At 33.1% G+C, this 57671-nt stretch carries 55 protein-coding genes and 4 tRNA genes (2 of these 59 running past the window's edge); 37 read left to right on the top strand and 22 right to left on the bottom strand.

Translation table 11 applies throughout. The features are described 5' to 3' along the window. The 7 genes from ACYSNM_RS03160 to ACYSNM_RS03130 all read left to right on the top strand — a co-directional run. Positions 1–1866, top strand: the 3' portion of a protein-coding gene (locus tag ACYSNM_RS03160) for a bifunctional UDP-N-acetylmuramoyl-tripeptide:D-alanyl-D-alanine ligase/alanine racemase (protein ID WP_461755573.1). It extends 576 nt beyond the left edge of the window; 1866 of the gene's 2442 nt are visible here — the last part of the coding sequence; the start codon falls outside the window, past its left edge; it ends in the stop codon at positions 1864–1866. A gap of 45 nt (positions 1867–1911) precedes the next feature. Beyond that, the gene (gene mscL, locus ACYSNM_RS03155) at positions 1912–2397 is read left to right on the top strand and encodes a large conductance mechanosensitive channel protein MscL (RefSeq protein ID WP_461754819.1); all 486 of its coding nucleotides are present in this window, start codon (positions 1912–1914) and stop codon (positions 2395–2397) included. An 84-nt stretch (positions 2398–2481) separates the two neighbouring features. Beyond that, on the top strand, positions 2482–3102 hold the full coding sequence (locus tag ACYSNM_RS03150; protein WP_461755572.1) for a 4'-phosphopantetheinyl transferase family protein: 621 nt from the start codon (positions 2482–2484) through the stop codon (positions 3100–3102). A 45-nt stretch (positions 3103–3147) separates the two neighbouring features. Next, positions 3148–3858 carry a Bax inhibitor-1/YccA family protein gene (locus tag ACYSNM_RS03145; RefSeq protein WP_461754817.1) on the top strand — a complete coding sequence of 237 codons (711 nt, stop codon included), beginning with the start codon at positions 3148–3150 and terminating at the stop codon, positions 3856–3858. Between the two features lie 72 nt (positions 3859–3930). Beyond that, positions 3931–4563 carry a nicotinamide riboside transporter PnuC gene (gene pnuC, locus ACYSNM_RS03140; protein ID WP_461755571.1) on the top strand — a complete coding sequence of 211 codons (633 nt, stop codon included), beginning with the start codon at positions 3931–3933 and terminating at the stop codon, positions 4561–4563. Further along, entirely contained in the window at positions 4556–4954 is a 399-nt protein-coding gene (gene arfB, locus ACYSNM_RS03135; RefSeq protein ID WP_461755570.1) for an alternative ribosome rescue aminoacyl-tRNA hydrolase ArfB, read from the top strand. The genes pnuC and arfB overlap by 8 nt, the downstream gene beginning before the upstream one ends. Before the next feature lie 250 nt (positions 4955–5204). Continuing rightward, complete coding sequence (locus tag ACYSNM_RS03130) at positions 5205–7382, top strand: TonB-dependent receptor (protein ID WP_461755569.1); 2178 nt, start codon at positions 5205–5207, stop codon at positions 7380–7382. Between the two features lie 32 nt (positions 7383–7414). On the opposite strand, the gene ACYSNM_RS03125 is transcribed toward ACYSNM_RS03130, so the two are convergent. Further along, a complete protein-coding gene (locus tag ACYSNM_RS03125) occupies positions 7415–7882 on the bottom strand; it encodes a hypothetical protein (protein ID WP_461754409.1) in 468 nt (155 codons plus the stop codon). A 151-nt stretch (positions 7883–8033) separates the two neighbouring features. On the opposite strand from ACYSNM_RS03125, the gene greA reads away from it, so the two are divergent. Together greA and ACYSNM_RS03115 are read left to right on the top strand one after the other, a co-directional pair. Further along, positions 8034–8510: a transcription elongation factor GreA gene (gene greA / locus ACYSNM_RS03120; protein ID WP_461754408.1), complete on the top strand. Its 477-nt coding sequence runs from the start codon at positions 8034–8036 to the stop codon at positions 8508–8510. A gap of 14 nt (positions 8511–8524) precedes the next feature. Next, on the top strand, positions 8525–8914 hold the full coding sequence (locus ACYSNM_RS03115; protein ID WP_461754407.1) for an HIT family protein: 390 nt from the start codon (positions 8525–8527) through the stop codon (positions 8912–8914). Positions 8915–8949: 35 nt separating this feature from the next. Here the strand turns inward: ACYSNM_RS03115 and ACYSNM_RS03110 are convergent, their stop codons facing one another. Then, positions 8950–10104 carry a sensor histidine kinase gene (locus ACYSNM_RS03110; RefSeq protein ID WP_461755610.1) on the bottom strand — a complete coding sequence of 385 codons (1155 nt, stop codon included), beginning with the start codon at positions 10102–10104 and terminating at the stop codon, positions 8950–8952. A gap of 131 nt (positions 10105–10235) precedes the next feature. On the opposite strand from ACYSNM_RS03110, the gene ACYSNM_RS03105 reads away from it, so the two are divergent. The 3 genes from ACYSNM_RS03105 (at position 10236) to aat (ending at position 12420) form a co-directional block, all read left to right on the top strand. Beyond that, a complete protein-coding gene (locus ACYSNM_RS03105; RefSeq protein ID WP_461755568.1) occupies positions 10236–11108 on the top strand; it encodes a flavin reductase family protein in 873 nt (290 codons plus the stop codon). Positions 11109–11143: 35 nt separating this feature from the next. Beyond that, complete coding sequence (locus tag ACYSNM_RS03100) at positions 11144–11716, top strand: DUF3127 domain-containing protein (RefSeq protein ID WP_461754405.1); 573 nt, start codon at positions 11144–11146, stop codon at positions 11714–11716. Positions 11717–11778: 62 nt separating this feature from the next. Further along, complete coding sequence (aat, locus tag ACYSNM_RS03095) at positions 11779–12420, top strand: leucyl/phenylalanyl-tRNA--protein transferase (protein ID WP_461755567.1); 642 nt, start codon at positions 11779–11781, stop codon at positions 12418–12420. 281 nt (positions 12421–12701) lie between these two features. Here aat and ACYSNM_RS03090 read toward each other — a convergent pair whose 3' ends face one another. From ACYSNM_RS03090 to polA, 7 genes are all read right to left on the bottom strand, one after another. Beyond that, entirely contained in the window at positions 12702–13877 is a 1176-nt protein-coding gene (locus ACYSNM_RS03090) for a dicarboxylate/amino acid:cation symporter (protein ID WP_461755566.1), read from the bottom strand. Between the two features lie 98 nt (positions 13878–13975). Then, the gene (tsf, locus tag ACYSNM_RS03085) at positions 13976–14803 is read right to left on the bottom strand and encodes a translation elongation factor Ts (RefSeq protein WP_461755565.1); all 828 of its coding nucleotides are present in this window, start codon (positions 14801–14803) and stop codon (positions 13976–13978) included. 102 nt (positions 14804–14905) lie between these two features. After that, positions 14906–15652 (bottom strand): 30S ribosomal protein S2, encoded by a 747-nt coding sequence (gene rpsB / locus ACYSNM_RS03080; protein WP_461755564.1) that lies wholly within the window; start codon positions 15650–15652, stop codon positions 14906–14908. Between the two features lie 146 nt (positions 15653–15798). Further along, positions 15799–16185: a 30S ribosomal protein S9 gene (rpsI, locus tag ACYSNM_RS03075; protein WP_461754400.1), complete on the bottom strand. Its 387-nt coding sequence runs from the start codon at positions 16183–16185 to the stop codon at positions 15799–15801. After that, the gene (rplM, locus tag ACYSNM_RS03070) at positions 16185–16640 is read right to left on the bottom strand and encodes a 50S ribosomal protein L13 (protein WP_461754399.1); all 456 of its coding nucleotides are present in this window, start codon (positions 16638–16640) and stop codon (positions 16185–16187) included. The genes rpsI and rplM overlap by 1 nt, the downstream gene beginning before the upstream one ends. A gap of 299 nt (positions 16641–16939) precedes the next feature. Continuing rightward, positions 16940–17503 (bottom strand): 1-acyl-sn-glycerol-3-phosphate acyltransferase, encoded by a 564-nt coding sequence (locus ACYSNM_RS03065; protein WP_461755563.1) that lies wholly within the window; start codon positions 17501–17503, stop codon positions 16940–16942. Between the two features lie 410 nt (positions 17504–17913). Beyond that, positions 17914–20751, bottom strand: a complete 2838-nt coding sequence (gene polA, locus ACYSNM_RS03060; protein WP_461755562.1) for a DNA polymerase I — start codon at positions 20749–20751, stop codon at positions 17914–17916. Between the two features lie 182 nt (positions 20752–20933). Between polA and ACYSNM_RS03055 the strand changes: the two genes are divergently transcribed. Next, positions 20934–22175 (top strand): metallophosphoesterase, encoded by a 1242-nt coding sequence (locus ACYSNM_RS03055; RefSeq protein ID WP_461755561.1) that lies wholly within the window; start codon positions 20934–20936, stop codon positions 22173–22175. 74 nt (positions 22176–22249) lie between these two features. Then, positions 22250–22549 carry a thioredoxin family protein gene (locus ACYSNM_RS03050; RefSeq protein ID WP_461755560.1) on the top strand — a complete coding sequence of 100 codons (300 nt, stop codon included), beginning with the start codon at positions 22250–22252 and terminating at the stop codon, positions 22547–22549. On the opposite strand, the gene ACYSNM_RS03045 is transcribed toward ACYSNM_RS03050, so the two are convergent. From ACYSNM_RS03045 to ACYSNM_RS03025, 5 genes are all read right to left on the bottom strand, one after another. Then, positions 22541–23164: a polysaccharide deacetylase family protein gene (locus ACYSNM_RS03045; protein WP_461755559.1), complete on the bottom strand. Its 624-nt coding sequence runs from the start codon at positions 23162–23164 to the stop codon at positions 22541–22543. The genes ACYSNM_RS03050 and ACYSNM_RS03045 overlap by 9 nt on opposite strands. Positions 23165–23229: 65 nt before the next feature. Next, on the bottom strand, positions 23230–24639 hold the full coding sequence (locus ACYSNM_RS03040) for an efflux transporter outer membrane subunit (protein WP_461755558.1): 1410 nt from the start codon (positions 24637–24639) through the stop codon (positions 23230–23232). Between the two features lie 2 nt (positions 24640–24641). Next, positions 24642–27782, bottom strand: coding sequence for an efflux RND transporter permease subunit (locus ACYSNM_RS03035; RefSeq protein WP_461755557.1), 3141 nt, complete (start codon positions 27780–27782; stop codon positions 24642–24644). A gap of 2 nt (positions 27783–27784) precedes the next feature. Further along, positions 27785–28936, bottom strand: coding sequence for an efflux RND transporter periplasmic adaptor subunit (locus ACYSNM_RS03030; RefSeq protein WP_461755556.1), 1152 nt, complete (start codon positions 28934–28936; stop codon positions 27785–27787). Positions 28937–28945: 9 nt separating this feature from the next. After that, positions 28946–29419: a GbsR/MarR family transcriptional regulator gene (locus ACYSNM_RS03025; RefSeq protein WP_461755555.1), complete on the bottom strand. Its 474-nt coding sequence runs from the start codon at positions 29417–29419 to the stop codon at positions 28946–28948. A gap of 242 nt (positions 29420–29661) precedes the next feature. Here ACYSNM_RS03025 and ACYSNM_RS03020 point away from each other — a divergent pair. The 4 genes from ACYSNM_RS03020 (at position 29662) to ACYSNM_RS03005 (ending at position 30069) form a co-directional block, all read left to right on the top strand. Next, a tRNA-Gly gene (locus ACYSNM_RS03020) sits at positions 29662–29734 on the top strand. A gap of 38 nt (positions 29735–29772) precedes the next feature. After that, positions 29773–29845, top strand: a tRNA-Gly gene (locus tag ACYSNM_RS03015). Positions 29846–29884: 39 nt separating this feature from the next. Next, positions 29885–29957 (top strand) — tRNA-Gly (locus tag ACYSNM_RS03010). Between the two features lie 39 nt (positions 29958–29996). Continuing rightward, positions 29997–30069: transfer RNA gene (locus ACYSNM_RS03005), tRNA-Gly, on the top strand. Positions 30070–30152: 83 nt separating this feature from the next. On the opposite strand, the gene pepE is transcribed toward ACYSNM_RS03005, so the two are convergent. Next, positions 30153–30860, bottom strand: coding sequence for a dipeptidase PepE (pepE, locus tag ACYSNM_RS03000; RefSeq protein WP_461755554.1), 708 nt, complete (start codon positions 30858–30860; stop codon positions 30153–30155). A 241-nt stretch (positions 30861–31101) separates the two neighbouring features. On the opposite strand from pepE, the gene ACYSNM_RS02995 reads away from it, so the two are divergent. The 3 genes from ACYSNM_RS02995 (at position 31102) to ACYSNM_RS02985 (ending at position 32816) form a co-directional block, all read left to right on the top strand. Next, positions 31102–31854 (top strand): hypothetical protein, encoded by a 753-nt coding sequence (locus ACYSNM_RS02995; RefSeq protein WP_461755553.1) that lies wholly within the window; start codon positions 31102–31104, stop codon positions 31852–31854. Between the two features lie 93 nt (positions 31855–31947). Next, on the top strand, positions 31948–32247 hold the full coding sequence (locus ACYSNM_RS02990; protein WP_461754381.1) for a Sec-independent protein translocase subunit TatA/TatB: 300 nt from the start codon (positions 31948–31950) through the stop codon (positions 32245–32247). After that, positions 32247–32816, top strand: a complete 570-nt coding sequence (locus tag ACYSNM_RS02985; RefSeq protein ID WP_461755552.1) for a phosphatase PAP2 family protein — start codon at positions 32247–32249, stop codon at positions 32814–32816. The genes ACYSNM_RS02990 and ACYSNM_RS02985 overlap by 1 nt, the downstream gene beginning before the upstream one ends. A gap of 48 nt (positions 32817–32864) precedes the next feature. Here the strand turns inward: ACYSNM_RS02985 and ACYSNM_RS02980 are convergent, their stop codons facing one another. Continuing rightward, positions 32865–33506: an O-methyltransferase gene (locus ACYSNM_RS02980; RefSeq protein ID WP_461755551.1), complete on the bottom strand. Its 642-nt coding sequence runs from the start codon at positions 33504–33506 to the stop codon at positions 32865–32867. A 128-nt stretch (positions 33507–33634) separates the two neighbouring features. Here ACYSNM_RS02980 and ACYSNM_RS02975 point away from each other — a divergent pair, with 128 nt between their 5' ends. From ACYSNM_RS02975 to ACYSNM_RS02965, 3 genes are all read left to right on the top strand, one after another. Beyond that, positions 33635–34801, top strand: a complete 1167-nt coding sequence (locus ACYSNM_RS02975; RefSeq protein ID WP_461755609.1) for a serine hydrolase domain-containing protein — start codon at positions 33635–33637, stop codon at positions 34799–34801. A gap of 431 nt (positions 34802–35232) precedes the next feature. Next, positions 35233–35682, top strand: a complete 450-nt coding sequence (locus ACYSNM_RS02970; protein WP_461753513.1) for an OsmC family protein — start codon at positions 35233–35235, stop codon at positions 35680–35682. An 89-nt stretch (positions 35683–35771) separates the two neighbouring features. Further along, positions 35772–37460: a dipeptide ABC transporter ATP-binding protein gene (locus ACYSNM_RS02965; protein ID WP_461755550.1), complete on the top strand. Its 1689-nt coding sequence runs from the start codon at positions 35772–35774 to the stop codon at positions 37458–37460. On the opposite strand, the gene ACYSNM_RS02960 is transcribed toward ACYSNM_RS02965, so the two are convergent. Next, entirely contained in the window at positions 37455–38804 is a 1350-nt protein-coding gene (locus ACYSNM_RS02960) for a saccharopine dehydrogenase C-terminal domain-containing protein (protein ID WP_461755549.1), read from the bottom strand. The two genes, ACYSNM_RS02965 and ACYSNM_RS02960, sit on opposite strands and share 6 nt — an antisense overlap. 113 nt (positions 38805–38917) lie before the next feature. Between ACYSNM_RS02960 and ACYSNM_RS02955 the strand changes: the two genes are divergently transcribed. Beyond that, on the top strand, positions 38918–39322 hold the full coding sequence (locus ACYSNM_RS02955; protein ID WP_461755608.1) for a DUF423 domain-containing protein: 405 nt from the start codon (positions 38918–38920) through the stop codon (positions 39320–39322). 73 nt (positions 39323–39395) lie between these two features. Then, entirely contained in the window at positions 39396–41009 is a 1614-nt protein-coding gene (pckA, locus tag ACYSNM_RS02950) for a phosphoenolpyruvate carboxykinase (ATP) (protein ID WP_461755607.1), read from the top strand. Positions 41010–41115: 106 nt separating this feature from the next. Here pckA and ACYSNM_RS02945 read toward each other — a convergent pair whose 3' ends face one another. Together ACYSNM_RS02945 and ACYSNM_RS02940 are read right to left on the bottom strand one after the other, a co-directional pair. Continuing rightward, a complete protein-coding gene (locus ACYSNM_RS02945) occupies positions 41116–41859 on the bottom strand; it encodes a uroporphyrinogen-III synthase (RefSeq protein WP_461755548.1) in 744 nt (247 codons plus the stop codon). Between the two features lie 15 nt (positions 41860–41874). Then, complete coding sequence (locus ACYSNM_RS02940; protein WP_461753509.1) at positions 41875–42546, bottom strand: DUF4271 domain-containing protein; 672 nt, start codon at positions 42544–42546, stop codon at positions 41875–41877. A 104-nt stretch (positions 42547–42650) separates the two neighbouring features. Between ACYSNM_RS02940 and ACYSNM_RS02935 the strand changes: the two genes are divergently transcribed. The 3 genes from ACYSNM_RS02935 to ACYSNM_RS02925 are packed head-to-tail and all read left to right on the top strand — an operon-like array spanning position 42651 to position 45133. Further along, positions 42651–43373: a polyprenol monophosphomannose synthase gene (locus ACYSNM_RS02935; protein ID WP_461755547.1), complete on the top strand. Its 723-nt coding sequence runs from the start codon at positions 42651–42653 to the stop codon at positions 43371–43373. Continuing rightward, positions 43373–44710: a dihydroorotase gene (locus ACYSNM_RS02930; RefSeq protein ID WP_461755546.1), complete on the top strand. Its 1338-nt coding sequence runs from the start codon at positions 43373–43375 to the stop codon at positions 44708–44710. Before ACYSNM_RS02935 ends, ACYSNM_RS02930 begins: the two co-directional genes overlap by 1 nt. 12 nt (positions 44711–44722) lie before the next feature. Next, entirely contained in the window at positions 44723–45133 is a 411-nt protein-coding gene (locus ACYSNM_RS02925) for a DUF4296 domain-containing protein (protein WP_461755545.1), read from the top strand. A 110-nt stretch (positions 45134–45243) separates the two neighbouring features. Here the strand turns inward: ACYSNM_RS02925 and ACYSNM_RS02920 are convergent, their stop codons facing one another. Next, entirely contained in the window at positions 45244–46248 is a 1005-nt protein-coding gene (locus tag ACYSNM_RS02920) for an NAD-dependent epimerase/dehydratase family protein (protein WP_461755544.1), read from the bottom strand. 183 nt (positions 46249–46431) lie between these two features. Here ACYSNM_RS02920 and tyrS point away from each other — a divergent pair, with 183 nt between their 5' ends. The 4 genes from tyrS to ACYSNM_RS02900 all read left to right on the top strand — a co-directional run bounded on the left by tyrS (position 46432) and on the right by ACYSNM_RS02900 (position 53603). After that, positions 46432–47724 carry a tyrosine--tRNA ligase gene (gene tyrS, locus ACYSNM_RS02915; protein WP_461755543.1) on the top strand — a complete coding sequence of 431 codons (1293 nt, stop codon included), beginning with the start codon at positions 46432–46434 and terminating at the stop codon, positions 47722–47724. Positions 47725–48184: 460 nt separating this feature from the next. Then, positions 48185–51280: a SusC/RagA family TonB-linked outer membrane protein gene (locus ACYSNM_RS02910; protein ID WP_461755542.1), complete on the top strand. Its 3096-nt coding sequence runs from the start codon at positions 48185–48187 to the stop codon at positions 51278–51280. A gap of 12 nt (positions 51281–51292) precedes the next feature. Further along, positions 51293–52840 carry a RagB/SusD family nutrient uptake outer membrane protein gene (locus ACYSNM_RS02905; protein WP_461755541.1) on the top strand — a complete coding sequence of 516 codons (1548 nt, stop codon included), beginning with the start codon at positions 51293–51295 and terminating at the stop codon, positions 52838–52840. Between the two features lie 106 nt (positions 52841–52946). Beyond that, a complete protein-coding gene (locus tag ACYSNM_RS02900; RefSeq protein WP_461755540.1) occupies positions 52947–53603 on the top strand; it encodes a response regulator transcription factor in 657 nt (218 codons plus the stop codon). Between the two features lie 82 nt (positions 53604–53685). Here the strand turns inward: ACYSNM_RS02900 and yihA are convergent, their stop codons facing one another. After that, a complete protein-coding gene (yihA, locus tag ACYSNM_RS02895; protein ID WP_461753500.1) occupies positions 53686–54300 on the bottom strand; it encodes a ribosome biogenesis GTP-binding protein YihA/YsxC in 615 nt (204 codons plus the stop codon). A 4-nt stretch (positions 54301–54304) separates the two neighbouring features. Continuing rightward, on the bottom strand, positions 54305–55069 hold the full coding sequence (locus ACYSNM_RS02890) for an alpha/beta fold hydrolase (protein ID WP_461755539.1): 765 nt from the start codon (positions 55067–55069) through the stop codon (positions 54305–54307). Positions 55070–55409: 340 nt separating this feature from the next. On the opposite strand from ACYSNM_RS02890, the gene mraZ reads away from it, so the two are divergent. The 4 genes in view from mraZ to ACYSNM_RS02870 are tightly spaced (each overlapping or abutting the next) and all read left to right on the top strand, a layout consistent with a single transcriptional unit that may run on beyond the window. Beyond that, complete coding sequence (mraZ, locus tag ACYSNM_RS02885; RefSeq protein ID WP_461755538.1) at positions 55410–55868, top strand: division/cell wall cluster transcriptional repressor MraZ; 459 nt, start codon at positions 55410–55412, stop codon at positions 55866–55868. Then, positions 55861–56772 (top strand): 16S rRNA (cytosine(1402)-N(4))-methyltransferase RsmH, encoded by a 912-nt coding sequence (gene rsmH, locus ACYSNM_RS02880; RefSeq protein ID WP_461755537.1) that lies wholly within the window; start codon positions 55861–55863, stop codon positions 56770–56772. Before mraZ ends, rsmH begins: the two co-directional genes overlap by 8 nt. Beyond that, entirely contained in the window at positions 56769–57128 is a 360-nt protein-coding gene (locus ACYSNM_RS02875) for an FtsL-like putative cell division protein (protein ID WP_461753496.1), read from the top strand. Before rsmH ends, ACYSNM_RS02875 begins: the two co-directional genes overlap by 4 nt. Further along, positions 57119–57671: the 5' end (the start) of a penicillin-binding protein gene (locus ACYSNM_RS02870; RefSeq protein WP_461755536.1), read on the top strand. Its footprint extends 1457 nt past the window's final position; the window shows 553 of its 2010 coding nt (coding positions 1–553); the start codon lies at positions 57119–57121; the stop codon falls past the right edge of the window. The genes ACYSNM_RS02875 and ACYSNM_RS02870 overlap by 10 nt, the downstream gene beginning before the upstream one ends.

The raw sequence follows: 57671 nt of genomic DNA, 5'->3' as shown, positions 1-57671 counted from the left end.
ATAACCAATGAACATCAAGAAGGATTTACAAGCGAAGAGCAAAAACTTGAAGAGAAATTATTGCTTTTTGAAAACAGTGATATAATACTTGCTAAGCAAGATCCTAAATTGGACAAGCTATTAGGGAGTAAAAAATATTTAACCTATAGTTTAACGGATAGCTCAGCATGGTTATTTGCTCAAGTGAAAAGTAATAAGTTAGAGCTAGTATGTAAAGATGGCACTCGTTTTTTTGTGGACTTACCATTTAGTTCTGTAGAAGATATTGACAATATTCTCTTATGTATACTAACAATGCTCCATTTAGGGTACACCACCTCGAGCATACAAGAGAGAATCCCTTTGCTTTTCCCTGTAGAATTAAGATTGCAACTTTTAAACGGCTCTAATTCTTGTACCTTAATTGAAGATGTTTATAATGCAGAATATGCCTCACTAGTGATAGGTCTAGATTTTATGGAGAAACATAAATCTAGTGGGCAGAAGACAGTTATTTTATCGGATATAATAAAGAACGGTTATGATAATAAGGTAGTTTATACTTTAGTAAACCAACTTTTGAAAGACAATAAAGTAACCCGTTTAATTGGTATTGGTCCACAAATAAGCAAGCACTTATTTTCTTTACCAAATACATGGCTTTTTGAATCTACTGATGAGTTTCTAGCTAAGGTTTCCTTGGAAGACTTTCAACAAGAGACCATCTTAATTAAAGGAGCAAGAGCATTTCGCTTCGATAAGATTGTGGCTTTACTAGAAAAAAAGACACATGAAACAGTATTAGAGGTTAACTTAACTGCTATACGACATAATCTGAATTTTTATCGATCTAAGTTATTCGGTAATACAAAGATTATGGTAATGGTAAAAGCCTTTGGTTATGGTAATGGTAGCTATGAAATAGCAAAGCTTTTATCCCATGAGAAGGTAGATTATCTAGGCGTAGCTTATACCGATGAAGGAATTGAATTAAGAAAGTCAGGGGTGAAGACTAAAATTATGGTAATGAACCCAGAACAGAGTTCCTTTAATGCTATGTTAGCTTATGATTTAGAACCTGAAATATATAGTGTCCATGAGTTGAAAGCTTTTTTAAAAATAGCTAGATCTAAAAATGCACTTCAATATCCGATTCATATTAAGTTAGATACAGGAATGCATCGTCATGGATTTTTAACCCATGAAATCCCAGAATTAATAGATATACTTCAAAAGACAAATATTGTGGAGGTAAAAAGTATTTTCTCTCATTTGTCTAGTAGTGATATGCCAGAGTATAGAGATTTTACACTCGATCAAATTAAAACTTTCGAAAAAGATAGTTTGTTTCTATCTCAAAGTTTAGGTATAAAACCGATAAGGCACATTTTAAATACCTCTGGTATTTATAATTTTCCAGAATATCAATTGGATATGGTTAGAATAGGTATAGGTCTTTACGGTGTGGGAAATGATCCAAAAGAAATGAAGCAATTACAAAATGTAAGTACCTTGAAGACCAAGATAATGCAAATTAAGACTTTAGATAAAGACCAAAGTATAGGTTATGGTCGTATGTATCGAACTAGTCAAAAGGTGCGTATCGCTACTATTCCAATTGGATATGCCGATGGTATACACCGTTCTTGGGGTAATGAAAAAGGCTATGTTATTATCAACAACCAAAAAGCAACTATAGTAGGATCGATTTGTATGGATATGTTAATGGTAGATGTTACAGATATTCCATGCGAGCAAGGTGACACAGTTATTATTTTTGGAAAAGAGCTTCCGGTCACCTATATAGCCAAGACAATCAATACTATTGCCTATGAAATTTTAACTAGCATAGCACAAAGAGTAAAAAGAATATTTTTTGAAGAGTAAATTAGTTATATTTTTGCAGTACAAATATGAAAAAAAATAAAAGTTATGGGATTTATTAAGGAATTTAAGGAGTTCGCTGTTAAGGGGAATGTAATGGACCTTGCAGTAGGGGTGATCATTGGTGGTGCTTTTGGTAAAATTGTTACTAGTGCTGTTAATGATGTAATTATGCCATTAGTGTCTGCTATTATTGGGACACCTGATTTCTCTAATCTTTACGTTGTATTAAAAGGTAGAGATGCTGTAACTGCTGGGGCAACTTTAGTAGACGCTAGAGCAGTAGATGGAGCTGTTATTTTCGCTTATGGTAATTTTATTACTGAAGTAATTAGTTTCTTATTATTAGCTTTAGTAGTATTTATTTTAGTAAAAGGAGTGAATAAACTTCGTGAAGCAGAAAGTAAACTATTACAGAAGAAAGAAGCTGAAGAGGCTGCACAGGAAGAAGTGGTAACTCCAGAGCAACCAAAAGGTCCAACTCAAGAGGAACTTTTAGAGCAAATTAGAGATTTGTTAAAAAACAAACAATAATTTTACCTATACAATAAAAGCCACATCATTGATGTGGCTTTTATTTTTATAGTATGTTTGTCTTAGTTTTATTAAATTTAATATATGCCTTTATTTAAAACCATCCTAACCCCCCACAGTAAAGTACTGATTTGGAAAATAGAAGAAACTATGGATCAACTCCTAGAAGGGATTGAGCTAAAGGAAAGTAGTTTAGATAGAGTTAATAGTATGAAGTCTAGTATACACCAAAGAGGATTTCTTAGTGTTCGCCACTTATTGAAACATGCTGGTTATACGGATTTAGATTTGGCTTATGAATCATGTGGGCGTCCTTATTTACAAGATTCTTCTTATATTTCTATAACGCATTCCTTTGAGTTTGCCGCAATAATAATTAGTCAACAAAACGTTGGTATTGATATTGAGAAGAAAAGAGATAAAATTATAAAAATCTCTACTAAGTTTTGCAATATACAGGAGCTAGATGCTGTTACTAAAGAAAAAAATTCCATTGAAGCACTTACCCAAATATGGTGTGCTAAAGAAGCTATGTTCAAAATGTGTAAAAGTAGAAGCCTTAGTTTTAAGGACCATATGGAAGTTGACTTAAAAGGAGATTCTTGGGTAAGTAAAGATGAGTTTGAGTGCGAATTCAAGTATTATAAGGAAGACTTACAGGATTTTATGTTGGTTTACGCCTTTGAAAAAAAAGCGGAAAATTAAAATTAATTGTTATTTTTGTGAAAAGTAAAAAGATAAAAAATGAAAATGGAAAATAATTTAGGGTATGCAACGCCCGTAGCAAATGAGTCTGATATTGTAAAGGCTCAGTTTTATAAAAAAACCTATGCTAATTTAGCTGGTGGTGTTTTAGTATTTATACTTTTTGAAGCTATACTATTAAATACTCCTGTGGTTGTAAATGCAATGCTTAGTTTATTAGGGCAAGGAAATTTTGCTTGGTTACTATTAATCGGAGGATTTATGGCTGTAACTTGGTTTGCTCAAAGTTTAGTTTATAAAACTGCTAATAAACCACAGCAATATGCTGGTTTTGCACTGTATATTTTAGCTGAAGCACTTATTTTTGTACCAATTTTATATGTAGCAATGCATATGACAGGGGATATGTCTTTAATTGTACAAGCTGGAGTTTTAACCTTAGCTCTTTTTGGAGGGTTAACTGGAGTAGTTTTTGGATCTAATGCGGATTTTTCTTTCTTGCGTTCTATTCTAACAATCGGATTTTTCCTTGCATTAGGAGTGATTGTAGCTGGTATGTTATTTGGATTTAACTTAGGATTATGGTTCTCTTTTGCTATGGTAGCATTAGCCTCAGGTTCTATTTTATATAATACATGGCAAATTAAAAATGAGTTCTCTGCTGATCAGTATTTACCTGCATCATTGAGCTTATTTGCCTCTTTAATGTTATTATTCTGGTATATTCTACGTATTTTAATGAGTAGAAATAACTAGTTCTAGATTAACGATTTAATACTAGCCGTACTTAACATAAGTACGGCTTTTTTTATAAAATATAAGAAAGTTATGTTTGAGTTTTTCTTCGATTCCTATAAGGACACCTCTATTGTAGACTTGATTCTTGAAATAATAGTGTTTGTTTTTGGAATATTGAGTGTTTGGTATGCTAAAAAAGAAAATTTATTGGTTTTTCCAACTGGTATTCTTGCTACTATTATATCGGTGTATTTGCTGTATAAAGCAGGTTACTTTGGGGATATGATTCTCAATGCATATTATTCCATTATGAGTGTTTACGGTTGGTATATGTGGACTAGAAAAAATAAAAGCGTTGATTTGGTTCAAATTAGCCGTACTAATGGTAGAGAAAAACTAATAGGACTTGGACTTTTTTGTATAACGGTTATATTTGTTTATATCATTTACCAAGTATTTAATCCTGTACTAGAATTCGTGAATTACGTAGATTTATTTACTTCTGGAATATTTTTTACTGCAATGTATTATATGGCCCTCAAGAAAATTGAAAATTGGGTACTATGGTTAATCGGTAATTTAATATCTATTCCCTTATATGCCTATAGAGGGTTAGGGATAATTGCTTGCCAATTTATTATTTTTACTTTTATGGTAATTATAGCTTATATTTCGTGGTATAAAATATTAAAGCAGCAACAAAAAAATATTCAAAATGGATAAAGATTTACTATATAAAGAATTGTCTTTTAAGGCGGTAAGAAGTGGAGGAGCAGGAGGTCAGCATGTAAATAAAGTATCCTCAAAAGTGGTGTTGTTCTTTGATATAGAGCAGAGTAAAGTTTTAAATGAACAACAAAAAAGCCTAGTTAAAAGTAAACTTTCTAGTAGAATTAATAAAGAAGGGGTACTAGTTTTAGAATCGGATAAGACCAGAAGTCAAATCAAAAATAAGGAGATTGCTTTTTATAGATTGCTGTTAATTATTCAAGGAGCTTTAGTGGAAGATAAACCGCGAAAGGATACTAAAATACCCTATTCAAAACTTATAAAACGCAAAGAGAATAAAGTTCGAAATTCTCAAAAGAAAGAACTAAGAAAGAAAATCAGGTAAGCTAGAAGAATTTAAGAGCAAAAAAATATTTTTTTGCTTTGATTTTGAAATTAACTTTTCCTGACTAACTTTGCGCCATAAATCTCAAAGGGGTGCCCTATCGGGCTGAGATCATACCCATAGAACCTGGGCGGGTAATGCTGCCAAGGGAAACAATATAGACTATGTTCTTATAGTTCTATTGTGGAAAAGTGTAATTATTAATTTTTAAAAAAGATAATTGCCCCTTTTATTTGTAATTTTTTTACGAATGAAAAACAAAATTATTCATCCGATTTTAGCGTGTGTTTTGGCTTTAGGATCAACAAGTGTAGCTTCAGCCCAAGACAATTTGACCAAGCAAAAGGATTCTATTACTCAAAGCGTATTAGATGAAATCGTTTTATCTGCTATTGTAGCTACTGATAAAACCCCAGTTGCTTTTGAGAATCTTAGTAAAAAGCAATTAGCAACCAAGAACTTAGGGCAAGACCTTCCTACAATGATGGCTATGATGACCTCGGTAGTTACTACAACAGATGCTGGTAATGGTGTTGGTTACTCTAGTTTTAGAGTAAGAGGTAGTGATGCAACAAGGGTAAATGTAACCCTTAATGGAATTCCTTATAATGACAGTGAGTCTCAAGGGGCATTTTGGGTAAATATGCCAGATTTTACCTCTTCTGTACAGAACTTGCAATTGCAAAGAGGAGTAGGGACTTCTACTAATGGTGCGGCGGCATTTGGAGCCAGTTTAAATCTTCAAACAGACAATTATTCCTATGATCCTAAAGGGGAGGTTTCTACTTCTTTTGGAAGCTATAATACCCATAAATACACCGTTAAGCTTAGTACAGGCTTAATAGATAATAAGTTCGAAATTTCAGGACGATTATCCGATATTAAATCTGATGGTTATGTGGATAGAGCAAGTTCAGATTTGAAAAGCTATTATTTACAAGGGGTTTATGTTGGTAATACTACTTTGTTAAAAGCCATTACTTTTGGAGGTAAACAAAAGACATACCAAGCTTGGAATGGTGTAGATAAAGAGCAAATGGAACTGTATGGACGCCGATTTAACACCTCAGGTATGTATTTTGATGATGATGGTAAAATGCAATTCTACGATAATGAAACGGATAATTATACACAAGACCATTATCAGTTACATTGGACGGAAAAATGGTCAGATAATTGGTCAAGTAACCTTTCCTTACACTATACAAAAGGCAATGGATATTTTGAGAACTATAAGGTAAATGACAAATTACAAAACTATGGCTTACCAATAATTAATATGGAGGATAAGCAAATTAGCAGAAGTGATATCATTCGTACAAAGAGTTTAAATAACCACTTTTATGGAACTGTATTTAACGTGAATTATACTAAAGATAAGATTAACCTTATTCTTGGGGGTGCAGTAAATAAATACCAAGGTGATCACTATGGTAATATTTTATGGGTTAAGCAACCAGTTGATTTTATGTATAATCAAGAATATTACCGCAATGAATCTACTAAAGTAGATATGAGCTTTTTCTCTAAATTAAACTATCAATTTAATGAACAGTTTAGTCTTTATGTGGATCTTCAATATCGCCAAGTACATTATAAAGCAAATGCTATAGAAACTGGATTAGTAGATGATACTTTTGGTTTCTTCAATCCAAAGGCAGGTCTTATCTATGATGTAGACTCTAACAATCAACTTTACTTTTCTTATGCTAGAGCAAGTAGAGAGCCAAGTAGAAATGACTATGAGGGTCTAGGTAAACCTAAAGCAGAGAAATTAGATGATTATGAATTAGGATGGAGATTCAAAAGTGAAAGAGCAAGTGTAAATGTAAACGCTTACTTGATGAATTATAAAGATCAATTAGTTTTAACAGGTGAACTTAATGATACTGGAGCCTCTTTAAGAGCTAATAGCGGTAGCAGTTACCGTTTAGGCTTAGAAGTGGATGCAAATCTATTTATTGTGGATAAGTTAATTTGGAGTCCAAGTGTTAGTTTAAGTACAAATAGGAATAGAAATTACAAGGCTTTATGGCTGGGAGAGCAAAAGGATTTTGGTAATACTGCAATTGCCTTTTCACCAGATTTTATAGCCTCTAGTACTTTAAGCTATTTACCTTTAAAAGGCATGTCTGTTTCTTTATTGACTAGATATGTTTCTTCACAGTATATGTCTAATATAGAGACTGAGAATTCTAAATTAGATTCTTATTTTGTAAATGATTTAAATATCAGCTATACATTGGACGTAAACTCTTGGCTTAAAAGTGTGGAGTTCTCTTTATTGGCCAACAACCTTTTTAATGTGAAATATATTTCAAATGGTTATTATTGGTCGGATTTTGATGGAACTTCTATGATAGATGGTGCTGGGTACTATCCGCAAGCGGAATTTAATATTTTAGCAGGTGTAACCTTTAAGTTTTAAATAAGAAAAGCCAACTTTTAAAGTTGGCTTTTTTAATATCTAATTGTAATTACTTGAGGGTTTCTTATATTATCTACTTGAACTGGATAACTTTTTAAGGGATAATATTTTTGACTTGTATCTAAAGGCATTCCATTTATAGTACTGTAAAAAAATTCTTTTCCTTGATGGCTCGCTAAATCTTTACATACTAGGGCATCTCTTCCCGGGGTTTTTAGTTGAAGTCTTGAATTACTTCCATGTATTGGATGATTAGCACAAGCTAAATCAAAAGCAGCAAAATATCCTCCAGCATTTCTAATGAACAATCCGGAAATTCCGTAGTTTGGTGTAATATATATACCATTTGGATTTTTTACATCATTGGCATCTGGATTATTTAGGTTTAAAGAGAAATTCACTGGTTGAGCTGGAAGGTATGGGTTAAAGTTACCTATTTGATCACTTGAACACCCTGTGATAAAAAGACTTATAATTAATAATAGCAAAACATTTTTCATATGGGAATTTTTTGTAATACAAATTTAATTAATTAACTTTGACAAAGAGTAACATTTCAAGTATAAGAATACTAAATATAAAACAAAAATATTATTGTTGGTAGAAATCCCGTTTTGATGGGATTTTTTCTATTTATATAAACCATTAATTATGAGTAAGATTTCGTATTATACTGCAGAGGGGTTAAAAAAGTTGAGAGACGAACTTGAGCAGTTAAAAAGTGTTGAGCGTCCAAAGGCTTCTCAAGCAATTGCTGAAGCTAGAGACAAGGGAGATTTATCGGAGAATGCGGAGTACGATGCAGCAAAAGAAGCACAAGGTTTATTAGAACTTAAGATTTCTAAGTTTGAAGAAGTTGTTGCCAATGCTAGATTAATTGACGAGTCACAATTAGATACAAGTAAAGTACTTGTTTTATCTAAAGTAAAAATTAAGAATCAAGCAAATGGAGCAGAGATTACATATACTCTTGTAGCTGAAAGTGAGGCTGATTTAAAGGCAGGAAAGATATCTGTAACATCACCTATTGGAAGAGGATTATTAGGTAAGAGTGTCGGAGAAATTGCAGAGATTACAGTTCCTAATGGAACGATGAAATTTGAGGTTTTAGAAATTTCTAGAAATTAAATAATCAAATAGTTATGGCATCCATTTTTACAAAAATTATTCAGGGAGAAATTCCAGCTTACAAAGTAGCAGAGAATGATAAATTTTTAGCATTTTTAGATATTAATCCAAATGCTAAAGGTCATACATTATGTATTCCTAAAAAAGAAGTAGATAAGATTTTTGATCTATCTAAAGAGGAGTATGCAGAACTAATGGAGTTTTCAAGACAAGTTGCTATAGCACTTGAGAAAGCAATTCCATGTAAGCGCGTAGGAATGTCGGTTGTTGGTTTGGAAGTACCTCATGTACATGTGCATTTGATACCATTACAAACAATGGACGATATTCGTTTTACTAAGAAAGAAAAATTTTCTGAAGAGCAGTTTAAAGAGATTGCTAAAGCGATTCAAGACAAACTATAGCAAGAGATAATCTTTTGATATTCAAATAAAGCCATCTAAAATTTAGATGGCTTTTGTTTTTTATAAATAACTGTAAAGGTAGAACCTTTACCTATTTCAGACTGTAGCACTTTTACAGTTCCATTTTGAAAGTCTTCTACAATTCTTTTAGTCAGGGATAATCCTAGTCCCCAACCTCTTTTTTTGGTAGTATAACCAGGTTCAAATATTTTTTTGTAATGCTTTTTTGGTATACCATTACCACTATCCTTAATATTGATCGTTACTTGCTGTTCTGTATCTTGAATATAAAGGCTTATTTTTCCCTTGCCTTTAATGGCATCAATAGCATTTTTAAGTAGATTTTCAATTGTCCAGGAATGCAGCTCTTTATTTAAAGGTATCCAAATTTCATAATTGGGTAAACTAATTTGAAAATCAATTTGGTTGGAATTCCTTTTTTGAATGTATTCGAAGGTCTTTTTTGTTTCATGTACAATATCTAATGGTAGCAATACGGGTTTAGATCCAATTTTTGAGAACCTATCGGCTATTATTTGTAATTTATTCACATCTTTTTGAACTTCAGAAATAATATAATCCTCTACATTTTCTATTTTCATTATTTCTATCCAACCCAATAGGGAAGTTAGGGGAGTACCAATTTGATGAGCTGTTTCTTTAGCCATTCCAGTCCAAAGTCTATTTTGTGAGGCACTTTTATTGCTTTTATAAAACACGATTATTAAAACAGTGAAAAATAAGAAGATCAGTACTAAGGAAAGAGGGTAATATTTTAATTTAGTTAATAGGGAAGAATCCCCATAATATAAGTACTGGCTTTGTTGACCTACATTTATAACTATTGGGGCGTTTTGAGATTTAAGTTTTTTAAGAAAGGCATCTAATTCTTTGGTATTAGAACTAATATATTCTGGAATATTAGTAGTAGAAATAATACTATCTCCTTGGGTTGTTTGAATAATGGGTATTGTCCTATTTTCTGTTAGAATAAGAAGTATTAAATCTAAGTTAGTGTCAAACTTAGCATGATCTAATGTATTGGAAGCTTCAGCCCAGATATTCATTTTTAATCTTTCCTCTTCTTTATACATTTGGAAAAAGGAATAGGTATTCCATAATATGAATACTAGGGCAATAAATGCTAGTCCTATGGAAAGCCAACGGAGAATTTCTTTTTTATTATGGATCATAATGTTATTTGAACCTTAAAAATAGGTAAAAAAAGGGGAACAATAAAAGTAATTACTACTAGGATTTACTTTTATTGTTGTGAAAGCTTTTGTAAATTTACTCTTTTCAAACCAGATATCTTATTCATATGAAGACAATTACACCAGGAGAGATTCCTGTACACGAATTGCAAGGCTATTTACAAGGCTCTATAGGACCTAGACCAATAGCATTAGCTAGTAGTGTCGATGCACAGGGAACCCCTAATTTATCCCCATTTAGTTTTTTTAATTTGTTTAGTGCTAATCCTCCCATTTTAATTTTTTCACCCTCTAGAAGAGTTAGAGATAATACGGTGAAAGATACCCTTAGAAATGTAGAGGCCACTAAAGAAGTGGTGATAAATGTTGTAAATTATGACCTCGTACAACAAAGCTCTTTATCTAGCACAGAATATAGCTCTAGTGTAAATGAATTTATAAAAAGTGGACTTACAATGCTGCCGTCAGAGGTTGTAGCTCCTTTTCGAGTAAAAGAAAGTCCTGTGCAAATGGAGTGTATCGTAAAAGAGATTATTTCCTTAGGCGATCAAGGTGGGGCTGGAAACTTAGTAATATGTGAAGTTGTGAAAATGCATATTAGTGAGTCGATTCTAGATAAAGATGGTAAAATTGATCAGCATAAAATAGATTTGGTATCCCGTATGGGGGGAAATTGGTATTCTCGTGCAAATAAGGGTATGTTTGAAGTAGAAAAGCCTTTATCGACTTTAGGAATAGGTGTTGATGCTATAGATCCTAATATTGTTCAAAGTAATGTGTTTTCAGGAAATGATCTTGGAATGCTAGCAAATGTAGAATCCCTACCTTCACAAAGTGAAGTAAATGAGTTTTTACAACAGGATAATGAGCTTAAAAAAATAGTAAGTGATGGGACATTAAGAGATAAATTAACCTATGCAAAAAAATTTTTAGAGGAAAATAATGTACCTTTGGCATGGAAAACTATTTTGGCAAAATAGTGTGAAAAAGTTAAACCAGGAAAATATTTAATAAAATGGAAGTTACCGGAAGAATCAAAATAATCGGACAGCCGCAAGATATCAGCAGCAGCTTTAGAAAAAGAGAACTTGTTGTTACAACTGAGGAGCAATATCCACAGCATATTACTATTGAATTTGTTCAAGATAAAGTAGATTTATTGAATAATTTTCAAATAGGAGAACAAGTAAGAGTTTCTATTAACTTAAGAGGAAGAGAGTGGACAAATCCACAAGGTGAAACGAGATACTTTAACTCGATCCACGGTTGGAGAATTGACAAAGTTCAATCAGAACAAGTTGATCCTTCTTTCCAAGGTGGATATAATCAAAACCAAGGTGGGTATAACCAAAACCAAGGTGGATATAACCAAAACCAAGGTGGATATAACCAAAACCAAGGTGGATATAACCAAAACCAAGGTGGATATAACCAAAACCAAGGTGGGTATAACCAAAACCAAGGTGGATATAACCAAAACCAAGGACAAAGTCAACAACAAGGAAATGTTGCACAGAACCCTGCACCTAGTCAATTTCCTCCAGTGAATAATTACAATGAAGAAGATCACGATGATCTACCATTCTAGTATAATGAATTTCAAAATATTAATCCCTAAGACATCTTAGGGATTTTTTTTTATTTAAGCTTATGATACATATTCTAGATCAAAATGAAATGGGGTTTCCCAAGGTCGAGTTAGCTCATGAATCAGGGATTCTAGCTATAGGAGGTGATTTAAGTACAAAGCGGTTAATGAGTGCTTATAGTAGTGGAATTTTCCCATGGTACGAGGATGGTGAGCCTATTACTTGGTGGGCACCAGCCGAACGAATGGTTTTATTCTTGGAAGAGTTGAAAGTCTCCAAGAGTATGCGACAAATTATCAATAGTAAAAAGTTCAGAGTGACTAAGAATGCTAATTTTTATGAAGTTATTTCTAATTGCCAAACAGTAAGTAGATCTGCCGGACCTGGAACTTGGATAACGGACTCTATGAGGGAAGCTTATATAAACCTTCATAAAGAGGGGTTCGCTCATAGTATTGAAGTATGGCAAGAAGATAAATTAGTTGGGGGATTATATGGAATAGATTGTAATGGTATCTTTTGCGGTGAAAGTATGTTTTCCCTTGTATCTAATGCAAGTAAAATGGCTTTTATTTCTTTGGTTGGACTTTTAAAGAAAGGCAATTATAAATTACTAGACTGTCAAGTTTATAACTCTCACCTAGCTTCTCTTGGGGCTAGAGAAATTTCTCGTGAAGAGTTTATGAATATTTTACGCGATTAGACAACTTATTTTTTATAGTGTTAATAAGTTATTAGGCGTGTTATTAACTATTAAAAATGTGGATAACTTTATATATTGTTTACTTATAGGCTTTAATTAGAAGAAATATGTTGATAACTTCAGTAAATAGTGGATAAGTTATGTTGATAAGTAGTAACTAATGTTGATAAGTAAGTATTTCGATGTTGATAACTCTAGATTATTTATAGGTTATAAACAAAATAGGGTATTTAGATTCTTAAAATCTAAATACCCTATTTTATTATTATATAGTTTAAAAACTAGCTCGAAGCCATTTGTTTCATTTTTGAAATTTTATTTACTATAACAGCAATAGCTCCATCTCCCATAACGTTACAAGCAGTTCCAAAGCTATCCATTGCGATATATAAAGCAATCATTAAACTTTGTTGTTCTGTATTAAAACCTAAGATAGAATTCAATACTCCTAAAGCAGCCATAATCGCTCCTCCAGGTACACCAGGAGCTGCAACCATAGCAATTCCTAGCATAAAGATAAATCCAATCATTTGCAGAGGATCAATCGCTGTACCTTGAATCATCATTAAAGCAATTGCACAAGCTACAATTTTTAGAGTACTCCCACCTAAGTGTATAGTAGCACATAAAGGAACAGCAAAACCTGCAATTTTAGGATCCACATCATTTTTTATACTTTGTTCCAAAGTAACTGGAATTGTAGCTGCAGAAGATTGCGTACCTAAAGCTGTGAAATATGCTGGAAGCATATTTTTCATTAAGATAAGAGGATTCTTTCCTGCTACTATTCCTGCTATTACATATTGTAATATCAATAATACGATATGCAATACGAAGATCACTCCAATTATTTTTACAAAAGTACCTAATACTAAAAATACTTGGCCGCTATAAGTCATGTTTAAGAAAATACCAAATATAAATAGCGGTAGGAAAGGAATAATTACTTTATCAATCACAGACATTACTACGCTTTGAAAGTCGTTAAAAAGGCCTTCTAAATACGTGTATTTAGAGTATGCAATACATATCCCAAGTATAAATGAAATAATAAGAGCACTCATTACATCAAACATTGCTGGAATTTCTATATTAAAGTAAGGAATAAGGCTTTTATCCATTTCCTCTAGAATCCCTAGGGAATTAGATTGAAGTAAATCTGGAAAGACACTCATAGAAACTCCATAGGTCATAAATCCAGAAAATAAAGTGGAGCCGTATGCAATTAATGTTGTTATTACTAATAGTTTTCCTGCTCCTCTACCAATATTTCCAATAGCCGGGACAATTAGACCAATAATGATTAAAGGAATAGTGAAGTTTAAGAAATTTCCGAACAAGGAATTGAACGTAATAAATATTCTAGAGATTTGTTCTGGCAAGATGTTGCCTAAAAGACTACCTAACGCAATAGCTATAATAATCTGTAATAATAGGTTCTTTTTTAAAAAATTCATAATAAATGTAGTTGTGACCGGTAAATGTATTAAAAAAAAGTAAGCCTTGAGCAAAAAATGCTCAAGGCTTACTTATTTTAACTAAATCAGGGTAGAAATTATCCTACAACTGATGCTCTTTTGAATCCAACAACAGTTAAACCTTTGCTTACAGAGTCAACATATTGAGCAACGCTCATTTTGTTTTCTTTGATGTAGTCTTGGTTAACTAATGTATTGTCTTTGAAGAAACGGTTTAATTTACCTTTAGCGATATTGTCTAACATTGCTTCTGGTTTTCCTTCTTGACGTAATTGATCTTTAGCGATTTCAATTTCTTTTTCAATGATATCAGATGCAACACCTTCTTCATTTAAAGCAATTGGGTTCATTGCTGCAGCTTGCATTGCAACGTTTCTAGCAGCTTCTTCAGCTCCTTCTGCGTTAGCAGATAATGCAACGATTGTAGCAATTTTGTTTCCAGCGTGGATGTAAGATCCGATGAAAGCACCTTCTAATTTCTCGAAAGTACCGATTTCAATTTTCTCACCGATAACTCCAGTTTGCTCGATTAATTTCTCAGCAACAGTGATGTTTTCGAATGGAGCAGCTAAGAAATCTTCTTTAGAGTTAAATTCTAACGCTAAGTTAGCGAAGTCTGTAGCTAATTTTATAAAGTCTTCGTTTTTAGCAACGAAGTCAGTTTCACAGTTTAATGTAATTACAGCACCTAAAGTTTTGTCAGCATTTACAACAGCAATAGCAGCACCTTCTGTAGATTCTCTATCTGCTCTGTTAGCAGCAACTTTTTGTCCTTTTTTACGTAGGTTTTCGATAGCTAAATCGAAATCTCCGTTAGCTTCAACTAAAGCTTTTTTACAGTCCATCATTCCGGCACCTGTAAGTTTTCTAAGCTCGTTAACTTGTGCAGCAGTAATATTTGCCATGTTTAAGTCGTATTTAATAGTTAATAAAAAAAGTCGTTATGGACAGCTGAATACAAAGGTAAACATCTATCAGCATAACGACTTTAAGATATTGTTAAAAAATTATGCTTTAGCAGCTTCTTCTTTAGAAGCAGCAGCAGTAGCTTCTTCTTTTTCAGATTTTCTTTCTGCATTACCTTCGATAATAGCAGAAGTAACTAAAGTTAAGATTTTATCGATTGATTTAGAAGCATCATCGTTTGCTGGGATAACGAAATCAACTTGACGTGGGTCAGAGTTAGTATCAACCATAGCAAAGATTGGAATGTTTAATTTTTGAGCTTCTTTAATCGCAATGTGTTCAGCTTTAATATCTACTACAAATAGAGCTGCTGGTAGACGAGTCATGTCAGCGATAGAACCTAAGTTCTTCTCTAATTTAGCACGAAGACGTTCAACTTGTAAACGCTCTTTCTTAGAAAGAGTCATAAATGTACCGTCTTTTTTCATTCTATCGATATGAGCCATTTTTTTAACAGCTTTACGAATAGTAACGAAGTTTGTTAACATACCACCTGGCCATCTTTCAGTGATGTAAGGCATGTTAGCTGCAGCTGCTTTCTCAGCTACGATATCTTTTGCTTGCTTTTTAGTAGCAACAAAAAGTACTTTTCTTCCTGATGCAGCAATTTTTTTCAAAGCTTCATTAGCTTCTTCAATTTTAGCTGCAGTTTTATATAGATTGATAATGTGAATACCATTACGCTCCATATAGATGTAAGGAGCCATGTTAGGATCCCACTTTCTAGTCATGTGTCCGAAATGAACACCTGCCTCTAGTAATTCTTTAACTTCTACGTTGTTTGCCATTTCTGTAATAGTTTACGTTCTGTTACTTTAGCAATGATTAAGTAGCGAGGAATAATATATTCGGTCTTAACCATTTAGATGCTAAACTACCTCTTACCTCAGTAAGTGGGCAACAAAAACTTAGATTTTTTAATAATAAATAAATATTAACGTTTAGAGAACTGGAATCTCTTACGAGCACCTTTTTGACCGAACTTCTTACGTTCAACCATACGAGGGTCACGCGTTAATAAACCTTCTGGTTTTAATACTGCTCTGTGTTCAACTTCGATTTCACACATTGCTCTAGCAATAGCCATACGTACAGCTTCAGCTTGACCTGTGCTTCCTCCTCCGTAAACATTTACTTTAATATCAAAGTTCTCAACATTATCAGTTAATGTTAATGGTTGTAAAACTTTGTACTGTAAAGTAGCTGTTGGGAAATAAGTTGCGAACTCTTTCTTGTTTACTGTAATTTGTCCTGTTCCTTCTGAAACATAAACACGAGCTACAGCAGTTTTTCTTCTACCGATTTTGTGAATAACTCCCATTACTTAATTTCGTTTAAATTAACGGTTTTAGGTTGTTGAGCTTCGTGTTTGTGCTCAGCACCTACATTTACATTTAGGTTACGGAATAATTGAGAACCTAATTTGTTTTTAGGTAACATTCCTTTAACTGCTTTTTCAACTAATAATGCTGGATTCTTAGATTGTAATACTTTAGCAGTTAATACTCTTTGACCTCCTGGGTAACCAGTGTGACGGATATATTGTTTATCCTCTAATTTGTTACCTGTAAGGTTGATTTTTTCTGCGTTGATAACGATTACGTTGTCTCCACAGTCTACGTGCGGTGTGTAATTTGTTTTGTGTTTACCTCTTAAAAGTACTGCAACTTTAGAAGCAAGACGTCCCAAATTTTGACCTTCAGCGTCAACAATTAACCACTCTTTTTGAGCAGTAGCTTTGTTAGCCGATACTGTCTTGTAGCTTAAACTTTCCACAATAATTTAGTATTTAATTAAACATTCCATTCCCAATTAAGGGAGTGCAAAAGTACAAATATTTATTTACTATACAAGTACATGGAGTGATTTTTTTAAATATTTTATCACTCAATGGATTGAGTTGTAAGTTGTTTAGGTGTATTTTTGCAAAGCGAATATACAGTTTTTTCTGTATTTAATTGTAAGTCTTATTATTATAAATATAGTTTCAAATAATAAGTATGTTTCTTTATTTAAAATAGAACCTCTATTTCGGAGTTAATTTTTTTACCTACTGAGTAAATGTTGGAAAAAAATTAATAGTATTTTGGATTGTAATTTTCTGGGTATTTAGCCATGTTTGCATTAAAGTATGGGGTGATTTGATCCAATACCTGTTCAAAAGATTTGTCCTCTACCCACATAAGGTCCATGATACCACACTCTTTTTTTCTATAATCCGCATAACATAATGCGATTGGTATATTTGTTTCTTTAGCTATGTGATAGAATCCTTGTTTCCATTTTTGAGAAAAGGCTCTAGTACCTTCAGGTGTATTAATGATAGCTATTTCTGGATTTGTATTCACCAAGTCAATTGCATATTGTACTAAATTTTGATTTTTTTGTCTGTCAACTCCAATACATCCAAGGGCTTTAAAGAAAAAACCAAACCATGATTTAGTATAGTAATCTTTGATGAAAATTCTAAAAGGCACACCAATTATCCAAAAGCAAGCTAGGGAATAATAAAAGTCCCAGTTTGATGTGTGTGGTACACAAAGTAAAATGCATTTCTTTTGATCTTTTATCGATATGTTATTCATGTTAAGTTTCCATCCTGTGATAGCCAACATAAATTTCCCTAGATATTTTTTCATGTGCGAATTTTTAAATAACGGCTGCAAAGGTAGGGAAACTTAGGTGCTTTTGGACATAAGGCTCTGCCGGTGTAAGGTGGGTTTTTATCCCAAAGTGCTGCTTAGTTAGCTGTTATACTGCAATTTAAAGTTTTGTTAATGTGTTGAATGACCTGATTAAATAACCTAGAAAAGAGATGAAAAGCAAAAAAAATGGTAAGAACAAAATAAATTGCTTACCATTTTTTATTTCTATTTAAGATAGAATAGATTTTTTTAAAGCTATATAAGTAAGCTTTAATAGGGACCTTATTAACTAAGGTGGATTTTCTTTTTTACAAATGTAGTCCTTAACTTATGCTTGTAACAACATAAAATTAGTGAAGTTGCGGTTTTTATGAGTTAAGTAGTTTACATTCTATAAGTGCTTTTTAATGTGCCTCTAACCAGTTTTGACCCACACCAATATCTACTACTAAAGGTACTTCGAGTTCAAAAGCGTTTTGCATTTGTTCTTTTACCATTATTTGTAGAGCTTCTAATTCATCTTTGTGTGCATCAAAAACTAACTCATCATGAACTTGAAGAAGCATTTTTGATTTCCAGTTTTCTTGTTCTAGTTTATTATGAATATTAATCATTGCTATTTTAATAATATCTGCAGCACTTCCTTGGATTGGTGCGTTTACAGCATTTCGTTCTGCAGCAGATCTAACCATAGCATTATGGGAGTTAATATCTTTTAAATATCTTCTTCTACCTAAAATGGTTTGTACGTATCCATGTTCTCTTGCAAAATCTACTTGCGTAGCAATGTAGTCTTTAAGTTTTGGATAAGTTTGGTAATAAGCATCAATTAGCTCCTTACTTTGTGCTCTACTTAGATTAGTTTGGTTACTAAGACCAAAAGCTGAAACTCCATAAATAATTCCAAAGTTCACCGTTTTGGCATGGCTTCTTTGTTCTTTGGTAACTTGATCTAATGGTACATTAAATACATTTGCAGCAGTAGAACTATGAATATCTAATCCTTTATTAAAGGCTTCGATCATTGTGTCTTCTTGGCTTAATGCTGCGATAATTCTCAATTCTATTTGAGAATAATCCGCCGCTAGAAGTACATAATTTTCATCTCTTGGTACAAAGGCTTTTCGTATTGCTTTTCCTGTTTCAGTTCTAATTGGAATATTTTGCAAGTTAGGGTTATTTGAACTTAACCTACCTGTAGCAGCTACAGCTTGCATATATTCTGTGTGAATTCTATTTGTTTTTGGATCTACCTGCTTTGGTAAAGCTTCCACATATGTGTTTTGTAGCTTAACCAAACTTCTCCATTGTAAAATGTTTTGAACAATTAGATTGTCTTGGCTTAAAGCACTTAGGATCTCTTCTCCAGTTGCGTATTGACCTGTCTTTGTTTTTTTAGGTTTGCTGCCTCCAATTTTTAATTTTTCAAATAAGATATCTCCAAGTTGCTTAGGAGAGGCTAAGTTGAATTGTTCGCCAGCTTGCTCAAAAATAGAATCCTCTAAGTTTTTTATTTCAGTTTCCAATTGCTTTTGTAAAGTTGCAAGGAAAGAAATGTCCAAAGCAATACCTTGGCTTTCCATGTCGGCTAAAACTTTTACAAGTGGAATTTCAATATCCTTGAATAAGTCTATTGTTTGGGTTTGCTCCAATAATGGTTCAAAGCATTGTTTTAATTGAAGGGTTATATCGGCATCCTCACCAGCATATTCTTTTACTAGTTCAGGGTCAATTTCCTGCATTGTTTTTTGATTTTTTCCTTTTTTACCTAATAAGTCCTCGATAGGTTGAGGAGTGTATTTTAGGTAAGTTTCTGCCAAAACATCTAAGTTATGGCGCATATCAGGATTGATTAAATAGTGAGCAATCATGGTATCAAATAAAGGTCCTTGTATACTCACTCCGTATTGCATCAATACTTTTATATCATATTTAAGATTCTGTCCTATCTTTAGAATAGAAGGAGATTCAAAAAAATCTTTGAATTCTTCCAGTATTTCTAAGGCTTCTTGTCGTTGTTCTGGTAAGGGTACGTAAAATGCTTTACCCGCTTCAAAGCTAAATGAGATTCCTACTAAGTCTGCTTCTAGTGGATTTAAACTAGTTGTTTCTGTATCCATAGCAACACTTGCTTGTTTTAGCAAGCTTTGAATAAGTAATTTTCTAGCCATTTTACTATTACACATCTGATAATGGTGTGCTTTAGTTTGTAAATTGTAAAAATAACTACTTCCTTGAGTTGCATCATCTAGTGGTTCCCCAAATAAAGAAAATTGTTCACTACCAGAGTTAGAGCTAGATTGCTCACCAATAGGAGCGCTATCGCTTTGGGATGAAGTGCTTGGTTTATTTTGATCTTCGATAAAAATTTTATCAAATTGTTCTTTCATTCTACGGAACTCTAGATCAATAAACAATGCCTCAGATTTTTCAATATCTGGTCGTTCTAGTATATATTTATCTGCTTGAAATGTTACTGGACAATCAAGCATAATGGTAGCTAATTGCTTGGATAAAATACCTTTCTCCTTGTTTGCTTCTAAGTTTTCTTTCATCTTTCCTTTTAAAAGATGTGTATTTTCTAGAAGATTTTCCATCGAGCCAAATTGCTTGATGAATTTTTTAGCTGTTTTATCTCCAACTCCTGGTAGCCCTGGGATATTATCTACAGCATCTCCCATCATTCCTAAGTAATCAATAACTTGTAGAGGATCTTCCACTTCAAATTTTTCTTTCACTTGGTCAATTCCCCAAATTTCTATGCCATTACCCATTCTTGCAGGTTTGTACATGAAAATATTTTCGGATACTAATTGGGCGTAGTCTTTATCAGGCGTTACCATAAAAACTTGAAAATCTTCTTTTTCTGCTTGCTTAGCAAGAGTTCCAATTAAGTCATCAGCTTCAATACCATTTACCTCTATAATTGGAATATGCATGGCTTGGAGTATTTCCTTAATATAAGGGACAGCTATTTTAATTGCCTCTGGTGTTTGGTCTCTATTTGCTTTGTATTCTGGGAATACTGCTAATCTAGCTTGACTGCCTCCTTTGTCAAAGGCTACTGCTAAATGATCAGGTTTTTCTCTTTTGATAACATCCAATAGGGAGTTCATAAAACCTAAGATTGCCGAGGTGTCTAGTCCCTTTGAATTAATTCTAGGATTCTTTATAAAAGCATAATATCCTCTAAAAATAAGGGCATATGCATCTAGTAAAAAAAGACGATTTTTGTTAGCCATTGAAGATGGGTTTTTGTTGTTTTCTATATTCAAAAGTCAAAGATAAGGATTTTTACTTGCTCTATAATAACTCAATTTACAACTCTAAGTATTCCAATGTATTAAGTTATTTAATTTTTGTTAAAGCCTCGCTAGTATATAATTATTACCTTATTTTTGTTCCTCTACTAGATTTAGTTATTATGAAAATTGCCTTAATTGGATTATTGTTATTTGTCTTTATTGAAGTCTATGCTTTCTTAGGTGTAAAGCAATTAATAAAAAGTAAACGTGGTTTAATCTACTACATTATAGGAAGTATTATTTTATTGGGAGTTATTTTATATGGTTTTTCCACTTTTAGCAGAGAAAAGGATTCCAATTACGCCTCTATGGTTTCCTCTAGTTTGATTTTAATCTTTTATTTACCTAAGCTAATTATAGCATTATTCACTTTTATAGAAGATATGCTACGCTTGTTAATAGGCGGGTTTAGAGCTGTTGTACAGTATTTTAAAGGGCAGAATTTTCAAGGTAATTTTATTCCAAGTCGAAGAAAGTTTATTTCCCAGTTAGCTTTAGGAATTGCTGCAATACCTTTCATCTCAGTATTACATGGAGTGTTAGTTGGTCGATTCAAGTATACTATTTATAAAACTATTTTAGAATTTGAAGATCTGCCTGTGGCATTTGACGGCTTCACAATTACGCAAATTTCAGATATTCACTGTGGAAGTTTTGATAATGAAGAAAAGCTAAATTATGCCATTGATTTAGTGAATGAGCAGCAAAGCGATTTACTTCTATTTACAGGTGATTTAGTAAATAGTCGTGCCTCGGAAATGGATAGATGGTATTCTAATTTAGGTAGGCTTAAAGCTCATCCTTATGGAAACTACTCTGTGTTAGGTAATCATGACTATGGAACTTATTCAAAATGGCCAACTAAAGAGCAAGAACAAGAGAATTTCGAGGCTATCTGCACAGGTAACTCAAAAATTGGTTTTACTCTTTTAAGAAATGAGAACCGTGTTATTACTAAAGATGGAGAATCTATTTTTATTGTAGGGTCTGAGAATTGGGGTGCTAGAATGAAGTTTATGAAATATGGAGATTTAGATAAGTCTTTAGATGGAGTAAATGCGGAAGATTTCAAGATTTTAATGAGTCATGATCCCTCACATTGGGAAGCACAAGTTTTAGATCATCCAAAGAATATTCAACTTACTTTAAGTGGACATACACATGGTTCACAATTTGGAATTGACATACCAGGATTTCTAAAATGGAGCCCTGTACAATATGTATATAAGCAATGGGCAGGCTTATATGAAAAACTAGGTAAATACCTCTATGTGAACAGAGGTTTTGGGTATCATGCTTATATGGGAAGAACCGGTATTTGGCCGGAAATTACTGTTATTGAAATACGAAGAAAAAAATAATTATATAAAGTAAAATGTATATTTTTGCACTTTTAATTGTGGAATCAATCGAAAAGTAATAATAAAAAAAATATATGTTTAGATTTGCAGATTTGCTAAAGGGGGAGTTACCAGTGCTTGTTTTTTTTCATTCGCCTAACAGCCTGGAGTGTACTCAAATGAATAGGGTTATTAAACAAATTGCAATTGAGCTTAGAGCAAAGATTAAGATTGTGAAAATCAATATTTTGAAAAATGATCTTCTGGCACAGGCTCTTCGAATAAAACATGTTCCAACCATGTTATTATATAAAAATGACATTATGATTTGGAGACAAGCACGCTTAACCGACGCAGTTACTTTAAGTAGGGTACTGCAAAATTTATTAGATTAATCCAAAGCTATATTGGTTCTCAATAAGGTATTCAATTAGTTTTGGTAAGGTGTGCTTTAGATTTTTCTCTGCCTTAAGACTATCGTGAAATAAGATAATATTTCCAGGGGAAAGTGCATTTATGGTGTTTTGATAACATTTCTCTGCATCTAAGTTTTTATCATAGTCCCTTGTAAGATTAGACCACATTACAATTTTATAATCATTTTGTTGTAATAATTTGATCTGACTGCGTGTTATTTTACCATAAGGGGGTCGAAATAATTTATTGTTTATTAGTGTAGTTTTGCCCATTATATTTTGGCACTTTTCAATATTGGCTAGATAATCGAATTTTGAGGTTTTCCAGCCATTTAAATGATTAAAAGTATGATTGGCTACTTGGTGGCCTTGATTTATTATTTCTTTAAAAATGGAAGGGTGCTTAGAGATATTATCTCCAATACAAAAAAACGTAGCCTTAATGTTATATTTGCTTAATATAGACAATACCCAAGGTGTAACCTGTGGAATAGGGCCATCATCAAAAGTTAAATATACCGTTTTCGTATCCTTAGGTTTCGACCAATGTAAGCTCGGATATAATAAAGGAAGTATAAATGTTGAGATTCTCATAGAGTAAAGATAAAAAAAAGAGTGATTTTTTAAAATCACTCTTTTTTTATTGTTATTGCTGAACTTTAGTTTACCCCTCCACCTAAAGCTCTATATAGAGCAACAAGCGAGTTTAGTTGGGTCAATTCTAAATTAATGTAGCTTAATTGTGCTGCTAAAGCGCTTTCACGTGCTGTTAAAACATCTAAGTATGTTGCCATACCTTGGATTAAAAGTTCTTCAGAAAAGTCTGTAGCATCATTATAAGACTCATATTCTAGTTTTTTCAACACTGCTTTTTTAGTTGCACTTTGATAAGTAAATAGTGCATCTGAAACCTCTTTAGAAGCTATTAGCATACTGTTTTTATAATCTAGATAAGCTTGTTCTTGAACTGCTTTAGATACTTGGTATTGCGTCTTAACTGCTCTACCATTTAGTAATGGCTGAGTTAAGCCTCCAAGAATATTTGCAAACATTGAACTTGTACTGAAAAAATCATCAAACTTAGTGCTTTGAAGCCCTCCATTAGCAGTAATTCTAAAACTTGGATAGAAGTTACTTCTACTCACATTAGTGAACTCAAAAGCTTGTCTGAAACCTAATTCAGCTGCACGAACATCAGGTCTGTTAGCTAAGAGTTGCGTAGGTACTCCAATGCTTAAATCTGTATCCATGTTTTGATTCTCTAAGCTACCTCTTTGGATTGCCTCAGGAGCTTTTCCTAGTAATAAGCTAAAGTAGTTCTCTGTCAATTTGATTGAGTTTTCTAAATCTAAAAGTAATACCTGAGCATTGTATAATTGTGCTTGGGATTGCTTAACGGCTACTTCGGTAACTTGCCCAGCATCCTTAAGAGCTACCATTGTTTCTAAACTCTTTTCTCTATTTACAATAGTGTTTTGAGTTACGATTTTTTGTTGATCTAGAGCTAATAGCTCGTAGTAAGTCTGTGCTAAAGTAGAGATAAGCTGTGTTTTTACAGCTTGATGCGCTGCTACAGATTGTAAATAACCTGCTGCTGTAGCTTTCTGGTTACTTCTTATCTTACCCCATACATCTAATTCCCAAGAGAATTGTGCTGTACCATCCCATAGATCTGTTTTCAAGCGTGTGTCACCCATCGAGCGACCTTGAGTTGTATTTTTAGAAGATACACTATGAGAATAGTTTGCACCTAGATTCAAGGTAGGGGCATAGCCCCATTTTCCTTGTTTCATATATGCTTGAGCTGCATTGATGTTTTCTAATGCAATGCGGATATCAATATTATTTTCTAAAGCTTGATCGATATACTGTAGAAGATACTGATCATTAAAAAATTCTTTCCATGCTACTTGCCCAATAGAGGTAGTGTCTTGAGTAATTTTATCTGTACGGTAAAATTGCTCATCTATTACCTGAGGCGTCTCGTATTTTTTGGCAACAAAACAAGATTGCATTGTTAAGCCTAATACCGCAATGGGAATTATTCTATATAAAGTTTGTCTTTTCATTGTTATGCGTGCTTTTTTTCTTCAAATTTCATTGGTTTAACTTTTTCTTGAAGATATTGGAATATAGCATATAATACTGGGATTATAAATACTCCAATGATTGTTCCAATTAAAAGTCCAAATGCAGCTCCTGTTCCAATTGAACGGTTACCAATATCTCCAACTCCAGTTGCAAATGCAAGTGGCATTAATCCTAAGATAAAGGCGAAAGATGTCATTAAAATTGGACGAAGACGGGCTTTAGCTCCGTTTATTGCTGAGTCTGCAATTGACTCTCCATGCTTTCTTCTTTGTACGGCAAACTCTACAATTAAAATAGCGTTCTTAGCTAGAAGCCCTACAAGCATCACTAATGCAATTTGGAAGTAAATATTATTTTCTAGACCAGCTAGCTTTTGAGCAAGGAATGCTCCCATGATTCCTCCTGGTAAAGAGAAAATTACAGCAAGTGGTAATAAATAACTTTCATATTGCGCAGCTAATAGGAAGTATACAAACAGTACACACAATCCGAAGATGATAACAGTTTGTGATCCTGAGCTAATTTCCTCACGTGTTAAACCAGTAAAGTCAATACCGTAATCTTGAGATAAAGTTTGTTGACTAACTTCCTGAATTGCACGAATAGCATCTCCTGAAGAATATCCTGGGCTTGGAGCACCATTAATATTAGACGAGGTAAATAAGTTATAACGTGTTACTGATTGAGGACCATATACTTCTTTAAGGCTTACAAATTGAGTAACAGGTGTCATTTTTCCAGAAGCAGTTTTAACATAGATGTCTTTTAGACTGTTTTTGTTTGTTCTGTATTCTGGTAAAGACTGTACCATTACACGGTATTGTTTTCCAAAACGAGTAAAGTCAGCCGCATAGATACCTCCAATATAACCTTGTAATGCAGAGAAGATATCACTTACTAATACTCCTGATTCTTTAGCTCTAGGGATATTTAAGTCTAGTTCGTATTGTGTGTAATTGGTATTAAACGAAGTCTGTGCATACATGATCTCTGGTCTTGCCATTAAGGCACGAACATACTCTTGAGATTTTTGATCAAAACTTGTTAATGAACCTCCTGAACGGTCTAATAATTTTAATTCAAAACCTGCAGACATACCATATCCTGGAATACTCGGTGGTTGGAAGAAAATCATTTTTGCATCTTGGAACTGCATTGCAGCTAAACCAAATAATTTACCAATAATTGTATTAGTAGATAATTCAGGTGTTTTTCTCTTATCAAAGTCGTCTAATTTAACCATCACCATTCCGTAGTTAGAACCTTGACCGTTAATAAAAGACATTCCTGAAATAACTGTTACAGCGTCTACACCTGGGATTTGTTCAATCATTTTTGAAAACTCAGCCTGTATACTCTCTACACGGTCTTGAGTTGCACCAGGAGGTAATTCCATATTACCCATGATGAATCCTCTGTCTTCACTAGGAACGAACCCAGTAGGAGTAATAGAAGAAGTATAATATGTTACACCTAGACAAGCGATAATAATTAAAAATGTTGTCCATTTATGTTTAAGTAGGAACTTAAAGCTATTTCCATAACGGTGCGTAAGGTTGTTGAATCCTACGTTAAAAGCATCAAAAAATCTTCTAATGAAGTTTCTTTTTTGACCTTCATGAGATACGTGCGGTTTAAGGAATAAAGCACATAAAGCCGGGCTCAGAGTAAGGGCGTTTACTGCAGAAATGAAAATTGCAATAATTAGTGTTATACCAAATTGCTTGTAGAATACTCCTGTAGGTCCTGGAATAAAAGTTACCGGAATAAATACAGCACCCATTACAAGAGTAATAGAGATAATGGCACCCGATATTTCATCCATCGTTTTCTCACTGGCAGTTGTCGCATCTAAACCTGTTTCCTCCATTTTAGCGTGAACGGCCTCTACCACAACAATGGCGTCATCCACCACAATACCAATGGCTAGAACTAAAGCGAAAAGAGTTAAAAGGTTTATAGAGAAACCAAATAAATTCAAGAAGAAGAAGGTTCCAATAATAGATACTGGTACCGCAATTAAAGGAATTAATGTTGAGCGGAAATCTTGTAAGAAGATATACACCACAATAAACACTAAGATAAACGCTTCAATAAGTGTGTTTACCACTTTAGCAATAGAGGCATCTAAGAATTCGTTAGTATCCATCAATACCTTCAAGTGTATTCCTTCAGGTAAATTCGCTGTAATTTTATCTAATTCAACGTATAGATTTTGAATAATTTCTTGGGCATTCGAACCAGGAGTCTGGTAAATAGCCATTACAACAGCAGGATTACCATCCATAGCTGACGAACCAGCATAAGATTGCGCTCCAAGTTCTACTTTAGCTACATCTTTTAGGCGTAGTATTTGTCCGTTTTCTAAAGACTTAATTACAATATCTTCATATTGTTCTTGTGTCTTATAACGACCACTATATTTGATAACATACTGGAAAGATTGAGCACTATTTTCTCCTAATTGACCAGCAGCAGCCTCAAGAGATTGCTCATTTAAAACTTGTACAACATTTGCTGGAATTAGATCATAAGCCTTCATTTTAACAGGGTCAATCCAAATTCTCATAGAGTAGTTCTTTGCTCCAAAAGCAGAAGCATCTCCAACTCCGCTAACACGCTTTAACTCTGGAATTACGTTGATATTCATATAGTTTTGAATATAAATCGCATCGTAATTAGGGTTTGTAGAGTAAAAACCTGCGAACATTAATGCACTTGTTTGTTGCTTTTGTGTAGTAACACCTGAACGAGTTACCTCTGCAGGTAATAAAGGCGTAGCTCTAGCAACACGGTTTTGTACGTTAACAGCTGCAATATCTGGATCAACTCCTTGTTTAAAAATAACTTGGATACTTGCACTACCGTCATTAGAGGCAGTAGAAGTAATATAATCCATGTTTTCCACCCCGTTTACTTGCTCTTCGATCGGGATGATAACACTTTGCATAACTGTTTCAGCATTTGCACCTGGATAACTAGCTGCAATCTGAACTGTTGGTGGGGCAATATCTGGGTATTGCGTTACTGGGAGGGTAGTAAGACCTAGGGCTCCAAGTATTAATATTATGATAGAAATTACTGTAGATAATACAGGTCTTTCAATAAAAGTCTTTAACATGCTTAAAAGGATTGTTTAATAGCGTCGTTTATCGATTTAAATTCAACAGGTTGTGGGGTAATTGGAGTTCCACTACGTAAAGTACCTAATCCAGTTCCTACGATTGTTTCTCCTTTTTTCAATCCATCTTTTACTATTGATAAATTATTCACATTATCAGTAACTGTGATCAACGTTGCTTTTGCAGTGTCATTCTCTACTTTGTAAACAAAAGTTTGACCTTGTTGCTCGAAAGTAGAAGATTGAGGTACTACTAAAACATCATCGTATTGTTTAGGTAGTAATAAGAAACCACTGTTACCATTACTTAATAAATGCTCTTTATTAGGGAAGGCTGCTCTAACTTGTACAGTTCCTGTTTGAACGTTCACTTGACCTGTGATAGTTTCGATTTTACCTTTACTAGCGTATTTCTGACCATTTGCTAAAACTAGTTCTACTTCTGGTAAGTTGTCTAATTTATCTTTCAAAGTTACTCCAGGAGTATTTTCTAAGAAATTAAAATATTCACCTTCACTCATTGCAAAGTAAGCAAATAACTCTTGCTCATCAGAAACTACCGTTAAAGGTGTTTGATCCTGAGGACTAACTAACGTACCTTGTCTAAATGGAATAGATCCTACACGGCCATCAATTGGGCTTTTTACTATTGCAAAATCAATATTAGCGATAATACTATTATATTGAGCTCTTGCGTTTACTACTTGGCTTTTAGCACTCTCAAGAGTTGCTTTTGCAGTTTCTAGTTGAACCTTACTTACAATGCCCTTATCTACTAATGGGATTAACTTATCAACATTAACTTGAGCTACATTAACTTGAGCTTGAGCTGTAGAAATTGCTGCTTTAGCAGCATCTGCATTTTGATTCAAAATATTAGTTTCTATTCTAAATAAAGGCTGGCCTTTTTTCACCATAGCTCCTTCATCCACATATAGCTCTTCAATATATCCTGTAATCTTTGGACGTACATTACTATTTACTTTACCCTGTAGTGTTGTAGGGAAAGAACTATAAGCCGTAACATTTTGTGTTGGTACTTCTATTACCTTATAAGGCATAGCACCATGAGCAGCTTGTGGCGCTTTTTTATCGCATGATGTTATGCTAATTGCTAGGGATGCAAGCACGATTGTGTGAAAATAACGTTTCATATGATTTACTTAATTTGTACTTTTTATTTTTTTTATTGTTTCTGTTAAATGATTTTTACTCTTTTCAAGATGATCTAAATACAAGTCTGTTGTTGTACAACTCTGTGTATTAAGGAGACCTCGATCTTGACAGCTTTTTAATTTAGTATTTAATTCTTTTTCGCGAATAAGAATATCCCTAATAAAGGTTAATCTCTCTGTAATGTAGTTAGAGTTCAAACGGAAAAATCGCTTTCGTTCATTAATCTTATTAAATTGCTCAACTAAATTGTTGGAAAGTAATAAATTTAAACTAGTGGAAACCGAACTTTTACTTGTTTGTAGATTCTCTACTAATTCGTCAAAAGTTACCCCATCTTTATTATTGACAAACGTGATATATGTATATATCTGTGCCGTTAGCGGCGAAAGCCGGTGGACTTGCTCGTGATGAGCACAATAGTCTTGGAATAATTGTATTACATCAGGATGTGGTTCTTTCATTATATATTTAAAATAAAACTATACAAAGATAAAATTAGTTCGGATTAAACAAAACTAAGTGAACTAAAAATACTCGCCTATTTGTGTGAAAATGTGTTAAAGTTTGGGTTTTTGTTGAAATTGGGTTTCCTTGCATCTGCTTGATATTGTGTCAGTAAGGAAATAGTGTTTTTTTGTTTAAAATTTTTATTGAAAAATATTGCTTGTAAAATAAAAATAGCGTTATATTTGCAATCTCAAATGCGGAAGTAGCTCAGTTGGTAGAGCTCCAGCCTTCCAAGCTGGTTGTCGCGAGTTCGAGCCTCGTCTTCCGCTCTAAAACTAGATGTCAGTTTTAAAATATCATCACCTTTGCGGAAGTAGCTCAGTTGGTAGAGCTCCAGCCTTCCAAGCTGGTTGTCGCGAGTTCGAGCCTCGTCTTCCGCTCTAAAAACTAGATGTCAGTTTTAAAATATCATCACCTTTGCGGAAGTAGCTCAGTTGGTAGAGCTCCAGCCTTCCAAGCTGGTTGTCGCGAGTTCGAGCCTCGTCTTCCGCTCTAAAAACTAGATGTCAGTTTTAAAATATCATCACCTTTGCGGAAGTAGCTCAGTTGGTAGAGCTCCAGCCTTCCAAGCTGGTTGTCGCGAGTTCGAGCCTCGTCTTCCGCTCTTAAGCCTAAGTCATCTTAGGCTTTTTTTATGAAGTGTATTAAGACAAAAAAACCTCTTTAATTTTATTAAAGAGGTTTTTTTTATTTTAAGTCGTTTAAGTTACTTCCAGTAGGGATTTCAATAGCTTGTTTGTTTTGTCGGAAAATACGTGCACTTAAGTCTCCTTTGAGTACTATATTATCACCATTTACTTCAAGCCAACTACCTTCGCGCAAACCAACTACAGGTTGAGTGTTTATAGTATGAAATTCGTTTATTCTTGTTTCCCTTGTTTCCCCCATATGTGTACTTTGAGGTAGAGGATCTAAATAATGTGGATTTATATTAAAAGGTACAAAACCAAATGTTTTAAATGTAGGAGGATAAGTGATTGGCATGTCATTGGTTGTTTCCATGGTTAATCCACAAATATTGCTTCCCGCACTACATCCTAAATATGGAGTGCCATTATTTACTTTTTCTATAATTTTATTTACTACATCATTTCCATATAGTTGTTTAACAAGCAAAAAAGTATTTCCTCCTCCGATAAAAATTCCTTGGGCATTCTCTACGGCTTGGATTGGATCTAGTGTTTGATGGATGCCAACAACTTCTTTATTTATTTTTTTAAAACTTTCTCTTACTTTTTCAGTGTATTGATCATGTGTGATTCCGCTAGGTCTAGCATAGGGAACAAATAAAATTGTGTGGGCTTGGCTAAAGTGCTTCTCTAATGTAGGGAGTAGGTAGTCAAGAAACTCTCCACCATATAAGGTAGAGGTACTTGCAATGATTATATTTTTCATAGTTATTTCTTGGTTTATTATTTCAAAACACTAAAGTAATTTTAGTATTGCTAAATACCAAAGAATAATTGCTTTTAACGTTTTAAGGCAATGATTAGTGCTTATAAATTCCTTGTTTTACGGTTTGTATATATCGTTTAGTTATAGTCTGTCAGCTCTTTTCTTTTAACATAAGTTTGCAGTTTTAAAATTTTTATATCTATTTTATTAGGATATTTTTACTGCAATATAAGTAATTGCTATGAAGTTAACTTTTTTGTTTTTCTTTTCCTTATTTTCATGGACACTTATTTCTCAAGAGCATAAGGTTATAAATGGAAAAATTGTTTCTAGATCTAAGGATCTGGAAGGGATCTATATAGCTAATGTAAATAGTGGGCAAAATACGTTGAGTAGCTTAGGTGGTTACTTTAATTTAAGTGCTAGTCTGGGGGATACTCTAATGTTTTCTAACTCTTCTTTTTTAGCTTATCAACATGTGTTATCCAAAAAAGACTTTGAAAGAGATATTATTCTATTTCCTTTAGAACCTAATGAGTTTTATACCAAATTAGATGAAATTGTTATTGTAAAGATTACCCCTGAATCCTTAGGGTTAATTCCAGAGGGTACAAAACGACTTACACCAGCAGAAAGAAGCTTATATACAGCTACCTCTGGCGGGGGGCTTATTGCAGTTGATGCGCTTGTAAATTGGGCTTCTGGTAGGACAAAAATGCTTAAGCAAGCAGTCGCTTATGAAAAACAGGAGCTTAAGAAGGAAAAGATACTCAATTTGTTTGATGCTCAGAGATTATTTAAAGATTTTGGTATTCCTTTAGACTATGCACAAGGTTTTGGTTATTATGCGGCTAGTGATGCACAGATGTCTGTTTTATTAAGTGGCGGTACGATCGAAAAAGAGAAAATACATTCTCGTTTGGGTGAATTATCATTAGATTTTATTGAATTGATTCAAACGAAGAATAATAGTAGTGTTAAAGTAGGGCCTTAAAGTTAATTTAGCTAATGCTTTATGTGTTTTATAGTGCTTTAAAATAATAAACTTTGTAAATTTGTAAAATATAAAGTTCTAAATTAGAAAGATATGTTCGGAATAGGAGGAGGAGAATTGTTTTTTATTCTATTAATAATTCTTATGTTATTTGGTTCAGATAAAGTTCCTGAAATGGCTCGAACTTTTGGTAAGTTTATGGCTCAAGTTAAGAATGCAACAAATGATATTAAGCATGAGATCACAAAAAATGTTGATGAGGCTGGTATTACTGAGGAGATAAAAGAAACCTTTAATGTTGATGTAAATCCAATAAAGGATATTCAAGAAGAGGTAAATAAGCAAAAAGAAGCCTTCGAGAATATAACAGGACCAATTAAAAGATTGCCTTAATGATTGAAAGTTTAATTTCTTTAGATAAACAATTGATGGTTTATCTAAATAACTTTGGGACGCCTCAATGGGATCCCTTTTGGTTATTTATTACAAAGCAATTTAATTGGGTTCCTTTTTTTCTTGTGCTGCTTTTTTTGGTGTACAGGAAAGTAAATATAAAAACCCTTGGACTGATATTGTTATTGTTAGCTGTATTGATTACTGTAACGGATCAATTCACCAATTTAGTGAAATGGACCTTTCAAAGGCCTAGACCTTGTAATACTGGTGATATTCAAGAACAGCTAAGGATTGTTAGATGTAGTGACACCTTGAGTTTTTTCTCAGGCCATTCATCAAACTCTACGGCTACAATGACTTTTTTATTTTTTATTTTAAGACGTTATTATAAGTGGGCTTTCTTGGTGTTTATCTTCCCTTTGATTTTTGCATATAGTAGAATTTATTTATCAATGCATTTTCCTGGAGATATTTTGGTAGGGATGCTGGTAGGAATAGTTATTGGAAGCTTATTTTTCCAATTATATAAACGTTTAAAGCGTAAGTATATAAACTACTTTGGGTAGTTAAAAATGTATAAAGAAAAACCTCTAAGGATCACTTAGAGGTTTTTTTTATTTTACTCTTGAGATAGTTAATCCATCTCTGATTGGTAGAAGTACTGTTTCTATACGAGGGTCTTCCTGTAAAAGTCTATTATATTCATTTAATGCAATAGTGCTCTTGTCGTTGTCTTTTATTTCTTCTAAAACTTTCCCTGACCACAATACATTATCTGAAAGAATTACTCCACCTTTATTCATTTTTTCCATTACTAAATGAAAATAATTAGTATAATTTGGTTTGTCAGCATCTATGAAAACCAAATCATATTTTTTATCTAGTGTAGGAATAATATCTATTGCACTTCCTAAATGCTGGGTGATTTGTTCTCCTTGCCCTGATAAGTCGAAGTATTTTCTTTGAAAATCAATTAACTCTTCTTTAATATCAATAGTATCTATATGCCCATTTTCACGTAGTCCTTCTGCAAGACATAAAGTAGCGTATCCTGTGAAAGTACCAATTTCAAGAATGTTTTCTGGACGTATAAGTTTTGAAATTATACTCAAAAATCTTCCTTGAAAATGACCGCTTAACATGCGTGGTTGTAGTATTTTTTGATGGGTCTCAATGTCCAATTGCGCTAGTAGATCTGGTTCGTTTTCAGAATGAGCAGTTGCATAATTTTCTAATTCAGTAGATATAAAGTGCATTTTTGTGTCTAATTAAAAATATGTGCTGCAAAGATAAATCTTTATTGTATATAGAAAAAGAAAAGGAGGTAACAGATTTTATTCGAGGTAATTTGCGTATTTTTAGTACTTATTGTTATTTTATTTTCATGAAAAAAGTTTGGAATTTCATCAAGGTACTACTTGGGTTAGTTGTTGTTTTGACAGTGGTGGTTTATATTTTTAATTTACAATATTTAGTTACAGCTATAAGGAATACAATATTACGTGGACACTCTACCGCTTTTTTAGAGGATTATAAGTATTTACCAACTCGCCTTATTGATACCGGTACTCTTGTGGATCCTTGGTCTGTTTCTAAGGATTACAACAAAGCGGCTATGCCTAAATCATTAGAAGATACTTTAACTAATCTAGAAACTACTGCTTTTTTAGTGATTAAAAAGGATAGTATTTGGTATGAGAGGTATTTTGATGGATATGATAAAGATACTAAAAGCAATTCCTTCTCAATGGCTAAAAGTATTGTGGTAGCTGCATTAGGTAAAGCAATTGAACTTGGATATATTACTAGTTTACAAGAGAAAGTAATTTATTATTTGCCAGAACTCAAAGGGGAGTATAGAGATAGTCTTAAGATAATTGATCTTGCAAGAATGTCTAGTGGCTTACATTGGGATGAAACCTATTATAGCCCTTTTTCTATTACTACTAAAGCATATTTTGATCGTGATCTAAGGCAAGTGATGTATACATTACCTATTGATCAGATGCCTGGACAAGAATTTATTTATAAAAGTGGGGATACGCAGTTGTTAGCTATGGTTTTAGAAGAGGCCACAGGTAAGAATCTTTCTGAGTTTGTTAGTGACTATTTTTGGAAACCAATGGGGGCAGAAAACCCCGCTTTGTGGCAATTAGATTCTTCCAACCAAGGTATAGAAAAGGCGTTTTGTTGTTTTACTAGTAATGCCAGAGATTTTGCAAGATTTGGTAAACTTTATCTACAAGACGGGAAGTGGAATGATGAGCCAATCCTAGATAGTCTTTTTATAAAGCAATCTATTACCAAACAATTTGAAGATTCTCCAGAGTACGGATTAGGTTGGTGGTTAGTAGATTTTCAAGGAAAGCAGTATTATTATATGAGAGGTCATTTAGGTCAATTTGTTATTGTAGATCCTGTGGATGAGCTTATTATTGTCCGTTTAGGGCATAAAAAGGGGGTGCAAAGAGAGGATGATCCTCATAGTGATGACTTATATATCTATCTACAAGGTGTAACGGATATGATGAAAAATTACAATGTTAAATAAATGTTAAACAATACTTGCTGTGTAATTTGCATATATAAAATATGTAATTTCGAGTATCAAGATTAGAAAAAAAATGAAAAATAATTGTAAACATACCTATATGATTAAATTCCTTTTAAAGGGATAGGGGGTGTTGTATATAATACTTATTTTTTAGAAAATATATAATGTAGCCTCCGATTGTATCGGGGGCTTTTTTTTTAGACAAAATGAAAATAACAATGGTTTCAAAATATTTTATGCACGGTATTTGTTATAAAGGTATGTTCAAGCAACTTACCATTAAGGAAGTTGTGTCTATTCAAAAGAAGATTTAGTATAATTATTATTATTTGTAAAATAATATAAGTGTTGTGTAGGTCCTTTTGATAGTAAAATATCTAAAGGACCTTTTTTTATAGTTTATAAGTGGTTAGTTTAAAGTAAAAAAAATGAAAAAAGAAGTTTTAAAAGTATTGGGTTTTTCAGCAAGAAGTAGACAGTTTGCAGTAAAAACAGAGAGTTTCTCCTTAACAGTGGAAGATGGGCGTGAGCTTGTACGTCGAAGAACTAAAGAATCTCAGGAGCTTGAATTAGCTGCTTTAGCTGGGAGTTTACACTCTATTGGTTTTTTAATAGGTACAACTTTAAAATTAGATTTAAAATCTATTCAGATTGAAGTCCAAGGACATATTGCCGACCCATACAAAGTTCCAGAGTCCTTAGAAGATTTTCGTAAAATAGATGTTATTATAAAACCAAGTTCGGAGGCTTCTATTGTTGTATTAAAAGAATGGATAGATGCCGTTAAAACTGCTTGTCCTGTATTTTCAGAATTTCGTAGTTCTACTCCGACGATAATTACTTTAGTGAAGGATTATGATCAGGTAAATGTGGCTTAAGTTATAAGATGCAGTACTTTTAAAGGGTAAACCGTTTTAATTAGAGTTATTAGTTTATTTTTGTTTTTTAATTTTCAACTAAATCACTCTTGAAAGATACTACTTCTACTTTATTGCAGGTTAACAATTTATATGTTGATTTAATACATAATAAGGGTAATGTCTCTTTATTGCGTGACATTAGCTTTTCTATTAAGAGCAATGAGATAGTTGCAGTTGTAGGGGAAAGTGGTTCGGGTAAAAGTCTTACTGCTAAGGCAATTATGAATTTGCTTGATCCTAAATCTTTAAAGGTCAATAGTGGTGAGATACTTTTTAAGGGTAACAATCTTTTAGACTATTCGGTTAAACAATTTAGAGAAATTCAAGGTAAGCAAATTGCTATGGTCTTTCAAGAGCCTATGACTGCCTTGAATCCCACAATGCGTTGTGGTAAGCAAGTTTTAGAGCTTCTATCTTTGCAGGATGTAAAATCGAGTAAGAAAGAATTAAAGCAAAAGGTACTGCAGCTTTTTTCACAAGTTAATTTGCCAGATCCTCTTACCATATACAATAAATATCCTCACGAGATTTCTGGTGGGCAGAAGCAAAGGGTAATGATTGCTATGGCAATCAGCTGTAATCCTAGTTTACTAATAGCAGATGAACCTACTACTGCTTTAGATGTTAGTGTGCAAAAGCAGATCATCGAACTACTTCTTGATTTGCAAAGAAAAAACAAGATGAGTATTTTGTTTATATCTCATGATTTAGATTTGGTATCTTCTATTGCTGATAGGGTTATTGTTATGTATAGAGGTGATATTGTTGAGAGTGGTTATACCTCTGAGGTATTTAATAATCCTTCAAATACCTATACCGAAGCATTATTAAACGCTAAACCTAAGGGAGATTATCGTTTACTTCGTCTACCTACAGTGGAAGATTTTCAGAACAATACTGTTGTTTTGGATAAGGAGACAAAGCAAATGAGAGATATTTATCATAAAGATCTTTATGCTAAGACTCCTATTTTGGAAATTAAAAATGTCATTAAAGATTTTTACACTAAGAAGAACTTATTTTCTACCGTAGTTTTTCGCGCCTTGGATGGGGTTTCATTACAGCTTTATCCTGGAGAGACACTTGGGCTAGTAGGGCAGAGTGGCTGTGGTAAATCCACTTTGGGTAATTTAATATTAAAATTAGATGATGTCACTAGTGGAGAGATTCTCTATAGAGGTAGTGATATTAGCCAATTATCACAGTCTGATTTTAGGCCTATGCGAAAGGATATTCAGATTATATTTCAGGATCCTTATTCGAGTTTAAACCCTAGGATGACTATAGGGAAAGCTATTTTAGAGCCTATTGCATTATATAACTCTAATTTTAGTAAGCAAAGGTGCTATGATAAGGCAATAGAAATACTAGTTAATGTGGGTTTATCAGAAAAAGATTTTTATAAATATCCACATGAATTCTCTGGGGGACAAAGGCAAAGAGTTGGCATAGCACGTTGTATTGCGCTAGAGCCTAAAGTAATTGTATGTGATGAATCTGTTTCTGCTTTAGATATTTCTGTACAAGCTCAAGTTTTAAACTTGCTAAATGATTTAAAGAAATTATATGGCTTTAGCTATATTTTTATCTCCCATGACCTTACTGTAGTTAGGTATATGTCTGATCGTATATTAGTTATGGATAAAGGGAGAATTGTAGAAGTTCAAGAAGCAGATGCATTATACAATAATCCCCAACACCCTTTTACCAAGGAACTAATTCATTGTAGTTTATAGAGTCTTCTCTTTAATAATTGTTTTAAACTCAATACCTAGAGAATCTAGTTCTTTCAAAATAGGCTCATAAAGTTGTCTACTTACAGGTATTTGTACTCCTGTTAAATCTACTTGTTTAGTTAATATTCTTAAAGCAGCGATGCCTAAAGGCAGTCCGACTGTTTTTGCCATTGCTGTAAAAGTAGAATCTTCTCCTATACAATGCATGGTAGAATCTAATTGATAATACTTGCGGTCTTGTTTATATTCTATTTGATGGTGCATAAGGACCATGTCTTTTTCATGTGAGCTCAAAGTCCATTTTTTCAATAAGATTTGCTCCATTAGTTGAGCAGGTGTTGCTCTTTTAAGAGCTAGTTTATTGTTGGGGTTAAACAGATCTAACTCTAAAATCTTTAACCATGTTTGCTGGTCAAGGGTATAAAGTATAGATTCTTCTATAGCAGTCTTAAAGTCCTTTGATTCTAAACTAGGTACAAAAAGAGAAATAAAATCTAGATTGCTAAATAGCTCAGTGTTTTCAATATAGTAAGAGTTATCTGTTAATCCAAGGTCTACTAGTACGCTCCAGGCCTTACAAAAGCCAGGCCTCCTAATAGTAGTACGTTGCATAGTTTGTATATTATCTAACCCATATATTTTTTGGTATTTACAGGAATCTCTATTAAAATAAACTTCAAAGTCTCCAAGTGGGTTATTTAAAAGGGACTCAGCTCTTTTAAATAAATTAGTATAAGGTATGTATTGTAATTTATTATTCCATAAAAATTTAGCTGGTCCGCCAGAACCTGCTAATACTACATTGGTCGGATTCCAGGTAAATTTGTAATTCCATAAGTTATCACAATTGCTTTGGCTAAGTAATCCCCCACAGTGAGATTTATAGGAAAGTATCTTGGCATTTTTTTGTTTAAGTTGATCCAAGAGGTGCATCGTACTTAGATGGTCGATACCTGGATCTAGTCCAATTTCATTAAGAAATAGTAATCCTTTTTGTTTAACCTGCTCATCTAGTTGTTGCATTTGTTCACTGACATAAGAAGCAGTAACAAGATTTTTGTTATACTCTAGACATTTTAAAGCAATCGAATATTGAGCTTGTACAGGTACCATGGATAGTACAATAGCACTTTGTTGGATTAAAAGGTCTATTTGCTTTGGTGTGTTTATATCTAGGGTATGTAAACATAAATTAGCGTTATCCTGTAGAGTTTTTAAGTATGGACTCCAGTTATAATCAGCTATATCTAGGATATAATCGTATTTAGGAGCATTATCAAGTAGATATTGTATAAGGTAGTTGGTAGATCTACCTCCTCCTATTAATAGAATATGCTTTGCCATAATTTATTATTTACGTGGTATTAAATATAAGAAAAACTAAGGGTAATTTAAATATTATAAGAGAAAGAAATTACTTAATCATTTATTAATTAGTATCTTTGAAAGAAAATTTAATGGCAAAAAATGTTATAGGTACTGCTGCTTTGATAGGTGCAATAGGCATCATTTTAGGAGCATTTGGAGCACATGGCTTAAAAAATATTGTTTTAGATTCACAAGTAGCTACTTTTGAAATTGGGGTTAGATACCAAATTTACCATGCTCTTTTTCTACTAGTAGTAGGTCTATGCGGACTAATTGGCTTATTTTCAGATAGAGTTATAAAAAATGTAACTATTTTGGTGATTATAGGGGTTTTATTTTTTAGCGGTTCTATTTATCTTTTGACATTTAAAGACTTGATTGATATAAAGTTAGCTTTTATTGGGCCAATTACCCCTATTGGAGGAGTATTTCTTATTTCTGCATGGTTAGTAGTTGCTTTTCAGGCATTTAAGGCTAAAAAATTTATTAAATAGGGTTTTGTCTATTTATATTTTAAATTTATTTCTAAGTTTGCATAAGAATTAATACACAACATAAATAATGAAAATGGATATTTCAGAATCAATTTCACTTGATAAATATGGTATTAAAGATGTTGTAGAAGTTATCTATAATCCATCTTACGACGTTTTATTTAAGGAAGAGACAAATCCTGCTCTTTCAGGAAATGACAAAGGAGTAGTAACTGAATTAGGAGCTGTAAACGTGATGACAGGTGAATTCACTGGACGTTCTCCTAAGGACAAATACATCGTTAAAGATGAAGTTACTGAAAATACTATTTGGTGGAATTCCACTGAATCTCCAAACGACAATAAGCCAATTGACAACAAAACTTGGGATGCTCTAAAAGAGAATACAGTTGAGGAGTTATCTGGTAAAAGACTTTTCGTAGTAGACGCTTTCTGTGGAGCTAACGAAAATACGCGTTTGAAGGTTCGTTTTATCATGGAAGTAGCTTGGCAAGCACACTTTGTTACTAACATGTTTATTCGTCCTACAAAAGAGGAATTAGCCAATTTTGGAGAGCCTGATTTTGTGGTAATGAATGCTTCTAAAAGCACATTTAAACAATATAAAGACTACGGTTTAAACTCAGAGGTTTACGTTGCTTTTAATTTGACAGAAAAAATGCAAATTATTGGTGGTACTTGGTACGGTGGAGAAATGAAAAAAGGTTTATTCGCAATGATGAACTATTATTTACCACTAGAAGGTATGGCTTCTATGCACTGTTCTGCTAATAAAGGTAAAGATGGAGATGTTGCTGTTTTCTTCGGACTTTCAGGAACTGGAAAAACTACTTTATCTACAGATCCAAAACGTGAGTTAATTGGAGATGATGAGCATGGATGGGATGATGAGGGTGTATTCAACTTTGAAGGAGGTTGTTATGCTAAAACTATTAATCTTTCTCAAGAAAATGAGCCAGATATCTACGGAGCTATCCGTCGTGACGCTCTTTTAGAAAACGTAACAGTAGATGCAGATGGGAAAATCGATTTTAACGATGGTTCTGTAACTCAGAATACACGTGTTTCTTACCCTATCGATCATATTGAAAATATCGTAAAACCTGTATCGAAAGCTGGACCAGCTTCTAAAGTTATTTTCTTAACTGCAGACGCTTTTGGTGTAATGCCTCCAGTTTCTATATTAACTCCTGAGCAAACTAAGTATTATTTCTTATCTGGATTTACTGCTAAGTTAGCTGGAACAGAGCGTGGTGTAACTAAGCCTGAGCCAACTTTCTCTGCTTGTTTCGGAAAAGCTTTCTTATCTCTTCACCCAACTAAATATGGAGAAGAATTAGTTAAGAAAATGGAGCAAAATAATGCTACTGCTTACATGGTTAATACTGGATGGAATGGTACTGGTAAGCGTATTTCTATTAAAGATACTCGTGCAATTATCGATAGAATCTTAGATGGTTCAATTGAAAAAGCAGAAACTACTATTATTCCTATTTATAATTTAGAAGTACCTAAAGCTTTAGAAGAAGTTAATACGGAGATTTTAGATCCTCGTAATACTTATGAAAATGCTGGGCAGTGGGAAGAGAAAGCTAAAGATTTAGCTGAACTTTTCATCGAAAACTTCAAATTATATTCTAATAATGAAGAAGGAAAAGCTTTAGTACAAGCTGGACCAAAATTATAAGAATTAACAATAGTTCAAAAAAATAAAAAAAAGCTCTTCTATTTTTAGAAGAGCTTTTTTTGTATATAGTCAAAAAAAAACCTTCTTAAAAGAAGGTTTTTTATTTTTATTTATTCACTGTTTGAATATACTTTTCTAATGCCATAGTCATAGATGGTGTTCCAGGAGCTGGCGCCATAATATCAACACGTAAGTCGTGATCTAAGGCTTCTTTTTGCGTTGTAGTACCAAATACAGCTATGCGTGTATTATCTTGGCTAAAATCAGGGAAGTTCTTAAATAAAGACTTGATACCTGTTGGGCTAAAGAAAGCTAATACATCATATTTAACGTCTGCTAAATCGGATAAGTCACTCATTACTGTACGGTAGAATGTACCCGGAGTCCAGTTTACCTTTAAATCGTTTAATGTAGCTGGTACATCGTGATTCAATTGGTCAGAAGCTGGTAAAAGAAATTTTTCATCTTTATACTTCTTAATTAAAGGAGCTAAATCAACGAAGTCTTTCTGACCCACATAAATCTTTCTTTTTCTATATACAACATATTTCTGTAAGTAATATGCTACAGCTTCTGATTGACAGAAATACTTAAGTGACTCAGGTACTTTGTATCTCATTTCATCAGCAACTCTAAAGAAGTGATCTACAGAGTTTTTACTGGTTAGAATTATGGCTGTATAATTATTTAAATCAATTTTTTGATGTCTGACTTCCTTGGCTTCAACACCTTCAACATGTATAAAAGGTCTAAAGTCGATCTTTACTTTGTACTTTTGCTCAAGCTCAAAATAAGGAGAATTCTCCACTTTAGGGGCTGGTTGAGAAACCAAAATTGTTTTCACTTTCATAGTTATGTATCTTATTTATGCTCGAAAATTTTTAAACCAAAAATACAGCAAAAAATAGGGAGCTATTTCAAGGGTGCAAAGATACAAAATAAAATAGAACAACTTATTTAATATTATTTTTTGGTATGTTTTTATAAAAATTATATATAGTAATATATTGGTAATCACTATAATGCCTAGCAAGGTGTTTAGTAGTAATTTATTGGTTATATTGTTGTAAAATAATAGGATGTCGATACAAAGTAGAACTACACCGAAATAATTCCTATATGTGGCTTTTTGTAAATTAAGGGCATCAGCAAATTCTTCAATTTCAAAAGAGTTTGCTATTATTTTTTCTAGGAGATATTTTCCTATTACAAAAAAAGCAAGGAAATTCAAGATTTGAATAAATGAAATAAGGTCTAAGCCTTGGATTACGCCATAGCTTTGTAAGCAAATTTGAATGAAGAAAGCTAAGGCTATAAATTGTATAAAAATAAAAGAAAGTGTAAAACTGTTTCTAATATTTGTATTGTCTTTATAGATTTTTAAATACTTATCGGAAATAACCAAACGAGTAAATTCTGCAAAGCGTATTCCGAAAACATTTTTATTAATAGCTATAATGGAGAATCCAATAAAGAAGAGTAGTGTCGCCCAATCTTTATTATATGTAATACGTTCTATTAAAATTAAATTCTCCATAATGAATACAAAATTAAGAATTTTTTGCGATGTAATGAGTTTGTCTATTATTTAAGTTATAACTTTATCCAAAAAGGTTACTTTTGTAAACAAATTCAACAAAGATGCACTTAGGATTAGTCATTATTCCGACCTTTAATGAAGTAGATAATATCTCTCTGATTATTGAAGCTGTGTTTAGCTTGCCGCAGAAATTCGACATTCTAATAGTGGATGACAATTCTCCTGATGGTACTGCTCAAGTGGTAGAAAAGCTTCAAGAAAAATATAAAGGCCAATTATTTTTAGAAGTTAGACAAGAAAAATCTGGTTTAGGAACAGCTTATGTTCACGGATTTAAATGGGCTTTAGATAGAGGGTATGATTTTGTATGTGAGATGGATGCTGATTTTTCACATGACCCAAAAGATTTACCTAAATTATTTGAGGCATGTAGAAAAACTAAAGGTATTGCAATAGGATCTCGTTATGTAACAGGTGTTAATGTTGTGAACTGGCCTTTAAGTAGAGTGCTACTATCCTATGGAGCCTCTATGTATGTGAGGTGGATTACTGGGATGAATGTTAGAGATACTACTGCTGGTTTTGTTTGCTATCCTAGGGAAGTTTTAGAGAATATTGATTTAGAAAAAATACGCTTTGTAGGTTATGCTTTTCAAATTGAAATGAAGTACAGAGTCTTTGTAAAGAAATATCCTATTACTGAAGTGCCAATTATATTTACAGATAGGACAAGAGGAACCTCTAAAATGTCTAAAGGGATAATTAAAGAGGCTATTTTTGGAGTTGTTAATTTACGTATTCGAAAACTACTAAACACATTATAATGGTTAATTACCTAATTAAAAACGGAAAGATTGTTAATGAAGGCATTATTTTCGAAGCTGATATTTTAATAAAAGATGGAATTATTCAAGAGATTTCTAAGGAATTAGAAGTGGATTTTCCTGTAGAAATTATCGATGCAAAAGGTAAATTTGTTTTGCCTGGTATGATCGATGATCAAGTTCACTTTAGAGAACCAGGTTTAACCCATAAAGGAAATATTGCATCTGAATCTCAAGCTGCAGTTGCTGGTGGAATCACTTCCTTTATTGAACAACCAAACACAGTACCCAATGCAGTTACACAGGAGCTTTTGGAGCAAAAATATCAGATAGCTGCCCAAAGTAGTGTTGCCAACTATTCTTTTATGATGGGAGGTACTAATGATAACTTAGAAGAAGTTTTAAAAACGAATCCTCGAAATGTTGCAGGTATAAAATTGTTTTTAGGATCTTCAACTGGTAATATGTTAGTGGACAATCAAGAGGTATTAGAAAAGATTTTTTCTAGTACATCAATGCTTATTGCTGTGCATGCAGAAGATGAAGCTACTATTAAAGCTAATTTAGAAAAGCATCTTAAAGAGTATGGGCAAGATATCCCAGTGGAATGTCATCCTATTATTCGAAGTGAGGAAGCTTGTTATTTATCCTCTTCTACAGCAATTAAGTTAGCTAAGAAAACAGGGGCTAGATTACACGTTTTTCACGTATCAACAGCTAAGGAAACTGAACTTTTCGATAATACGCTTCCATTAAAAGATAAGAAAATTACAGCGGAAGTTTGTGTACACCATTTATGGTTTACTTCCGAAGATTATAAAGAAAAGGGTAATTTTATTAAGTGGAATCCTGCAGTAAAAACCCAAAAGGACAAAGAAGGTTTATGGAAAGCACTTTTAGAGGATAAAATTGATGTGATAGCTACAGATCATGCTCCTCATACCTTAGAGGAAAAGAGTAAACCTTATTTAGAGGCTCCCTCAGGTGGACCTTTAGTTCAACATGCTCTAACTGCTTTGTTTGAGTGTTATAAAGGTGGAAAGATTTCTTTAGAGAAATTAGTGGAGAAAACAGCTCATAATCCTGCAATTATTTTTCAAATTGAAAATAGAGGATTTATTAAAAAGGGCTATCATGCGGATATTGTGATTATTGACCCAGAGAATAACTGGACAGTGAATAGATCTAATGTATTATCTAAATGTGGATGGTCTCCTTTTGAAGGACAAGAGTTTACTAGTGCAGTTAGTAAAACTTTTGTAAATGGAAATTTAGTATATGATAAAGGCCAAGTTTTAAACCAGGTTAAAGGACAAAGATTATTGTTTAAGCGCTAAAAATGCATAAGAATGAAGAGAGTTATTTTATTTTTATTGGTAATGGTTTTTGTTGGCTGTCAACAAACAGCTAAAAAACCAGAGAATCTTATTGAAAAAAATAAGTTCGAGGAAATATTATATGATATTTCTTTGTTTTACTCCGTAAAGGGGCTCAATAGTTATAGTAAAGATTCAAATGATCGTTTGGATTTACAATCTGTTTTGAAAAAGCATGGACTAGATAGTCTTACTTTTACCCAAAGTAATCGTTATTATATTGGACTACATGATGGAACTTATAAGCAAATGCAAAGTAATGTTTTAAAGCGTATTGAAAAACAAAAGGCAATTGTTGATTCTCTATATAATCTAAGTTTAAATCAGCAAACCCAATTGGATACTGCACCTGTACTTGATTCAATTGAGAAACCTCTTAAATAAATAACTAAGCAATAGACAGTATTTCTATTATATAAAATTAAAGGCCCCGTTTTAAAACGGGGCCTTTAATTTTATATGTTATTTCTGTAGCATGTGAATAGGTAAACTAACTATTTGTTTTTGAAGTAATCTACTACTAAGGGCAAATATTGGGTGTAATCCGTTAACTTTCTATGCAGGAACTTTTCTATTTTGTCACTATTGAAAATACTAATTGAATTTGCTGACCTTGCCATATCTCTAGTGAAAGATCTTTTTGATTTAGTTACAGCGCAAAATGCAGCATCTAAGCTATAGGCAATAGAACAAAGAAACTTACCTGCCTTGATTTTTGCTATTTTTTTATTACCGAGCTGCATACTGATGTAGTTCAGTAGGTCCTTATAAGAAATAGTATTAGAAACTAAAGTATAGCGTTGGTTGTAAATAGGACTTTGCATTAGTTGAATCATGCTATCTACCACGTCTTTTACATAAACAATTCCAGTACTTCCTTTTGTGTAAAAAGGTACTCCTTTTTTTATTTTCTGAATCATATCTGCACATGGACCCCATTGGAAGCCATCTGCAAAAATAATTCCTGGATTAACAATAATAACTTTTAGATTCTCTTGTGACCCTCTCCAAACTTCCATTTCTGCACCATATTTAGAAATAGAATAATAGCTTTTATTAGTTTCTGGGTTCCAAGGTGTCTTTTCATCAATAGCAATACAGGATTCAATAGGTTGTCCAAGGGCTGCAATAGAGCTTACATGACAGAACTTATCTAGTTTAAAGTCAATAGCTAAATTGACTAGATTAGCTGTTCCTTGAATATTAATCTGTCTCATTTTTTCTTGATCCTTAGGGTCAAAAGATACTAAAGCAGCACAGTGATAAACTTGTTTTACTCCTTCAAAGGCATGCTCCAAAGCAATGATATCTGTTAAATCTGCCTCAACCCAGTGAATCTTATCCCATAAGTCCAATTTGTTTTTGTAGTGGAAAAGAGATTTTGTTTTTTTTAGACTTTTGGGACTACGATAAGTAGCACGAATTTCGTTGCCTTGTTCTAATAATTGTAGGGCTAAATGTGCTCCAAGTAAACCAGTAGCACCAGTTAGTAGGATCATAAGTGTGGTATAAAAAAGTTACTTAGTACAAAGTAAGACAAAGTCATGCAAAATACAGGGAATTTCCATTTATTTTTCACTTAATCTTTTTTCAAATACTTTTTTGGATGGTTTTTGGTAAACCAAAGGTAATTTTATTTCAAAAGCTTACCTTTTGCACTATATTTGCTAAAATTTATTTAAATGAAAAATTTTATTGAAGAAGTGACTTGGAGAGGAATGCTCCACGATGTTATGCCAGGCACTGAAGAACATTTGTTGGAGCAGATGCGTATGGCGTATGTGGGTATTGACCCAACAGCGGATTCATTGCATATTGGACATTTAGTAAGTGTAATGCTTTTAAAACACTTTCAATTAGCAGGACATAAACCTTATGCTTTAATTGGAGGTGCTACTGGTATGGTTGGAGATCCTTCAGGGAAATCAAACGAGAGAAACTTATTAGATGAAAAGACTCTTGCTCATAATCAACAAGCAATCAAAAATCAACTAAGCCGTTTTTTAGATTTTAATTCAGGAGAAGAAAATGCTGCAGTTTTAGTGAATAACTATGATTGGATGAAAGACTTTTCTTTTTTGGAGTTTATCCGTACAGTAGGTAAGCATATTACAGTGAACTACATGATGGCAAAAGATTCTGTGAAAAAACGCTTAAATGGAGAATTCCAAGATGGTATGTCTTTTACTGAATTTTGTTATCAATTACTTCAAGGATATGACTTTTTACATCTTTATGAAAAAGAAGGATTAACTCTTCAAATGGGAGGGTCTGATCAGTGGGGTAATATTACTACAGGTACAGAATTAGTTCGTAGAATTGCTTCGGGGAAAGCTTATGCTTTAACTTGTCCTTTGATTACTAAAGCGGATGGTACTAAATTTGGAAAAACAGAGGGAGGGAATATTTGGCTTTCTGCAGAATATACTTCACCTTATAAATTTTACCAATATTGGGTAAACGTTTCGGATCAAGATGCAGAAAGATTTATCAAAATATTTACTTTCATCTCTAAGGAAGAAATCGAAGCATTAATTAAAGAGCATGAACAAGCACCTCATTTACGTGTTTTACAGAAGCGTTTAGCTAATGAAATCACTATCATGGTTCATGGTCAAGAACAACTTGATAATGCTGTGAAAGCATCAGGTATCTTATTTGGTAACTCTTCAAAAGAAGACTTACAGCAATTAGATGGAAAAACTTTCTTAGAAATTTTTGAAGGTGTTCCTCAAGCTGTAGTTCAAAGAGAAGATATTGAAAATGGTCTTGGTATTGTTGAAGCTTTAGTGGAAAAAAGTTCTTTTTTACCTTCTAATGGTGAAGCTAGACGTTCTTTAGTTGCAAATTCTATCTCAGTTAATAGACAAAAAGTTACTGAGGAATATGTAATAAATACCACTGATTTAATTAACAATGAATTTGTTTTATTACAAAAAGGAAAGAAAAATTATTTTATTTTACAGGTAAAATAGAGTATATAATCTCTTTTTTCTAGTTATAGAGTACAAAAAAGCTACTAATCAATAGATTAGTAGCTTTTTTTATTTAATAGAAATATACCATGTATGCGGTATATCATATTAAGATATATGATTGTATATTTGCTTTATATGTAGGAATGGATAGCCGTTTTTTATTTTGAATTATTGTTATTGTTTAGGCTATCCTATTTCTACATTACTAGTATCATTATATTATACTCGATAAAATTTATTATTATGTTTAAATCAACAGCATTAGTATCTTTCTATGGTTTTACAGCAAACATGACTCTTTCTTGTGGCTGTATGCGCTGTTGTATGTAATGATTTAGCCTACCCTTTTAATCCTTGTCCCTCAAGGATTGTTTTATTAGAAATTTCTAACCCAATTTATTAACCTAATTATTAATCTTTATCAAGCACCTAAGTGTTTTGGTGCACAATTGTATTTATGCAAAAATTTCTACTTTTTTTATTAACAGTCTTTAGTGCCACGACTGTTTTGGCACAAAGCAGAACCATAACAGGTGTTGTTTATGATGACACTGGAGCACTACCAGGAGTAAGTGTTTTATTGGTGGGCACCGATCATGGAGCTATGACTGATTTTGATGGTAAATTCTCAATTTCAGTAGAGGATAGCAGTGTTTTATTATTCTCTTATATAGGCTACCTAGACCAGAGAATTACCGTTGGCACAAAACAAGTTTTAGAAGTTCATCTAAAAGAGGATTTACAAACTTTAGAAGAGGTTGTAATTCAAGTGCCTTATGGAACTGCTAATCGTAAAACCTATACAGGGTCGGTTGGAGTTGTATCTGGAGCAAATATTGAAAAAGCCCAAGTAAGTAATGTTTCTAAGGCTTTAGAAGGAAGTGTTGCAGGTCTTCAAAGTTTCTCCTCTAGTGGACAACCAGGATCTGAGGCAACTATTCGTATTCGTGGAATTGGTTCAATTAATGCAGCTAGTGATCCTTTATTTGTAGTGGATGGTGTGCCTTATGAAGGTGGTTTATCTGCTATATCTGCATCAGATATTGAATCTATCTCTGTTTTAAAAGACGCTACTGCTGCAACTTTATACGGTTCTCGTGCTGCAAACGGGGTAATTATGATTACTACCAAGCAGGGGCTAAGGAATACGGATGCTGTGATAGATGTAACTTTTAAACAAGGTTTTTCAGATCGTGCACGTAAAGATTATACCCAAGTAAGTACAAATCAATATATGGAACTTCAATGGGAGGCTCTACGAAATGGAAGATTAGATAGTAATTCAGGCTCAATGCTTGAAGCAAACGAATATGCTACTCGAAATTTAATTGGTGCAATAGGAATAAATCCTTATGGGTTAGACAATCCTAATCCAGTTGGTCTTGATGGTAAATTAAAAGCAGGTTTGAATCCACTTTGGAATGCAAACTGGGAAGATGCTTTAACACAGAATGCTTCTTATACTGATCTTAATCTACGTATTAGTGGTGGTGGAAAGAATTCGAGATATTATGTGTCTGGTGGTTTTTTAAATGATCAAGGATATGTTTTAGAATCTGGCTTTAAAAGATTTAATTTGAGATCTAATATTGTTATAGATGCTAAAGATTGGTTAGAAGTAGGTGTGAACGTTTCTGCATCTCACTCTATTCAAGATTACCCAAAACAAGATGATAGTACTTTAAGTAACGTTATTCTAACTGCTAGAAGTTTACCAGGTTTTTATCCTATTTACCAACGTAACTTAACTACGGGAGAATACCTTATTGACCCTTCTACAGGTCAACGTATGTTTGATTTTGGAGCTTACCGTACTAGTTCTTATGCGAAGTACAATTTAGTAGCTTCTTTACCACATGACAAGAATCAGTATATGCGTGATGTAGCAACATTTCGTACCTATGCTCAAATTCTTTTAAGAGACAACTTAAAGTTTAGAACATCTTTGAATGTGGATTACAATAGTACAAATACTCATAATGTTGCTAACCCTGATTTAGGGCCTTCACAAGAATATGGAGGAAGTGTATTAAGAGAGAATAATCGTACTGTGAGCTTAACATATAATAATGTTTTAAATTATAACCTAGATTTAAATGACAACTCTACTTTAGCTTTAATGGCTGGTCAGGAATATTTTCATCGCGATTCGAATTTCTTCGGAGGGGTTCGTGAACAAATTATCGCTATGGGATTTGAAGAACCAGATGCTGCTTCTCGTTTAGTTAGCTTTTATGGTAAGGCAGATGCTTATAGAATGTTGAGTTTCTTTGGAAATGCACAATACTCTTATGATGGGAAGTATTTCTTATCTGCTTCTTATCGTGCTGATGGTTCATCTCGTTTTGAAAAAGGTAACCGTTGGGGATCTTTCTGGTCTGTAGGAGCTTCTTGGAGATTAGATGAAGAGCAATTCCTAAGTGCTGCTAAGGATACATTCTTAAATAACTTACTTTTTAAAGCAAGTTATGGAGGGCAAGGAAATGATAATATTGGTTTATATGCTTATCAAGGACTTTATGCTATTCAAAATAACTTAGGAGAGTCTGGTTTAATTCCTTCAAGGCTACCAACACCTAATTTATCTTGGGAAACTAACTTAAACTTAAACATTGGGGTTGATTTTGCCATGTTTGACTATCGTTTAAATGGTTCTGTGGAGTATTTTGAGAGACAAAGTAAAGATTTATTATTTGCTAGAAACTTAGCTCCTTCTATGGGATATACTTCTACAGATGTAAACATTGGAGGAATTAAAAACTATGGTTGGGAATTTTCTTTAGATGGTTACCCAATCCGTACTGAGGACTGGAAACTTCATGTAGGTTTAAATTTAACTGCATATAAAAACAAAATTACTTCTTTGCCAAGTGATGAGATGTGGAAAGGAAATAAGCTTTGGACAAAAGGTGGGTCTATTTACGACTTTTACTTAATGGAATGGGCTGGTGTTAATCCTTCAAACGGAAATGCACAATGGTATATACAAAATAGCGATGGTAGTAAAACTATTACAGAGGATTATAGCCAGTTAAAAGTAAAAGATAGAGTATATAAAGGAAGTGCCTTACCAGATGTTTCTGGTGGATTCTTTACTAATGTACATTATAAATCTTTCCAATTATCTGCCAACTTTGTTTACGTGATTGGAGGAAAAATCTACAATAGAGATAAACTTTCTTTATACAGACAAAGTGCTGCTGGAAATACTTGGAGTATTGACATGATGGATCGTTGGACACCTGAAAATCCTGATGCGGATGTTGCTAGGCTAACAAGTAATCCTAAGAGTAATTGGACGCAAGAATCGGATCGATTCTTAGTAGATAGAACTTTCTTAAAGTTAAAGAACCTTACTTTTTCTTATGACTTACCAAAGAGTTTGCTAAGTAAAGCTAAGATTAATTCGGCATCTGTTTTTATGCAAGCAGAGAACCTATTCACTTTGACAAAGGAGCAAGGATTGGATCCTGAGCAAACTTTTGATGGTGTGACTTATTATAGATATCCTGCAATGAGAACAATCTCTGTAGGTGTTAATGTGAAATTTTAAGAGCCAAGAAAGATGAAAATTAAATTAATAAAATATATAGCAGCAGTTATTGTTGCCTCTACTACATTAACCGGATGTGATTTAGAGACTTCTCCTACCAATGCAGTTTCAAACACTGAAGTTTTTAAAACAGCAAGTGGTGGAGAAAAAGTTTTAGTTGGTACATGGGGAAATTTAATGGAGTCCTTTAGTACATATGCTAATCCTGGTTATGGTGCTTTTTTAAGAACCAATGATGCAATGGGTAGTGATGTAGTTGTGAATCTAAAATATGGTTTTACAGGTCAATATGCCTTTAATACTTTATACTCAAAAGGAGGAACTAATACTTTTAGCTGGAATTTAACCTATCGTACTATTAATAGTGTGAATAATGTTATTGCTAATGTTCCACAAAGTGAAGGAGATATAAATTATAAGCAACGTATTTTAGGACAGGCATATGCCTTTAGAGGGTTTATGTATTTGCATTTAGCCTCTAGTTATGGTTTTGCAGTAGATTTCGATCCGAACAAATTAATTGCTCCGATTTATACAGAGCCAACTGGACCAGAAACAGAAGGTCAGCCTGCTTCTTCGGTTATACAAGTTTATAATCAAGCTTTAAGTGATTTAGAGCAAGCTCTAGAACTTATATCAAGTGATTATATACGTGATTCTAAATATAAATTCGATCGTTCTGTTGTATTAGGACTTTTATCTCGTGCTAATTTATATGCCCAAAATTGGGATAAAGCAGTGGAATACTCTCAAGAGTTATTAAACGAGCAAGCTACTAGTATTTTAATGAATGAAGCCCAGTATAAAAGCGGATTTAGTGATGTAAGTAATCCAGAGTGGATTTGGGGTCATCCACAGACAGCTGAACAAAATGGAGCTTCTTATCAGTTTAATTACTTAGATGTAACAAGTCAGCAGAGTTATTACTTTAGCTTTAATGCTGATCCTTATTTCGCTGATTTATTTGATCAAGACGATTATCGTAAGTCAATGATGTATTGGGCGCCTGATCCAAGTATACTTAAACCAGAAAATGGTACCACAGCTTACTTTAGATATGCTAAATTTAAATTTAAAGGTGCTCAAGTAGCGGATATCGTTCTAATGCGTAATTCCGAGATTTATTTAATCAATGCAGAAGCGAACGCTCATTTGCAAAATAGTGCTCAAGCACTTGAATCTTTAAATGCTTTAAAGAGAGCAAGAGGAGCTAAGGAAATCTCTCAGTTATCTGGTAAAGATTTACTAGAGCAAATATGGATTGAGAGAAGAAAAGAGCTATTTGGAGAAGGATTTGCTTTAGTTGATATTATTAGAAATCAACAAAGTGTAGTTAGAAAAGACTTCCCTCAAACAGACCTTATTCCTTATACTTATAAAGTAATGAATGATGATGGCCAAATAACTGAGGCAACAGTAGGTCTTTTACCTCAGGGGCATAGGATTTTAAATTTCCCTGATAAATCTAGCTTTGTACCTAATAGCGACTATTATTTGTATCGCATTCCAGAGATTGAAGAATTAGAGAATAAAAATTTATTCCCTCAAGCAAAAAAATAGAGAAGTAAAAATAGCCAGAGAAATCAATCTCTGGCTATTTTATTTTATATAGGTTAAGATATTTTAAAAAATAAATAATTATATCTTTGTTATTAAAATTGAAATTATGCATCATATAGCAATAGTTGAGCACCAAGACTTTAGTAAGTATGCAATTATAAAACTATTAGAAGAGTGTTGTAGAAAGCCCATTAAATGCCATGATGTAACCAGTATGCAGGAATTAAAGTTGTTTTTAAATAAATATAAAAACAGTAGCATTATAATAGATGGACAGAGTTATCAAATGGAGTCGCAAAAGGAACATTTATTGTTTTTAAAACAAGAATATGTACATTGTAATTGGTTGTTTATTTTTGATAACATATCAGGAGGTTGGTTAAAAAGATTGATGCAGGTGAATTGGCCAGATTTGTCTATTCTTTTAAAAGATGATTCTTTAGAAGTACTTTGTAAAGGCCTTGGTGAATTCCTACATGGTAGAACGTATTTATCTGATCAAGTGTGTGACATTTTAAAGGAGCAAGAAAATGCCTTTTTTAAAGTCGAACAGGTACTTACTCAAGTAGAGAGAGAAGTTTTACGTGAAATAGCATCAGGTAAGACTAACAAAGAAATTGCTCAAGATAGAAGTATTAGTATACATACTGTAGTGACCCATCGTAAAAATATTTTTAAGAAATTAGAAGTGAATAATGTCTACGATGCCAGTAGGTATGCTATTCGTGCAGGAATATTCACAGTGAATGATTACTATATTTAATCTTCATTATCTATATAAAACAAAAAGAGTTTTGAACTAGTTCAAAACTCTTTTTGTTTTATAAGCTTTTTTAAAAAAAGGATTAGCCTTGATTTTTAAAAATTTCTTTATTGATTTCATCGATGTATTCCAATACTTCGTCACGACCTATTTTATCAGTAGATGAGGTAACAAAGTGCTTTGGCATTTCTTCCCAATTATCAGCAAGCATTTTCTTTCTGTAGTCAGCAACTAAAGAATGTACTTTTTGTTTCCCAACTTTATCTGCTTTTGTGAATATAATACAAAAAGGAATTTCATTCTCTCCTAAGTATTGCATAAACTCTAAATCTACTTTTTGAGCTTCATGACGAATGTCAATTAAAACAAAGGCACAAACAAGTTGAGGTCTTAATTCGAAATAATCGGTAATGAATTGTTGAAAGGTTGCTTTAGTCTTTTTACTAACTTTAGCGTATCCATATCCTGGTAAATCTACTAAAAACCAATTTGAATTGATTTTAAAGTGATTTATTAATTGTGTTTTTCCTGGTCTTGAAGATGTTTTAGCTAAATATTTTTGATTAGTTAGCATATTGATCAACGAAGACTTTCCTACATTAGATCTTCCAATAAATGCGTATTCTGGTAAAGGCTCATTAGGGCATTTACTTACTTCGGAATTACTAATTACAAATTCAGCTGTATTTATTTTCATGACGTTATATATTTCTTTCTTTTAGCCAATGGCTTAAAATTTCATTAAACTCATCAGGACGTTCCATCATAGCGGCATGTCCACATTTATCAATCCAAAATAAATCGGAATCTGGTAAAAGCTCATCAAACTCAACAGCTACTTCAGGAGGAGTTACTTTGTCGTTTTTCCCCCAAATCAAACAAGTAGGTACATGAATGTTTGGTAAATCTTTAGACATATTATGTCTAATAGCACTTTTAGCAATGGTTAATGTTTTGATTAATTTAATGCGATCGTTTACAGTTTGAAAAACTTCGTCTACTAATTCTTTGGTAGCAATTTTTGGATCGTAAAAAACATCTTCCGCTTTTTTCTGAATATAGGCATAGTCTCCACGTTTAGGGTAACTATCTCCCATTGCGCTTTCGTATAAACCTGAACTCCCAGTTAATATCATTGCTTTTAATAAAGAAGGATATGCTTTTGCAAAATATAATGCAATATGCCCACCTAGAGAGTTTCCTAAAAGGATAACTTCTTTGTAGCCTTGTTGTTCAATAAAGTCTTTTACGAATTTAGCAAATGCTTTCACATTTGTTTGCAATATACTATTGGTATATAAAGGCAGTTCTGGTAGAACTACTTTATAACCATGTTTTGGGAAGTAGTTGGCAACACCATCGAAATTGCTTAGCCCTCCCATTAACCCGTGTAAAATTATGATTGGAGTACCTTGTCCAATTTCTATAAAACGGAATTTTCCATCTACTTTTAAAGTTCGCTCCATGTAGTTTTTAAATGCGATTTTTAAATTCCTACAAATATAGGGTTTTCTTCAGGACAATGTTTGTAATAAAACCATAAAAATAATAATTATGTTTTTTAGGAGTGCTTTATCTGCTTAGAAAAGGAGCTTTTTATTAGTGTTTTAATGTTGTTTTATAGGTTGTAAATCCACTTTAAAAGGATGAGTATTACTATAATTAAAGGCTAGATATCAAATAATTAGTGTGCGATTCCTTTATAAATGGGAAGTTCACGAAAACTTATTAACAAAGTGGTAGAAAGTGGGTAAAAGTGGTAAAAAAATTGATACATTTGCTAAAACATTAAAGTATAACAGATAAGTGAAGGTTCTAATTGGGACATATGAGTGTAAAATCGATGCAAAAGGCAGGATTTTATTGCCTTCTTCTTTGAAGAAGCAGCTTTCTGATATACAAGATGGTTTTGTATTAAAACGTTCTGTCTTTGAATCTTGTTTGGAATTTTGGCCTATGGCTAAATGGAATGCGATGATGGAGAAGTTAAATAAGCTTAATCCATTTGATAAGAAGAACGATCAGTTTTTGAGAAGGTTCATGGCTGGTGTGAAATATATAGAGTTTGATGAGGCTGGAAGATTCTTGATTAGTAAAGATTTGATTGAGTTTGCAGGCTTATCCAAAGAGGTAGTTTTTTCCTCTAAAGTAGATATTTTAGAAATCTGGGATAAGCAAAGCTACGAGAGAAATATAATGGATGAAGATTTTGATTTTCAAGAATTGGCCCAAGAAGTAATGAGTAATATAAGTTTTGATGGATAAAGAGCAATACGGATATCACAGACCTGTACTATTAACAGAAAGTGTAGATGGTTTAGATATTAAACCCGATGGAATATATGTAGATGTTACCTTTGGTGGTGGCGGGCATTCGCGTGAAATTTTGAGTCGTTTGAATGAAAATGGTAAGCTGTTTGCTTTTGATCAAGATCAGGATGCTCTAGATAATGCAATTGATGATCCTAGGTTTACTTTAATCAATCAAAATTTCCGTCATTTAAAACGTTATTTACGTTTTTATGGTGTCAAAGAAGTGGATGGAATTTTAGGAGATTTAGGAGTTTCTTCCCATCAGTTCGATGTTGCTGAGCGTGGTTTCTCTACTAGATTTGATGGGGAACTGGATATGCGAATGAACAAGAAGGGAGAAGTTTCTGCCTACAATGTAGTTAATGAATATGAGTTAGCTGATTTGAGAAGTGTTTTTAGTTTATATGGAGAATTAAAAAATGCTCATGCAATGGCTACAACAATTGTCGAGGCTAGGGCTGAAAAGCCAATACAAAACACGGATGATTTAAAATTCGTTTTAAGCAGATTCTTGCCTGCTCATAAGAGTGCGAAAATTTTAGCTCAAGTTTACCAAGCTATTCGAATAGAGGTAAATCAAGAGATGGATGTTTTAAGGGAAATGCTAGAGCAAAGTTTAGAGGTGTTGCGACCAGGTGGTAGATTGAGTATTATCTCTTACCACTCTTTAGAAGATAGATTAGTAAAACGCTTTATGAAAAATGGTCTTTTCGAAGGAGAGCCAGAAAGAGATTTCTTTGGAAGATTTACTGTGCCGATGAAGCAATTAGGGAAATTAATTATCCCAACAGATGAAGAGATAGAAGTTAATAATAGAGCAAGATCTGCAAAATTGAGAATTGCTGAGAAATTATGAAAAAGTCAATATTAAGTCCAGCAGATATTATAAGAGCTAAAATTTTGGTGAATGAGGATTCCGCTAAAGTTTGGGCAATGATTTTATATATCATTTTATTGGGCTTGATAGTTATATGGAATACTCAAGCTTATGAATCTAAGGTTTTTGAAGTGGCTAAATTAAGTCACGATGTGAAGATGCTTAGAGCAGAGTTTGTAGATACTAGATCTGAATTGATGGAACTTAAAATGGAGTCGACTATTACAAAGACTTTAGAGGAGCAAGGTATTATGCCTTCGGAAGTTCCACCAGTGAAGATTCATGTTAATATAAAGGAGAAGGAAACAGGTTTTTGGAATAAATTATGGCCATAGGTAATAAAAGTATTTATAGAAACCCTTATATAGTATCCTTATTAGTTGTAGCACTTGCTATAGGGATAGTTTATCGTTTGATACATATTCAAAGTGTAGAAGGCGTTGAACTACGTGCAAAAGCTAGGAATGAAAAAAGGGTAAAAGAGGATGTAGTCCCTGCAAATAAAGGTAATATTTATTCTGCAGACGGGAGCCTTTTGGCCACTTCTGTTCCTGTCTTCGAAATTCGATTTGATGCTGTAGCTCCTAGTATTGAGGAGTTTGAAAGCAATGTTAAACCATTAGCGGATTCTTTGTCCAAGATGTTTAATAAACCTGCGAGTTATTACAATTCTCTTATGCGAAAGAGTAGAGCTAATAATAGCCGCTACGTTTTACTTGCTAGAGATTTAAGCTACACCCAATATGTAAGAGTGAAGAGTTTTCCTATGCTTAAACGAGGTCCTTACAAAGGAGGTTTTATTGCATTGCAAAAAACAGTTAGACAACACCCAATTGGGAAAATTGCCCAACGTACCATAGGTTACGAAAGGAAGTATG

Source organism: Myroides sp. LJL116 (assembly GCF_054871685.1).
Note: the sequence above shows the minus strand (reverse complement) of the source record. Positions and strands in the feature narration are given on the sequence as shown.

Bases quoted from the DNA above. Each gene is read 5' to 3' on its own strand.
- ACYSNM_RS03150 (WP_461755572.1), top strand. From the start codon at position 2,482: ATGCCTTTATTTAAAACCATCCTAACCCCCCACAGTAAAGTACTGATT.
- ACYSNM_RS03030 (WP_461755556.1), bottom strand. From the start codon at position 28,936: ATGAAACGTTATTTTCACACAATCGTGCTTGCATCCCTAGCAATTAGC.
- rpsB (WP_461755564.1), bottom strand. From the start codon at position 15,652: ATGGCAAACAACGTAGAAGTTAAAGAATTACTAGAGGCAGGTGTTCAT.
- ACYSNM_RS02905 (WP_461755541.1), top strand. From the start codon at position 51,293: ATGAAAATTAAATTAATAAAATATATAGCAGCAGTTATTGTTGCCTCT.
- ACYSNM_RS02890 (WP_461755539.1), bottom strand. From the start codon at position 55,069: ATGGAGCGAACTTTAAAAGTAGATGGAAAATTCCGTTTTATAGAAATT.
- rpsI (WP_461754400.1), bottom strand. From the start codon at position 16,185: ATGGGAGTTATTCACAAAATCGGTAGAAGAAAAACTGCTGTAGCTCGT.
- ACYSNM_RS03065 (WP_461755563.1), bottom strand. From the start codon at position 17,503: ATGAAAAAATATCTAGGGAAATTTATGTTGGCTATCACAGGATGGAAA.
- ACYSNM_RS02930 (WP_461755546.1), top strand. From the start codon at position 43,373: ATGGTTAATTACCTAATTAAAAACGGAAAGATTGTTAATGAAGGCATT.
- ACYSNM_RS03105 (WP_461755568.1), top strand. From the start codon at position 10,236: ATGAAGACAATTACACCAGGAGAGATTCCTGTACACGAATTGCAAGGC.
- ACYSNM_RS02985 (WP_461755552.1), top strand. From the start codon at position 32,247: ATGATTGAAAGTTTAATTTCTTTAGATAAACAATTGATGGTTTATCTA.
- ACYSNM_RS02995 (WP_461755553.1), top strand. From the start codon at position 31,102: ATGAAGTTAACTTTTTTGTTTTTCTTTTCCTTATTTTCATGGACACTT.
- ACYSNM_RS03125 (WP_461754409.1), bottom strand. From the start codon at position 7,882: ATGAAAAATGTTTTGCTATTATTAATTATAAGTCTTTTTATCACAGGG.
- ACYSNM_RS02920 (WP_461755544.1), bottom strand. From the start codon at position 46,248: ATGATCCTACTAACTGGTGCTACTGGTTTACTTGGAGCACATTTAGCC.
- tyrS (WP_461755543.1), top strand. From the start codon at position 46,432: ATGAAAAATTTTATTGAAGAAGTGACTTGGAGAGGAATGCTCCACGAT.
- ACYSNM_RS03050 (WP_461755560.1), top strand. From the start codon at position 22,250: ATGTTTAGATTTGCAGATTTGCTAAAGGGGGAGTTACCAGTGCTTGTT.
- arfB (WP_461755570.1), top strand. From the start codon at position 4,556: ATGGATAAAGATTTACTATATAAAGAATTGTCTTTTAAGGCGGTAAGA.
- yihA (WP_461753500.1), bottom strand. From the start codon at position 54,300: ATGAAAATAAATACAGCTGAATTTGTAATTAGTAATTCCGAAGTAAGT.
- aat (WP_461755567.1), top strand. From the start codon at position 11,779: ATGATACATATTCTAGATCAAAATGAAATGGGGTTTCCCAAGGTCGAG.
- pnuC (WP_461755571.1), top strand. From the start codon at position 3,931: ATGTTTGAGTTTTTCTTCGATTCCTATAAGGACACCTCTATTGTAGAC.
- mscL (WP_461754819.1), top strand. From the start codon at position 1,912: ATGGGATTTATTAAGGAATTTAAGGAGTTCGCTGTTAAGGGGAATGTA.
- ACYSNM_RS02945 (WP_461755548.1), bottom strand. From the start codon at position 41,859: ATGAAAGTGAAAACAATTTTGGTTTCTCAACCAGCCCCTAAAGTGGAG.
- ACYSNM_RS02990 (WP_461754381.1), top strand. From the start codon at position 31,948: ATGTTCGGAATAGGAGGAGGAGAATTGTTTTTTATTCTATTAATAATT.
- ACYSNM_RS03130 (WP_461755569.1), top strand. From the start codon at position 5,205: ATGAAAAACAAAATTATTCATCCGATTTTAGCGTGTGTTTTGGCTTTA.
- ACYSNM_RS02980 (WP_461755551.1), bottom strand. From the start codon at position 33,506: ATGCACTTTATATCTACTGAATTAGAAAATTATGCAACTGCTCATTCT.
- ACYSNM_RS03115 (WP_461754407.1), top strand. From the start codon at position 8,525: ATGGCATCCATTTTTACAAAAATTATTCAGGGAGAAATTCCAGCTTAC.
- polA (WP_461755562.1), bottom strand. From the start codon at position 20,751: ATGGCTAACAAAAATCGTCTTTTTTTACTAGATGCATATGCCCTTATT.
- tsf (WP_461755565.1), bottom strand. From the start codon at position 14,803: ATGGCAAATATTACTGCTGCACAAGTTAACGAGCTTAGAAAACTTACA.
- ACYSNM_RS02940 (WP_461753509.1), bottom strand. From the start codon at position 42,546: ATGGAGAATTTAATTTTAATAGAACGTATTACATATAATAAAGATTGG.
- ACYSNM_RS03040 (WP_461755558.1), bottom strand. From the start codon at position 24,639: ATGAAAAGACAAACTTTATATAGAATAATTCCCATTGCGGTATTAGGC.
- ACYSNM_RS03145 (WP_461754817.1), top strand. From the start codon at position 3,148: ATGGAAAATAATTTAGGGTATGCAACGCCCGTAGCAAATGAGTCTGAT.
- ACYSNM_RS02900 (WP_461755540.1), top strand. From the start codon at position 52,947: ATGCATCATATAGCAATAGTTGAGCACCAAGACTTTAGTAAGTATGCA.
- ACYSNM_RS02925 (WP_461755545.1), top strand. From the start codon at position 44,723: ATGAAGAGAGTTATTTTATTTTTATTGGTAATGGTTTTTGTTGGCTGT.
- ACYSNM_RS03025 (WP_461755555.1), bottom strand. From the start codon at position 29,419: ATGAAAGAACCACATCCTGATGTAATACAATTATTCCAAGACTATTGT.
- greA (WP_461754408.1), top strand. From the start codon at position 8,034: ATGAGTAAGATTTCGTATTATACTGCAGAGGGGTTAAAAAAGTTGAGA.
- ACYSNM_RS02960 (WP_461755549.1), bottom strand. From the start codon at position 38,804: ATGGCAAAGCATATTCTATTAATAGGAGGAGGTAGATCTACCAACTAC.
- rsmH (WP_461755537.1), top strand. From the start codon at position 55,861: ATGGATAAAGAGCAATACGGATATCACAGACCTGTACTATTAACAGAA.
- ACYSNM_RS03100 (WP_461754405.1), top strand. From the start codon at position 11,144: ATGGAAGTTACCGGAAGAATCAAAATAATCGGACAGCCGCAAGATATC.
- ACYSNM_RS03035 (WP_461755557.1), bottom strand. From the start codon at position 27,782: ATGTTAAAGACTTTTATTGAAAGACCTGTATTATCTACAGTAATTTCT.
- ACYSNM_RS02875 (WP_461753496.1), top strand. From the start codon at position 56,769: ATGAAAAAGTCAATATTAAGTCCAGCAGATATTATAAGAGCTAAAATT.
- pckA (WP_461755607.1), top strand. From the start codon at position 39,396: ATGGATATTTCAGAATCAATTTCACTTGATAAATATGGTATTAAAGAT.
- ACYSNM_RS03055 (WP_461755561.1), top strand. From the start codon at position 20,934: ATGAAAATTGCCTTAATTGGATTATTGTTATTTGTCTTTATTGAAGTC.
- ACYSNM_RS03090 (WP_461755566.1), bottom strand. From the start codon at position 13,877: ATGAATTTTTTAAAAAAGAACCTATTATTACAGATTATTATAGCTATT.
- ACYSNM_RS03045 (WP_461755559.1), bottom strand. From the start codon at position 23,164: ATGAGAATCTCAACATTTATACTTCCTTTATTATATCCGAGCTTACAT.
- pepE (WP_461755554.1), bottom strand. From the start codon at position 30,860: ATGAAAAATATAATCATTGCAAGTACCTCTACCTTATATGGTGGAGAG.
- ACYSNM_RS02970 (WP_461753513.1), top strand. From the start codon at position 35,233: ATGAAAAAAGAAGTTTTAAAAGTATTGGGTTTTTCAGCAAGAAGTAGA.
- ACYSNM_RS02955 (WP_461755608.1), top strand. From the start codon at position 38,918: ATGGCAAAAAATGTTATAGGTACTGCTGCTTTGATAGGTGCAATAGGC.
- ACYSNM_RS02935 (WP_461755547.1), top strand. From the start codon at position 42,651: ATGCACTTAGGATTAGTCATTATTCCGACCTTTAATGAAGTAGATAAT.
- ACYSNM_RS02975 (WP_461755609.1), top strand. From the start codon at position 33,635: ATGAAAAAAGTTTGGAATTTCATCAAGGTACTACTTGGGTTAGTTGTT.
- ACYSNM_RS02910 (WP_461755542.1), top strand. From the start codon at position 48,185: ATGCAAAAATTTCTACTTTTTTTATTAACAGTCTTTAGTGCCACGACT.